The organism is Aeromonas sp. R2-2, assembly GCF_040908355.1.
In the GTDB taxonomy this organism is placed as follows: domain Bacteria; phylum Pseudomonadota; class Gammaproteobacteria; order Enterobacterales; family Aeromonadaceae; genus Aeromonas; species Aeromonas veronii.
In genome coordinates this window covers 57672-115342 of record NZ_JBFODQ010000072.1, presented here as the reverse complement: position 1 = coordinate 115342, position 57671 = coordinate 57672, and the positions used below count along the sequence as shown (strand labels likewise).

46 protein-coding genes (2 of these 46 cut by a window edge) are annotated in these 57671 nt (G+C 60.7%); 22 read left to right on the top strand and 24 right to left on the bottom strand.

The genetic code is table 11. From position 1 onward, the window contains the following. Positions 1-1163, top strand: partial view of a lysine-sensitive aspartokinase 3 gene (gene lysC / locus AB5Z09_RS15255; protein ID WP_368195643.1) — the 3' portion only. Its footprint begins 190 nt before the window's first position; 1163 of the gene's 1353 nt are visible here — the last part of the coding sequence; its start codon lies beyond the left edge, outside the window; the stop codon is at positions 1161-1163. Positions 1164-1244: 81 nt separating this feature from the next. Here lysC and AB5Z09_RS15250 read toward each other — a convergent pair whose 3' ends face one another. Then, positions 1245-2330 (bottom strand): hypothetical protein, encoded by a 1086-nt coding sequence (locus AB5Z09_RS15250; protein ID WP_368195642.1) that lies wholly within the window; start codon positions 2328-2330, stop codon positions 1245-1247. A 255-nt stretch (positions 2331-2585) separates the two neighbouring features. On the opposite strand from AB5Z09_RS15250, the gene AB5Z09_RS15245 reads away from it, so the two are divergent. After that, positions 2586-4841, top strand: coding sequence for an LTA synthase family protein (locus tag AB5Z09_RS15245; protein WP_368195641.1), 2256 nt, complete (start codon positions 2586-2588; stop codon positions 4839-4841). A gap of 64 nt (positions 4842-4905) precedes the next feature. On the opposite strand, the gene AB5Z09_RS15240 is transcribed toward AB5Z09_RS15245, so the two are convergent. Next, on the bottom strand, positions 4906-5922 hold the full coding sequence (locus AB5Z09_RS15240; RefSeq protein WP_368195640.1) for a S66 peptidase family protein: 1017 nt from the start codon (positions 5920-5922) through the stop codon (positions 4906-4908). Between the two features lie 265 nt (positions 5923-6187). On the opposite strand from AB5Z09_RS15240, the gene AB5Z09_RS15235 reads away from it, so the two are divergent. The 5 genes from AB5Z09_RS15235 (at position 6188) to cysG (ending at position 11741) form a co-directional block, all read left to right on the top strand. Next, positions 6188-7030 carry a patatin family protein gene (locus AB5Z09_RS15235; RefSeq protein ID WP_005333746.1) on the top strand — a complete coding sequence of 281 codons (843 nt, stop codon included), beginning with the start codon at positions 6188-6190 and terminating at the stop codon, positions 7028-7030. Between the two features lie 200 nt (positions 7031-7230). Beyond that, on the top strand, positions 7231-8289 hold the full coding sequence (asrA, locus tag AB5Z09_RS15230; protein WP_368195639.1) for an anaerobic sulfite reductase subunit AsrA: 1059 nt from the start codon (positions 7231-7233) through the stop codon (positions 8287-8289). Position 8290: 1 nt separating this feature from the next. Beyond that, positions 8291-9130, top strand: coding sequence for an anaerobic sulfite reductase subunit AsrB (asrB, locus tag AB5Z09_RS15225; RefSeq protein WP_021229668.1), 840 nt, complete (start codon positions 8291-8293; stop codon positions 9128-9130). Positions 9131-9141: 11 nt separating this feature from the next. Beyond that, positions 9142-10152, top strand: a complete 1011-nt coding sequence (gene asrC / locus AB5Z09_RS15220; protein WP_368195638.1) for a sulfite reductase subunit C — start codon at positions 9142-9144, stop codon at positions 10150-10152. Between the two features lie 197 nt (positions 10153-10349). Then, positions 10350-11741, top strand: a complete 1392-nt coding sequence (gene cysG / locus AB5Z09_RS15215) for a siroheme synthase CysG (RefSeq protein ID WP_368195637.1) — start codon at positions 10350-10352, stop codon at positions 11739-11741. A 100-nt stretch (positions 11742-11841) separates the two neighbouring features. On the opposite strand, the gene AB5Z09_RS15210 is transcribed toward cysG, so the two are convergent. The 9 genes from AB5Z09_RS15210 to AB5Z09_RS15170 form a co-directional block, all read right to left on the bottom strand. Continuing rightward, a complete protein-coding gene (locus AB5Z09_RS15210; RefSeq protein WP_202003871.1) occupies positions 11842-12444 on the bottom strand; it encodes a hypothetical protein in 603 nt (200 codons plus the stop codon). Positions 12445-12696: 252 nt separating this feature from the next. Continuing rightward, positions 12697-13014 carry a heavy metal-binding domain-containing protein gene (locus AB5Z09_RS15205; protein ID WP_005333757.1) on the bottom strand — a complete coding sequence of 106 codons (318 nt, stop codon included), beginning with the start codon at positions 13012-13014 and terminating at the stop codon, positions 12697-12699. Between the two features lie 170 nt (positions 13015-13184). Next, entirely contained in the window at positions 13185-13985 is an 801-nt protein-coding gene (gene dedD, locus AB5Z09_RS15200; RefSeq protein WP_005352757.1) for a cell division protein DedD, read from the bottom strand. A 74-nt stretch (positions 13986-14059) separates the two neighbouring features. Continuing rightward, positions 14060-15319, bottom strand: coding sequence for a bifunctional tetrahydrofolate synthase/dihydrofolate synthase (folC, locus tag AB5Z09_RS15195; protein ID WP_368195636.1), 1260 nt, complete (start codon positions 15317-15319; stop codon positions 14060-14062). 2 nt (positions 15320-15321) lie between these two features. Beyond that, the gene (accD, locus tag AB5Z09_RS15190) at positions 15322-16185 is read right to left on the bottom strand and encodes an acetyl-CoA carboxylase, carboxyltransferase subunit beta (RefSeq protein WP_005333765.1); all 864 of its coding nucleotides are present in this window, start codon (positions 16183-16185) and stop codon (positions 15322-15324) included. A 119-nt stretch (positions 16186-16304) separates the two neighbouring features. Then, on the bottom strand, positions 16305-17114 hold the full coding sequence (gene truA / locus AB5Z09_RS15185; RefSeq protein WP_368195635.1) for a tRNA pseudouridine(38-40) synthase TruA: 810 nt from the start codon (positions 17112-17114) through the stop codon (positions 16305-16307). 200 nt (positions 17115-17314) lie between these two features. Continuing rightward, on the bottom strand, positions 17315-19519 hold the full coding sequence (locus AB5Z09_RS15180) for a FimV/HubP family polar landmark protein (protein WP_216977496.1): 2205 nt from the start codon (positions 19517-19519) through the stop codon (positions 17315-17317). A gap of 271 nt (positions 19520-19790) precedes the next feature. Beyond that, positions 19791-20807 (bottom strand): aspartate-semialdehyde dehydrogenase, encoded by a 1017-nt coding sequence (locus AB5Z09_RS15175; protein WP_005344937.1) that lies wholly within the window; start codon positions 20805-20807, stop codon positions 19791-19793. A gap of 193 nt (positions 20808-21000) precedes the next feature. Then, entirely contained in the window at positions 21001-22122 is a 1122-nt protein-coding gene (locus AB5Z09_RS15170) for a 4-phosphoerythronate dehydrogenase (protein WP_368195634.1), read from the bottom strand. Positions 22123-22371: 249 nt separating this feature from the next. On the opposite strand from AB5Z09_RS15170, the gene AB5Z09_RS15165 reads away from it, so the two are divergent. From AB5Z09_RS15165 to AB5Z09_RS15155, 3 genes are all read left to right on the top strand, one after another. Next, a complete protein-coding gene (locus tag AB5Z09_RS15165; protein ID WP_368195633.1) occupies positions 22372-23115 on the top strand; it encodes a phosphatase PAP2 family protein in 744 nt (247 codons plus the stop codon). A gap of 99 nt (positions 23116-23214) precedes the next feature. Continuing rightward, on the top strand, positions 23215-23892 hold the full coding sequence (rnt, locus tag AB5Z09_RS15160) for a ribonuclease T (RefSeq protein WP_005333780.1): 678 nt from the start codon (positions 23215-23217) through the stop codon (positions 23890-23892). Between the two features lie 273 nt (positions 23893-24165). After that, a complete protein-coding gene (locus AB5Z09_RS15155; RefSeq protein WP_005361308.1) occupies positions 24166-25488 on the top strand; it encodes a Na+/H+ antiporter family protein in 1323 nt (440 codons plus the stop codon). Between the two features lie 134 nt (positions 25489-25622). Here AB5Z09_RS15155 and AB5Z09_RS15150 read toward each other — a convergent pair whose 3' ends face one another. The 6 genes from AB5Z09_RS15150 to AB5Z09_RS15125 form a co-directional block, all read right to left on the bottom strand. Continuing rightward, complete coding sequence (locus tag AB5Z09_RS15150) at positions 25623-27530, bottom strand: putative bifunctional diguanylate cyclase/phosphodiesterase (RefSeq protein ID WP_368195650.1); 1908 nt, start codon at positions 27528-27530, stop codon at positions 25623-25625. A gap of 1 nt (position 27531) precedes the next feature. Next, complete coding sequence (locus tag AB5Z09_RS15145) at positions 27532-28014, bottom strand: molybdopterin-dependent oxidoreductase (protein WP_368195632.1); 483 nt, start codon at positions 28012-28014, stop codon at positions 27532-27534. Positions 28015-28347: 333 nt separating this feature from the next. After that, positions 28348-30243, bottom strand: coding sequence for a DEAD/DEAH box helicase (locus tag AB5Z09_RS15140; protein ID WP_368195631.1), 1896 nt, complete (start codon positions 30241-30243; stop codon positions 28348-28350). Between the two features lie 180 nt (positions 30244-30423). After that, complete coding sequence (locus AB5Z09_RS15135; RefSeq protein ID WP_064336666.1) at positions 30424-30885, bottom strand: hotdog fold thioesterase; 462 nt, start codon at positions 30883-30885, stop codon at positions 30424-30426. A 168-nt stretch (positions 30886-31053) separates the two neighbouring features. Then, the gene (locus AB5Z09_RS15130) at positions 31054-31542 is read right to left on the bottom strand and encodes a hypothetical protein (RefSeq protein ID WP_368195630.1); all 489 of its coding nucleotides are present in this window, start codon (positions 31540-31542) and stop codon (positions 31054-31056) included. Continuing rightward, on the bottom strand, positions 31542-34613 hold the full coding sequence (locus tag AB5Z09_RS15125; protein ID WP_368195629.1) for an FAD-binding and (Fe-S)-binding domain-containing protein: 3072 nt from the start codon (positions 34611-34613) through the stop codon (positions 31542-31544). Before AB5Z09_RS15125 ends, AB5Z09_RS15130 begins: the two co-directional genes overlap by 1 nt. A 167-nt stretch (positions 34614-34780) precedes the next feature. Between AB5Z09_RS15125 and AB5Z09_RS15120 the strand changes: the two genes are divergently transcribed. The 4 genes from AB5Z09_RS15120 to AB5Z09_RS15105 all read left to right on the top strand — a co-directional run bounded on the left by AB5Z09_RS15120 (position 34781) and on the right by AB5Z09_RS15105 (position 40006). Beyond that, a complete protein-coding gene (locus tag AB5Z09_RS15120) occupies positions 34781-35707 on the top strand; it encodes a cation diffusion facilitator family transporter (protein WP_005361338.1) in 927 nt (308 codons plus the stop codon). Between the two features lie 300 nt (positions 35708-36007). Then, positions 36008-37543 carry a TerC family protein gene (locus AB5Z09_RS15115; protein WP_368195628.1) on the top strand — a complete coding sequence of 512 codons (1536 nt, stop codon included), beginning with the start codon at positions 36008-36010 and terminating at the stop codon, positions 37541-37543. 207 nt (positions 37544-37750) lie between these two features. Further along, positions 37751-38872 carry an alkene reductase gene (locus AB5Z09_RS15110; protein ID WP_368195627.1) on the top strand — a complete coding sequence of 374 codons (1122 nt, stop codon included), beginning with the start codon at positions 37751-37753 and terminating at the stop codon, positions 38870-38872. Between the two features lie 147 nt (positions 38873-39019). Next, the gene (locus AB5Z09_RS15105) at positions 39020-40006 is read left to right on the top strand and encodes a zinc-binding dehydrogenase (protein WP_368195626.1); all 987 of its coding nucleotides are present in this window, start codon (positions 39020-39022) and stop codon (positions 40004-40006) included. A 111-nt stretch (positions 40007-40117) separates the two neighbouring features. On the opposite strand, the gene AB5Z09_RS15100 is transcribed toward AB5Z09_RS15105, so the two are convergent. After that, a complete protein-coding gene (locus AB5Z09_RS15100; RefSeq protein ID WP_368195625.1) occupies positions 40118-41182 on the bottom strand; it encodes an adenosine deaminase in 1065 nt (354 codons plus the stop codon). 197 nt (positions 41183-41379) lie between these two features. Here AB5Z09_RS15100 and AB5Z09_RS15095 point away from each other — a divergent pair, with 197 nt between their 5' ends. The 7 genes from AB5Z09_RS15095 to AB5Z09_RS15065 all read left to right on the top strand — a co-directional run bounded on the left by AB5Z09_RS15095 (position 41380) and on the right by AB5Z09_RS15065 (position 49058). Next, positions 41380-42129 carry an HAD-IIA family hydrolase gene (locus AB5Z09_RS15095; RefSeq protein WP_005337281.1) on the top strand — a complete coding sequence of 250 codons (750 nt, stop codon included), beginning with the start codon at positions 41380-41382 and terminating at the stop codon, positions 42127-42129. Positions 42130-42183: 54 nt separating this feature from the next. Continuing rightward, the gene (locus AB5Z09_RS15090) at positions 42184-43758 is read left to right on the top strand and encodes a cation:proton antiporter (RefSeq protein ID WP_368195624.1); all 1575 of its coding nucleotides are present in this window, start codon (positions 42184-42186) and stop codon (positions 43756-43758) included. Positions 43759-43901: 143 nt separating this feature from the next. Continuing rightward, on the top strand, positions 43902-44270 hold the full coding sequence (locus AB5Z09_RS15085; protein ID WP_368195623.1) for a cupin domain-containing protein: 369 nt from the start codon (positions 43902-43904) through the stop codon (positions 44268-44270). A gap of 192 nt (positions 44271-44462) precedes the next feature. Continuing rightward, positions 44463-46127 (top strand): asparagine synthase B, encoded by a 1665-nt coding sequence (gene asnB, locus AB5Z09_RS15080; RefSeq protein WP_005361356.1) that lies wholly within the window; start codon positions 44463-44465, stop codon positions 46125-46127. 245 nt (positions 46128-46372) lie between these two features. Further along, the gene (locus tag AB5Z09_RS15075; protein ID WP_368195622.1) at positions 46373-46948 is read left to right on the top strand and encodes an acyloxyacyl hydrolase; all 576 of its coding nucleotides are present in this window, start codon (positions 46373-46375) and stop codon (positions 46946-46948) included. 23 nt (positions 46949-46971) lie between these two features. Continuing rightward, the gene (locus AB5Z09_RS15070) at positions 46972-47181 is read left to right on the top strand and encodes a hypothetical protein (RefSeq protein ID WP_368195649.1); all 210 of its coding nucleotides are present in this window, start codon (positions 46972-46974) and stop codon (positions 47179-47181) included. Between the two features lie 323 nt (positions 47182-47504). Then, positions 47505-49058, top strand: a complete 1554-nt coding sequence (locus AB5Z09_RS15065; protein ID WP_005361477.1) for a PAS domain-containing methyl-accepting chemotaxis protein — start codon at positions 47505-47507, stop codon at positions 49056-49058. A 91-nt stretch (positions 49059-49149) separates the two neighbouring features. Here AB5Z09_RS15065 and gcvP read toward each other — a convergent pair whose 3' ends face one another. From gcvP to gcvT, 3 genes are all read right to left on the bottom strand, one after another. Then, positions 49150-52026, bottom strand: coding sequence for an aminomethyl-transferring glycine dehydrogenase (gcvP, locus tag AB5Z09_RS15060; RefSeq protein WP_368195621.1), 2877 nt, complete (start codon positions 52024-52026; stop codon positions 49150-49152). Between the two features lie 299 nt (positions 52027-52325). Next, positions 52326-52715, bottom strand: coding sequence for a glycine cleavage system protein GcvH (gene gcvH, locus AB5Z09_RS15055; protein WP_005333898.1), 390 nt, complete (start codon positions 52713-52715; stop codon positions 52326-52328). An 86-nt stretch (positions 52716-52801) separates the two neighbouring features. Further along, entirely contained in the window at positions 52802-53899 is a 1098-nt protein-coding gene (gene gcvT, locus AB5Z09_RS15050; protein WP_368195620.1) for a glycine cleavage system aminomethyltransferase GcvT, read from the bottom strand. On the opposite strand from gcvT, the gene AB5Z09_RS15045 reads away from it, so the two are divergent. Beyond that, the gene (locus AB5Z09_RS15045; protein ID WP_041915404.1) at positions 53876-54103 is read left to right on the top strand and encodes a hypothetical protein; all 228 of its coding nucleotides are present in this window, start codon (positions 53876-53878) and stop codon (positions 54101-54103) included. The two genes, gcvT and AB5Z09_RS15045, sit on opposite strands and share 24 nt — an antisense overlap. A gap of 212 nt (positions 54104-54315) precedes the next feature. On the opposite strand, the gene AB5Z09_RS15040 is transcribed toward AB5Z09_RS15045, so the two are convergent. From AB5Z09_RS15040 to AB5Z09_RS15030, 3 genes are all read right to left on the bottom strand, one after another. Further along, positions 54316-55584 (bottom strand): FAD-dependent 2-octaprenylphenol hydroxylase, encoded by a 1269-nt coding sequence (locus AB5Z09_RS15040; protein WP_368195648.1) that lies wholly within the window; start codon positions 55582-55584, stop codon positions 54316-54318. A gap of 122 nt (positions 55585-55706) precedes the next feature. Beyond that, positions 55707-56930, bottom strand: coding sequence for a 2-octaprenyl-6-methoxyphenyl hydroxylase (gene ubiH / locus AB5Z09_RS15035; protein ID WP_368195619.1), 1224 nt, complete (start codon positions 56928-56930; stop codon positions 55707-55709). A 177-nt stretch (positions 56931-57107) separates the two neighbouring features. Beyond that, positions 57108-57671, bottom strand: partial view of a UPF0149 family protein gene (locus AB5Z09_RS15030; RefSeq protein WP_368195618.1) — the 3' portion only. 6 nt of this gene lie beyond the right edge of the window; only the last 564 of its 570 coding nucleotides appear in the window; its start codon lies beyond the right edge, outside the window — the gene reads right to left on this strand; its stop codon occupies positions 57108-57110.

The following is a 57671-nucleotide window of genomic DNA, read 5'->3' as shown; positions in this document are numbered from 1 at the left end:
AGCTGGCCAAACTGGCCGGGATCCAGCAGGCCATTCTGACCGATCTCGGCAACCCTGTTGATGTGAGCGCCTTCATTCATGGCCAGCTGGACGAAATTCGCCTCATGGCCCAGCAAGCCCACCAGCATACCGATGCGGAGCTGGCCGATCGCCTCATCGCCTGCGGCGAGCTGATGTCTACCCGCCTCTTTACCGAACTGCTGCGCCAGCGCGGCGTCAAGGCCCACTGGCAGGATGTGCGCCAGCTGATGCGCACCGACAGCCGCTTTGGCAAGGCCACCGTCGATCTGGCCACCACCCGAACCCTCTGCCAGCACACGCTGGGCCCGCAGCTTGGCGACAGCCTGATCATCACCCAGGGCTTTATCGGTGCCGATGGTGATGGCCGCACCACCACGCTCGGTCGCGGCGGCTCTGACTACAGTGCGGCCCTGCTCGCCGAAGCGCTCGATGCCGCCAGTATCGAGATCTGGACCGATGTGCCCGGCATCTACACCACAGATCCACGCCTCGTCACCCGCGCCCGCCCCATTCCCGAAATCAGCTTTGTCGAAGCGGCCGAGATGGCCACCTTCGGCGCCAAGGTGCTGCACCCCGCCACCTTGCAACCGGCGGTGCGCCAGAATATTCCGGTGTTTGTCGGCTCCGCCAAGGACCCTGCCGCCGGTGGTACCTGGATCCGCGCCAGCACAGATTCAAGCCCGCTGTTTCGCGCCGTCGCCCTGCGCCGCCAGCAGGTGCTGGTAACCCTGCACAGCCTCAACATGTTCCACGCCTACGGCTTTTTGGCCGAAGTGTTCGGCATTCTGGCCCGTCACCGCATCTCGGTCGATCTCATCACTACCTCGGAAGTGAGCGTGTCATTGACGCTGGATCACACCGGCAGCCAAAGTAACGGCGAGCCGATCCTGAGCGACAAGGTACTGGCCGAGCTGGGCCAGCTTTGCAAGGTGGAGGTGGAAACCGGTCTGGCACTGGTGGCGCTCATCGGCAACCGGATGAGCGAAGTGAACGGGGTGGGCAGTCAGGTCTTCGACGCCCTGCGCGAGCACAACATCCGGATGATCTGCTACGGCGCCAGCGCCCACAACCTCTGCTTCCTGGTCAAGGAGAGCGAGGCGGGCAATATCGTCAACCGCCTCCATCAGGAGCTGCTGGACTGATCTTCACCCGAGGCAATTTCGAACACGCAACAGGGCGCCCGCAAGGCGCCCTGTTCATTTGCATTCCGCAAAGGTATCGGCTCAGGCAAGGCTGGTGGCAGGCAACTGACAGGCCACGGCTTCGCGGCGCAGCTGCTGCAAGCGGGCCAGCAGCCCTGTCTGCCCCAGCTCCGTCTCCTGAGGCGAGAGATTGTCCACCAGCAGCGGATAGTGATCCGTCACCGCCTGCATCAACCAGTCGAGACGGCGCAGGGTGAGCGGGCCACAGCTCTGGCCGCTCAGATCATCGGCCACATCGAGCCGGTGGCTGCGATACATGTCCCGCCACCAGTTGGCGACCAGCGCCTCGTCGCTCGCCAGCGCGGCGCTCCACTCCCCCTGCAGGGCGTGCAGGCGGGCCAGCACGGGCGCGCTGGCCCCTTCGCGGATCAGGTGGTGGAGCTCCCGTTTCACCCATTTCAGACAAAGCTCGCGCCAGTAGCGAAATTGCGGCAGAGGATCGGCCTCATCGAGCCAGAGTCCGGAGAGGGTGCGGGTCTCCAACCGCTCCGGTACATGGAACTGCGGGTCGACCAGACCGTTGGAGTTGTATTCAAAGCGGGGATCGAAGGTCCACATATAGCCAAAGTCGAACACGCAGATCTGCTCGCCGTCATCGAGCAGGTTGCTCGGGCTCGGGTCCCAGTCAAACCAGCCCCAGCGGGCCAGCTCCCCCTGCACCTCCAGCATCTGGGCCAGATTGCGCTCGTTGAGCTGATGGACCGGCACACCCCGCAACCAAGGGGAGACCAGTACCCCGGCCCGCGCCGAGCCGAAGCTGGTGCAGACCACGTGGGAGAGGACAGTAGGATGCAGCTCGCGCAGCGCCTCGATTTCGCGCCGCCGCTCCAGCTCGGTCAGAAAGGCGGTCTTGCCATCGAGGTTGGCCACCAGTGAATCCTGACGTCGCCGCTTGAGGCACCAGTGATGCCCCTCCACCTTGAGGTGAAACACCTCGGCGGTAAGACCGTGGCGATAGACCTTGACCACAGCCGGATGGCTATCCTTCAGCTTGACCAGTTGGGCCAGCGGCAGCGGGCAGTCGCGCTCGCGTCCGATCCGGATCTCTTCCTTGCTCTCCAGCATGCGCAGCAATCTGGCCTGACGTGCCATCACTTTGGGATTCATACATGTACCTCCAGTCGCTATCGAGAGACTAAACAGCAGACCCCTCCCAAGCCAGTGGCAAAACCCCATGATGACGCTTTCATCACATATTCCGAACAACCCCTCGATCGGGATCACAATTTGCAAGGTTGAGCTGTAACCAAATATTCATTAAGTGGTCATTAAATTGACAAGCTGAAACAAGGCCCGCACCATCGGGTCAAACTCTATGCGGATGAACGATCTCTCCCTCACTCGCTCAAAGGATGAGCTTATATGAATCGCCCCTCCTCAGGCCGCCCCCGCGTCTTGAGTCTGCCCTCTCTGCTGCTTGCCCTGCTGGGCGGATTGCTGCTGCTGACCCTGTTGTTGCCGCTGATCAATCCCGGTAGCTGGCTGGGCCGTGCCCAGCCGCTGGTGCTGGGCCCCGCCGACAATCCGCTGGCTACCCTCACCCGCCACGCCCTGCTCTATAAAAGCGACAGCCGCGGCCTCTATCTGGTGGTACGGAGCCAATGGCAATTGCGGGGGCCGCTGCAAGCGGGGGACAAGGTGCGGGTGGAGCTGCTCAACGACAAGGGGGAGCGGATCGACCAGCTCAGTCAAGCGGTGGATAAGCGTCAGGTGTGCCGCAATAACCGCTGCACCCTGGATCTCAACAGCACCCTGCGCGCCCCGGATGACGCGCTCGCAAGCCGTTATCAGTTGCGCATCGGTCTGCTGCTCAAGGATCGCCCCGAGAGCGGCGATTTCAGCCAGATCCTGCAAACCCTGCCGGAGCAGGGCTTCAACCTCACCTATCTGGTGGTGAGCCTGACTCTGGTGCTGGCCCTGAGCGCCGCCGTGCTCAAGACGGTGCTGCCAAAGCTGCGCCGCAGCCTGCGCTGGCGGATCATCGGCAGCCTGCTGCTCGGCAACCTCACCTTCGTGCTGCTGCACGGCTTCGTGGTGTTCAAGCTGGGGGAGTTTCTGCTCTGGTCAGGCTTTCGCCCGGAGCACTACTATCTCGCCTGGGGCAGCATGGTGCTGGGCTGGAGCCTCTGCGCGCTGGCGGGCTTCAACCTCTATATGGGGCTGGTCTTTACCGCGCTGTCAGGCATAGGTCTGCTGGCCAACTTTATGAAGATCGCCATCTACGGCGTGCCGCTCGGCGGGGACGATTTTGGCAACCTGCTCGCGCTGCTGCGGATCCTGCTCGACCAGCACCCCATCCTGCCCATCTTCACCGTGTTGCTGGCACTGTTTCTCTGCTGGCGCTTTGCCCTGTCACGCTGGTTGTTGCGCACAGCCGCCGCCACCGTCGCCTTCTTTGCCCTGTGCGTCTTTGCCACCCAGACCGGCAACAAGTTGCTGGGAGCCAACATTCGCTACGTGGATCGCGCGGTCAACTACCACAGGGACATCATCCGCGCCGGCCCCGGCCTCTATCTGTTCAATCTGGTGGACGAGATGCTGCAAAGTGGCAGCGTGTTTCGCTACCCCTTGCAGATCAACGAGCTGGCCCCGCAACTGAGCTATCCGCCCCAGGGCATAGCGCCGCGCTGGGATCTGGTGATCGTGCTGCAATATGAGTCGCTCTGGCTCGACTGGAAGGGGCGGATCTGCGCCCCGGCTCCCACTCTCTCCCTGCCCGCCAGCGTGCAGCAGTGGCAAAAAACCATCCACTCCCCCACCACCGGCGGCATGACGGTACTGGCGGAGTTCGAGATGAACACCGGCCTGCCGGTGGGCTTGCTCAAGCAGGGGGTGGTGCCCTACTACTACCTCTCGCAGCAGGTGCCGGGGCTGGCCCAGAGCGCCAGACAGAACGGCTACCAGACCCTGTTCGCCCACCCCTATGTGGAAAAATTCTGGGGCCGCGCCAAGGCGATCCCGGCGCTCGGCTATGAGGAGCGCTGGTTCGACACCCGCTTCACCACCCTTGAGCACAAGGGGCTCTATATCTCCGATGATGCCCTCATCGACCACCTGCTCAAGCGCAGCGAACAGGATGACAAACCGCTGTTTGCCTATGCGGTCACCATGCAGGGGCACGGCCCCTTCGATGGCCCCCGCTATCAGGGGCAGGAGCGCAGCGGCGCCTGCCCGAACCAGAGCGAGAGCGACACCCAGCTGCTCAACACCTACTACACCGGGGTGGTGGATGCAATGGCCTCGCTGGAGCGGCTGCTCAAGACCCTTGACCAGTCGGACAAGCGCTATCTGGTGGTGGCCTTTGGCGATCACCAGCCGTTTTTGATGTCCGCCGGCAAGGGGATTCACGGTGACAAGCCGGCGCGCGATGCCACCTACCAGATCCCCATGATGGCCTTCACCCGCGCCGATGATCCCCTCAATCTGGCGACCCAGTTTGCGCCGGTGCGCCAGCTCTACCAGATGGGTCAGGCCACCCGACAGCTGCTGGCGGGGGATATCACCCCCATCGAAGAGAAGCCCCTGCTCCATCCGGTGCTGGGGGAGGAGAAAGGGTTCGGCCCTTCAAGCCTGGTGCCGCAGATCCGCGCCAGCTTCCGGCCCGATGCCCTGCCCTGATCAAGCCCCACAAAAATAGACAAGGCCGCATCAGCGGCCTTGTTGTTGGACATTCATTTCGCCCTCATTCTGCTCGCCACCAGGGCTCCAGCAAGGTGAGCTGCTGGCGGTCGAGATCGAGCGCCACCTCGATACCCAGCGGCAACGTCAGCATGGGGTGGGTATGGGCGCAGTCAAACTCCGCCAGAATGGGGAAGTTCGGCTCCCCCACCACCTCCAGCAGGATATCGAGGGGGTGCTTGCCGCTACCCTGATCGTTGAACAGCTCGTGCTTGCCGAGGATAAGCGCGCCGATCCGATCAAACACCCCGCACAGCTTGAGATGGGCAAAGGAGCGCTCCAGCGTCTCGGCAGATTTCAGGCTGTCCTCCAGCAGCAAAATGTCACCACGCTCGATGGGCGGCATATAGGGAGAGCCCCAGATCCCCGCCATGGTGTTGAGATTGCCGCCGATCAGTCGCCCCACTACCCGGCCAGAACCCACCGAGATCAGCCGATTGGGCTTGCACTGCTTGGCCCGGGTCTGGTTCTCCCAATCGAGCCGTTCATCGCTCCACTGCGCTGGCGTAGGCAGCGTGCAGGGGACGCCAGCTTCATCGGCCAATGCAATCTGTAAAAAACTGGCCAGCGTCTCATCCACCAGCGGCGGCAACTCGCCAAAGGAGGCCACCAGCGCCGGGCCATAAAAGGTAACCAGGCCAGTTTGGGCGTGGATGCCGAGCAGCAGCGCCGTCACATCGGAGTAGCCGACGATGATCTTGGGGTCGCGCTTCAGCGCCTCAACATCGAGGTAGGGCAGCAGGGAGTTGGAGTTGCTGCCGCCAATCACCGACATGATGCAGCGCACTTCTGGGTCGCGAATAAGGGCGTTGAGCTCCTCGGCCCGCGCGGCGATGGAGCCGGATCGCCAGTGATCCTGCTGGCCGGTGAGGCTGCCCGCCTTGAGCCTAAAGCCCTGCCCCTCAAGAAAGGCTTTTGCGCGGGCAAAACGGTTGGGTGCCCAGGCGGTCGCCGCGCTGGAGGGGGAGAAAAAAGCGATGGTATCGCCACGTCGGAGCAGCGGGGGAACCAATAACGTCATGACACACTCATCCTTGCCAATATCCAGCCATCACAGAGTCGTTGAGACTCCTACACAACCCCTTTGATCACAACGGGTTTATCATCATCGTTTAGAAATACAAAACGCTTAATTCATTATTAACAGATATTCTAAACACTATCCCCTTCCTAGAATGACCTCATTGCGATGGCCAACCCCGGTTGGTTGTCAGAACGGTCGGCCTGACAGCCCGAGCGCTCTCTTTCCCACTTTTTCTCTCTGACTTATCAATGAGGTGCCTGTCATGAACAAAAACGCATCCCCCAGCGCATTGGTTGTAGAAGGCGGTGCCATGCGCGGCATATTTGCCAGCGGCGTGCTGGATGCGTTTATCGAGCATGACTATCGCCCCTTTGACTTCGCCATCGGCGTCTCGGCGGGGGCCACCAACTTGCTGGCTTATCTCGCCAGCCAGCATGGCCGTAGCCACGAGATCCTGACCAAACTGGCATGCAGCCAGCAGTTTATGGATCCCCTGCGTTTTGCCAAGGGGGGCAATCTGGTGGATATCCACTGGCTGTGGAACACCAGCTGTCGCAAGTATCCCCTCGACATTCACGCCTACCGGGAGACCGGCATCCCCTTCTATGCGGTGGTGACCAATACCCTGACCGGCAAGGCGGAGTACATCCGGGTCAAGCCGGAGAACATGAACGAGGTGCTGCCCGCCAGCTGCGCCATTCCCCTCGCCTCCCACGAATACCCGGAGGTGCACGGGGTACCGATGACAGATGGCGGGGTGGCCGACTCCATCCCGGTGATCGAGGCCTACCGCCGCGGTGCCCGTCACCTGACGGTGATCCTCTCCGAGCCCCTTGGCTATCGGCTCAAGCCGATGCCCTTCCCCTGGATGATCCGCACCCTGCTCAAGACCCGCCCCGCGCTGGCACAGGCGCTGGAGCAGCGGGATCGCAGCTACAACGAGGCGCTCGATTTTATCGCCAATCCGCCGGAGGACTGCCAGATCGAGGTGATCGCCCCGGCCGACTACTTCCCCGTCTCCCGTTTCACCCGCGATATCAACAAGCTGGAGATGGGATACGTGATGGGCAAGTGCGCAGGCTATCAGGCCGCCCTGCTCAATTGACAAGGGTTTTACAGGCATGACCCGACCTGCCGCGACGCTCGCGCCGCCAACACAATAACAATCGGGTCAGTTGAGCAACATGAGTCATAAAAACAGACCGTGGCGAGGCAAGCGCGGCCAGAACCGGTGCCAGACACTCTTAGCGGCTTGCGCCTCATCCCTATGCCAGGGCATCTCACCCTCATACAAGGTGTTTATTTATGTCGTTTCTTCTCACCCATCCCGCGCTGGCGCAGCTGTTCGAGCGGCTGCTGCCCGATTACCGGATCATGGCGCCCGCGGCCGAATATCGGGGCGGCCGCTTCTCCGACACCGACAACGTCACCTACCACAGCATCCGTCATCCGGCCGATCTGGTGTGGCAGGAGAAGTCCCACTTCTCCCCGAAAGAGGTGGTGCTCCCCATCACCCAGACCCTGTTCCACTTCGACAATCTGGAGCTGCGCGAATCAAAGGTGGAGGCCAAGCCCACCCTGCTGTTCTTGCGCAGCTGTGATATCCACGCTCTGCGCAGGCTGGATCAGGTCTACCTGAAAAACGGCCAGAACAGCGACGTTTACTACGCCCGGCTGCGCAGCAAGCTCAAGCTGGTGCTGCTGGAGTGCCGCGAGAGCTTCGAGAACTGCTTCTGCGTCTCCATGGGCAGCAACGAGACCCAGGACTACGCCGCCGCCATTCGTCTGAGCGATGAGGGTGCCCGCATCGAGGTGAAGGATCCCGAGCTGCTCGGCTACTTTGCCGAACTGGGTGAGCCCGACGACTTCATCCCGGAATTTGTCCAGAGCAACCCGGTCAAGGTACGCACCCCGGACAGCGTCTGTGACGACCCCCAGCGGATCCGCCAGATCCTCACCGCCCATCCGGTCTGGGCCGAGTACGACAGCCGCTGCATCGGTTGCGGCCGCTGTACCACCTCCTGCCCGACCTGCAGCTGCTACAGCGTGCACGACCTCACCTATGCGGAGAACCCCCAGCAAGGTGAACGCCGTCGCCAGTGGGCCAGCTGCATGGTGGATGGCTTCAGCGACATGGCCGGTGGCCACGGTTTTCGCGCCAAGCATGGCGAGCGCCTGCGTTATCGCGCCCTGCACAAGGTCAACGACTACAAGGCCCGTCAGGGGGAGGAGCACATGTGCGTCGGCTGCGGCCGCTGCGACGATCGCTGCCCTCACTACATCTCCTTTAGCAACATCATCAACAAGATGACCGATGTGGTCGAACAGACCATCGCAGCCGACAACGCGCAGGGGGCGAACTGATATGTGCCAGTGCCAGCAAACCGCAACAGCAGAACCGCAGCAGGACGTGGTCGAAAACCGCCTGCTGCCCAAGGCCTACACCATTCTGGCCATCGAGCGCCACACCGAGCTTGAATGGAACTTTCGGGTCTCCCGAGACTTTGATGTCCACTACGGCCAGTTTGTGGAGATCTCCCTGCCCACCGTTGGCGAGGCGCCCATTTCGGTCTCCGACTATGGCGATGGCTATGTGGATCTGTTGATCCGCAAGGTCGGCAAGGTGACCGATGCGCTGTTTGCCCTCGATGTGGGCGACAAGGTGTGGATGCGCGGCGTCCACGGCAACGGCTATCCGCTGGAGACCTACCGCAACCAGCACCTCATCGTGGTGGCGGGCGGCACCGGCGTCGCCCCGGTCAAGGGGTTGCTGCGTCGCTTCAGCAAACATCCGGAAGAGGTGAAATCCCTCGACATGATCCTCGGCTTCAAGAACGAGCAGGCGGTGCTCTATCGCCACGAGATGCCGCTCTGGGCCGAGCAGCAGAACCTCATCGTCACCCTGGACGAGGGCAAGGAGAGCGAGCAGTTTCGCATCGGCCGGGTCACCGACTACATCGACCAGCTGGATCTCGCTGACAAGGAGGATATCCAGGTGATCGTGGTCGGCCCCCCCATCATGATCCGCTTCGTGGTGCTCGCCTTCCTCGAACGGGGCATCCCCAAGGATCGCATCTGGGTCGACTACGAACGCCGCATGGCCTGTGCCGTGGGCAAGTGTGGCCACTGCCGGATGGGCGACACCTATATCTGCGTGGATGGACCGGTCTTTCGTTTTGACCAGGCCCAGCATCTGATCGACTGAGGGAGAACACCATGAGTCTCGATATCGACATCATCAAGGCCCGCGCCAAGAACGAATACCGTCTCTCCAAGGTGCGCGGCGAAGCGATGATCAGCGTACGCATTCCCGGCGGGATCATGCCCGCCCACCTGCTGACGGTGGCCCAGCAGATCGCCGAACAGTATGGCAACGGCCTGATCCACCTCACCACCCGCCAGAAGCTGGCGATGCCCGGCATCAAGTATCAGGACATGGACAAGGTCAACGCCGCCCTCGAACCCTTTATCAAGGAGATCGAGGTGGAGACCTGCGGCATCGAGGTAGAGGACACCACAGCCGGTTACCAGACCATCGGCGGGCGCAACATCGTCGCCTGCCAGGGCAACACCATCTGCCAGAAGGGCAATATCGACTGCACCGGGCTGGCCCAGCGGATGGAGAAACACCTCTACCCCAACCCCTATCACCTCAAGATGGTGATCGCCGGCTGCCCCAACGACTGCGCCAAGGCCAACATGGCCGACTTCGGCATCCTCGGCATCGCCAAAATCCACTTCAATGCCGAGCGCTGCATCGGCTGCGGCGCCTGCGTCAAGGCATGCAGCCACCACGCGGTGGATTGCCTCGCCATCAAGCATGGCAAGGCGGTCAAGGAGGAGAGCAAGTGCATCGGCTGTGGCGAGTGCGTGTTGGCCTGCCCGACCCTGGCCTGGCAGCGGGATCCCAAGCAGCTCTACATGGTCAAGCTGGGGGGGCGCACCAGCAAGAAGACCCCCCGTACCGGCAAGCTGTTCCTCAACTGGGTGACCGAAGAGGTGCTGCATGCGGTGATCAAGAACCTGTTCGAGTTCGAGGCCGAGATGCTGGATGGCAAGCCCATCTACCTGCACATGGGTCACCTTATCGACCGGGCCGGTTATCACAAGTTCAAGGAGCGGGTGCTGCGCGGCGTCATCCTCAACCCGGAAGCCATGGTCGCTGACCGCATCTTCTGGGCCGAAGATCAGTACGTCGCCAACATGCACGTCAAAGCAGTGCAATAGGAAAAACCTCGTTTGGGGAAGCGTGATCAAGTGGCCGACACCGGTGGGGATCTGTCGTTGGCCCGGGCGTAGATCACCCTTCCCCTTTTTTATTCCCGTCGGGGGATCTTTCCCCCGACCATTCGGGGTGCGCCACGGCGCGCCCTGCTATCTTGCCCGGCGCGGCATTGCGAGCGGGCCAGCATCCGGAGCCTGTTATGGACTTTCTCCCTCTCTTCTGTCAGCTGCAAAACAAGCCGGTCCTGATCGTCGGCGGCGGTGAGGTGGCGGTGCGCAAGGCGCGCCTGCTGCTCGATGCCAAGGCGAAGATCACCATCAATGCCCCGCATCTGGAACCCCAACTGATGAGCTGGGCCGAGCAGGGTCGCCTGACCGTCTGCGCCGCCGACTTTCATCCCGAACTGCTCGATGGCAAGTGGCTGGTGATCGCCGCCACCAACCAACAAGAGGTCAACCAGCAGGTCTTCAACGAAGCGAACCTGCGCCAGATCTTCTGCAATGTGGTGGACTCCCCGGCCCACTGCAGCGCCATCATGCCCGCCATCATCGACCGCTCGCCGCTGATGGTGGCCATCTCCAGTGCAGGCGCGGCGCCGGTACTGAGCCGCCAGCTGCGGGAAAAACTCGAAGCCATGCTGCCGCAACACCTCGGCCAGCTCGCGGCGCTGGCGGGCAAGCTGCGCGAGCGGGTCAAACTCATTCCGGACAAGCTGGCCCGCCGCCGCTTCTGGGAGCGGCTCTTTAACCACGATCGCCTCGCCCGCCAACTGGCCCGCGGCCAGCAGCAAGCTGCCGAACAGAGCGTCGCCGAGCTACTCGATGAGCCGCTGCAGAGCAAGGGAAGCGTGACCCTGGTGGGGGCTGGCCCCGGCGATGCGGGACTGCTTACCCTAAGCGGTCTGCAGCAGTTGCAGCAGGCGGATGTGGTGGTCTATGACCGGCTGGTCTCGCAGGAGGTGTTGGCGCTTGTTCGCCGGGATGCCGAGCGGATCTTTGTTGGCAAGGAGGCGGGCCGCCACTGTGTGCCCCAGCAGGCGATCAACCAGCTGTTGCTGGAACAAGCGCAGCTGGGCAAACAGGTGGTGCGGCTCAAGGGGGGCGATCCCTTTATCTTTGGCCGGGGTGGCGAGGAGCTGGAAACCCTGGCCGAGGCGGGCATCCCCTTCTCGGTGGTACCGGGCATTACGGCAGCCTCAGGCTGCGCCGCCTACAGCGGCATTCCCCTCACCCACCGCGACCATGCCCAGCGGGTGCAGTTCATCACCGGCCACGACAAGGAGGGCAATATCGCCCAGGAGTGGTCGGCGCTGGCGGCCCCCCGCCAGACTCTAGTGTTCTACATGGGGCTGGCCCACGCCGCCCGCATTCAGGATGAGCTGCAAACCCACGGCATGCCCGGTCATACCCCGGTGGCGCTGGTGGAGCAAGGCACCCAGCTCAGTCAGCGGGTGGTGCGCGGCGAGCTGCAACAGTTGGCCGAACTGGCTCGTCAGGTGAAGAGCCCGAGTCTCATCATCATCGGCTCGGTGGTCACTCTGGCCGACAAGCTGGACTGGTATGGGGAAGCCAACGCCATCCACGGCATCTAACCCCGCACGGCGATCAACCAATAGAGACAACAAAGCAGAGAGCGGCCATGCCGCTCTCTGCTTTTTGCATCAATGACCCAGCCGTGGCACGGCGCGTCTGTTACTCGAGCGTGATGGGGCCGGTATTCTGAACATCGCTGTCATTCCAGTCGCTCTCATCGCGAATACGCGGATCCCCCTGCAAGGTGTAGAGGATAGTGCCCTGACGAAACTGCAGCGCGCCATCGGCCCGTTTCGCCTTCACCTTGACTCCGTTGACCCACACCTGCTCCTTGCCATCCACCTGAATATTGGCCACCGTGGCGCCGGTCTCGCGGTTTTTGGCGATCCACTTGCCCTGATAGGGCGAGTCCCCCTTGGCCATCGGCAGTGCGGCGGCCTTGCCCGCCGACCAGGCGTGCACGGTGCAAAAGCCGTGGGCCCGGCGATCATGCTTGATGACGTAATCCAGGGTGGGTTCGCTGGCGGGCAGATCGAAGGTGATCCCGATGACCACCTTGCCGCTTGTGGCCGAATAGGCGGCGGGCGCCTGCGTTTTCAGGGTAGCCTTCTTGCCATTGATAAAGACATTGCCCCCTTGCGACTTGACCCGAATATCGGTGGGACAGGTGGCGCTGAAGTTGGGCAGCGCCGCGAGGGCACTGCCGGCATGGGCGGTCATGGCCAACATGACAAGGGTCAGCAGAGCAGGTTTTTGATTCATAGTGATACGCCTTCAAGAGAAGAGAACCTCGTCCGTGAGCGGTGTCGTTCCTGATGGCGGCACTCTAGCTTGACCCTCTCGGGCCACCCAGTGAAAAAAAATAAAACCGGTCCGTGGAATTATTAATAAATATAAATATTTAAAATCAATGATTTAAGTGATAACCCTGCCAGCCACCACGTATCAGACAGGCAATAAAAAAGCCGATAACCCAGTTATCGGCTCATTGCCCATGCAGAGGCGGAGGCCCGATCAGACCACCACAGCGGTGCCACTGATGCTGACCATCAGCATGCTGCCGTTTTGCCCCACCACTTCGTAGTCGATATCGATGCCGACTACCGCATTGGCGCCAAGGGCGGCGGCACGCTCTTTGAGCTCATCGAAAGCGATCTCGCGGGCACGGGCCAGCTCTTTTTCATAGGCACCGGAGCGGCCGCCGATGATGTCGCGGATCCCGGCAAAGAGATCCTTGAAAATGTTGGCGCCGAGAATGGCTTCGCCAACCACGATGCCGCGGTATTCACGAATGGTTTTGCCTTCCAGCGTGGGGGTCGTCGAGAGGATCATCTTGAACTCCTGTGAGTAGCAGAAGGGCTCAGACTACCCCAACTGCCCGAAAATCCCAACCGGGGGGTGACCTGTACGACGCCGTCCTTAAAAATCACGACGGCCAGATAAAAAACACCGCGCACGGGGCGCGGTGTTTGTTTCAGAGGGCCATTGCCAACGGCAAGCCGTCACGGATTGTAAGAGACCACCGAGCCACTGAGGCCGGTCATCTGGGAGATCCGACCCTGCATCCCTTGCAGTTTGGCCTTGGAGACATCCGGCCCGATAAAGACCCGGTTGAGCTGACCCTGCACCGGTGTGCGCGGCGAGGTGTGGGCAGAGTAGCCCGCCGCCCGCAGCTTGCTCACCAGCGCGTTGACGCTGTCGACGTTCTTGAAGGCGCCAAGCTGGAGGATCCAGCTACCCTGTGCCGGTGCCGCAGCAGGCGCGGGTGTGGTCGGCTGGGTCATCTTGCTTTCAATCAGATCGTCGAGGGACTTGATCTGACCCGCCTGCGGCTTGGCCGGTGCGGGGGCCTTGGCCACTTCAACCGGTTTGGCTGGCGTCGGCTTGGGTGCTGGCTTGGGCGGTTCGACCGGTTTTTTGGCCACCACTTCCGGCTTGGGCTGTGGCTTGGGTTGGGCATTCTGTTGCGGCTGGACCGGTGCCGGTGCGGCAGGGGTTGTCGCCGGCTGCGCACCGTTGCCCTGACCGGCGAGGGTCATGGGGTCAGCCACCTCTTCCACTTGCCACTGCTGGGCCGCAGAGGCCTGTTGCTGGCTGGCCAGATGATCGGCTGGCAGGCTGCTGGCAGCCGAGACCTGCAGCGCAGGCTTGGCAGGCTCCAGCTCGGGGCGCAGCGGGATCTTGGCAAAGGCCTCCTCCTTTTGTGCCAGCTTGTGACCATCCAGCAAGTCCGGCAGGAAAATAACAACCAGGGCCACCAGGATGACGGTGCCCACCAGACGGTTTTGAAACTTCGAGGCCAAGTTGAATCCTACCTTTACGTAACTCAATATGCGATTTGGCTCCCCGCCCGAAGACCGGGGAGCCGGGGTGTGGCCTAGACGGCGACACCCGCCAGAATGTCGGCGACAGTGTAAAACGAACCAAACACAATGACCATATCGTCCGGACTCGATGCGGCCAACGCTGCCTGATAAGCGGCGCTGACATCATCAAACTCCCTGGCAGGGCCCTTTCCCTCCCCCAACGCCGCAACCAGTTGCGCAGCGGTGGCGGCGCGCGGGCCGGTGAGGCTGGCCAGATACCACTCGCCAATCAGACCATCGAGTTCGGCAAGGGAACCCGCCATGTCCTTGTCTTTGAGCATGCCGACCACGGCGCGGCGCACACCCGAGCAGGGCATCTTGCGCAATTGCGCGGCCAGATAGGCCGCCGAATGGGGGTTATGGGCCACATCGACGATCACCAGCGGCGCACTTTGCAACTGCTGCATCCGGCCAGCCAGCCGGGCATTGGCAAGCCCGTCACGAATGGCGGACTCCGGCAGCGGCAAGCCGAGGGATTCCAGCGCCGCCAGCACGGTCACCGCGTTCATCAGCGGCAACGCCGGTTTTGGCAGATCCCGCCACTGGTTGAGGCCGTGATAATCCCAACCGCTCTCGTGCTCATCGCCACGAAAATCGATACCGACCTGACGCAGGTTGGCGCCAAGACGCTGGGCTTCGCTGGCAATAGTCGCGGGCGGATTAGGCTCACCGCTGATGGCGGGCTTGCCAGCGCGATAGACCCCCGCCTTCTCCACCGCCACTGCTTCGCGGGTATCACCCAGCCAGTCGCAGTGATCGAGGGCAATGGAGGTGATCATCGCCACATCGGACTCCACCACATTGGTGGCGTCGAGCCGACCACCCAGTCCCACTTCCAGCAGCAGCACATCGGGGGCGGCGCGGCAGAAGAGCCACAAGCCAGCCAGGGTGGCGAACTCGAAGAAGGTGAGCGCTATCTCGCCACGCGCCGCTTCCACTTCGGCAAAAGCGGCGCAGTGATCGCTGTCGGACAGCTCTTGCCTGTTGACCCGCACCCGCTCGGTAAAGCGCAGCAGATGGGGCGAGGAGTAGACGCCGACCTTGTAGCCTGCGGCCATCAGAATGCTGGCTGCCATGGCACAACTGGAGCCCTTGCCGTTGGTACCCGCCACCGTGATCACCTTGAACGGCAGCTGGGTAAGCCCCATACGCCGGGCAACGGCACCGACCCGATCCAGCCCCATGTCGATATTGACCGGATGGATCTGCTCCAAATAAGAAAGCCAGTCGACAAGCGACCGGCTTTGGGATTGTTGCATGTTTGAACTCATCTTCACTCTTCGATGACGTGAGTATTCAGCATTTTGGCGAGCAGGCTGGCCAGACGGTTACGCATTTCGCGGCGATCGATGATGATATCGATGGCACCCTTTTCCAGCAGGAACTCGGAGCGCTGGAAGCCTTCCGGCAGTTTCTCGCGCACGGTCTGCTCGATAACACGCGGGCCGGCAAAGCCGATCAGAGCCTTGGGCTCGCCCACGTTGATGTCGCCCAGCATCGCCAGACTGGCAGAGACGCCACCCATGGTGGGGTCGGTCAGCACGGAGATATAGGGCAGGCCCGCCTTGGTGAGTCTGTCCAGCGCAGCACTGGTCTTGGCCATCTGCATCAGGGAGAAGAGGGCTTCCTGCATGCGAGCACCACCAGAGGCGGAGAAGCAGACCAGGCCACGGCCTTCCTTGATGCACTCCTCGACGGCGCGCACGAAGCGGGCACCGACCACGGAGGCCATGGAGCCACCCATGAAGGAGAATTCGAACGAACAGGCGACAACCGGTACCCCTTTGAGGGTCCCTTTCATCACCACCAGCGCATCTTTCTCCGCCGTCTCTTTCTGAGCGGCAGACAAACGATCCTTGTAGCGCTTGGAATCCTTGAATTTCAGTACATCCTGCGGCTCCAGCTCGGCACCGATCTCGGTACGACCCTGCTCATCGAGGAAGCTCTCGAGACGGGCGCGGGCGCTGATGCGCATATGATGATCACACTTGGGGCACACTTCGAGGTTGCGCTCCAACTCTGCCCGGTAGAGCACCTGTTCACAAGCACTGCACTTGGTCCACACCCCTTCCGGAATGTTGTGACGACGGGGCGCAGTGATCTTGCTCTTGGGAAGAATCTTCTCAAGCCAGCTCATGGAATTCCTTAATGCTTTTGTGCCTGACAAAACGCATCGAGCCTAGATTGTTCAATGACTTAATAGCTCGATGGCAACAAATGACGGGTCATTAAACCACAATTTTTCGGGCGCAGTTACTAAAAACTGGTCGTACCCGGTGCCGAGTCCGGCAGCCACAGCGGGCCGAGCGGCAACTGCGGCAGAGCAAACTCGGCCGGGTAATCCACGTCGACCAAATAGAGGCCACCGGCCTTGGCGGTCGGCCCGGCCAGATTGCGATCCTTGGCAGCCAGCACCTCGGCAATCCACTCCACCGGTTTGAGCCCCTGCCCCACCAGCAGCAGGGAGCCGGTGATGTTGCGCACCATATGGTGCAGGAAGGCGTTGGCGCGAATATCCAGCACGATATAGGGCCCCTGACGGCTGACACACAGATGGGTCACATTGCGCCACGGGGTGTTGGATTGGCAGGCGACGGCACGGAAGGTGCTGAAGTCGTGCTCCCCCAGCAGGCTCTGGCCCGCCTGGTGCATCAACTCCGCATCGATGGTCTCGTGGTAGTGGCTGACGCCACTGCCGAGGATCGCCGGCCGGTAGTTGTGGTTGTAGATGACATAGCGGTAGCGACGGGCGGTGGCGCTGAAGCGGGCGTGGAAGCTCTCGTCCACCTCCTTGACCCAGCGCACGGCGATATCCGGCGGCAGGTTGGAATTGAGCCCCAGGGTCCAGGCCCCTTCGGCACGGTTCGCCTCGGTATCGAAGTGGATCACCTGACCGGTCGCATGGACACCGGCATCGGTGCGTCCGGCACACTGGATGGAGACAGGGTGGTTGGCGATCCGGCTCAGCGCCGTCTCCAGTTCAGCCTGCACGCTGATCACTTCACGCTGACGCTGCCAGCCGAAATACCGGCTGCCGTCATATTCAATACCTAGGGCAATTCGCATGGATAAACTTGTCTTGTTGTGAAAACGCAGTGAAAGAAACGGGGCGGATTATACGCGCTCAGCCCGAAAAGTCCCACCACGCGCGCAATTGGCCTGGATTGCGAACCTGCGCGGCCATGATCCCCCCATCGCAAATCGCCAAAAGAAGAGGGCAGCCTGCTGGCTGCCCCCGTTTTTCTGATCCCGTAATGGGAGATGCTTTAGCCCAACCGCTTGAGCAACTTCTCGGCTTCGGCACGCTGGTGATCGCTGCCCTGCTCCGCCGCCTCTTGCAGCAGCTCGCGGGCGCTATCCTTGTCATCAATCTCGAGGTATGCACGGGCCAGATCCAGCTTGGCACCCACACCGCCGTCGTCGGCATCCACGTCAAATCCGGTGGATTCCGGCAGCACCTCGGGGAAGCCATCGAGCCCCACATCCAGCGAGAAGCCCTGATACGGCTCCTGCTCCGGCGCGGTAGCATCCGCTTCGGCCAGCAGCTTGTCGATCTCGACGTAGCCGCTCTCCTGCGCCTGCTCACGGGGTTGAACATCTGCCGGATGAGACTCCACCTCGGCGAACGCATCTTCGAAATCGGAGAGCGCCAGCTCGTTGGGATCCCACTCCAGATCCAGCTCGGCTTCCTTCGCCTTGACAGGCTCAAGACCGAGCTCGGCCAGCATGGCATCCGCACTCTCGTCAGCGTCCTCTGCGGCACTGAGATCAATGGCGTTATCATCTTTGCCAGCAGCAGGCTCGTCGAGGGCACTGTCGAAATCACCGAGATCGAAGCTCGCCAGATCGTCGTCAGCGGCGCCGACTTCGTCGATGGAGCTCAAATCGGGCTCGAGGTCAGCGGAGAGATCCGCATCCAGCTCGGCAAACAGGGCTGCCTGCAGCTCCTCTTCGCTCATGATCTCGTCAGCGGCCTTGGGCTTGGGGTTGAACTCGCTGGCCAGATCCATGGCAGGCTCGTTGGCAAGCGCGATAGGCTCATCCAGCGAGAGATCGAGATCCGGTACCAGATCCGGGTCACGACTGGCTGGCTGGGCCGCCATCCGCTCGGGCTCGAAGCCCTGCAGCTCCATCTCGCCCTCGTCGCTGAACACCAGATCGACATCCGGCTTGGCGGCCGGCTCGTCAGGCTCCATCGGCATAAAGCCATCGGGGGTGTTGAGATCCGGCACCGGGCGCACCGGCTCGTTGTCGGTCACATCGACGCTCAGCAGATCATCAAACTCGCTCTGCTCCTGATCCATCATCATGGCGGTGGATTCGGAGAGGCTCTTCTCCTGCTCTTCCAGCTCGCGGCGGGCACGGGCACGCAGCCACAGGGTCACCAGCGCCAATACCAGCAGCACCGGCAGCAGAATGATCATGGCGAGGTTGAGCGGTGAGGAGAGCAGGTCCATCAACCAGTTTTTCTCAGGCTCAGGCTCGGCTGCCACCGGCGGGACCGGTTGAGCCTTGAGCTCGGCAATCTCTTTTTGCAGCGCCGTCTGATCCTGCAGCTGGGCTTTGAGGGTCTCCACCTCTTCGGTCAGGGATTGCAGACGCAGCTTGAGCCTGTGGTTCATCTCGGTCACCTGGCCGAGCTGGGCATTGGCATCTTCCAGTGCCAGCGCCATCTCGGTGGCCGGTTTGCCCACCGGTTTATCCAGATCGGAAGGCAGAGGCGCCGGGGTGGTGCCTTCTGCAGCGCTAGGAGCAGGTGCTACCGCCTCTTTCGGCGCAGGCTCGCTCACCTTGGCCACTTCTTTGGTTTCAGCAGCCGGTTGCGGTGCCACCACCGGGGCGGGAATGGGGGCGGCTTTCGCCACTGGCAGCGGCGCAGGCGCAGCCTTCACCGGCTCGGTCTTGGCGGCTTCCACCTTCGCGGGTTTGGCGGCAGCCGGCTTGGCTGTATGGGCCTGCTTGTCAGCCAGATATTTGGGGCTTAACCCCTTCCAGCTGGCGTTGTCGCTACGGAACTTGGCGCGGGCCTGAGCATCAGTGATGACGCTCGCCTCGGCCGCGGTCGGCAGCAGAATGCGGGATCCCACCAGAATGTGGTTGATATTGCCATCGGCAAAACTGCGGGGGTTTTTCTCGTAAATCGCCACCATGGTCTGGTAGACGCTGACCCGATTGGAGGGGCGATATTTGCTCGCCAGGCTCCAGAGGGTATCGGTCGGACGAACAGGGCCATAGCTACCGGCATTGGCAGTGACCTGACGCACCACCGGCTGGGCGGTTGTACGCACCGGTTGCGCGACGGGTCTGGCGACCGGCTGCGCCAGCGGCTGGGAATTGACGGCGGGAGGTGCGGGTTCGTCAGGGCCTTTTAGCTCGACAAAAAAAGGCTCCCGCGCCGAGTCTTCAGCCTGGACGGTGCCCAGCAGACCCAATGCGAGTAGCGTTGCCAATGTTATGCGGGAATGTCCCATATTCGTTCCTTCGTATGACGGCCCTATCACATTGAAAAATCTGGATAGTTACCCCAAAACAGTCGGTTCAATATAAATCAGGCTCGCCTGGCAAGCCAGCAGTCCGACACATTTAGCACCCAACTTGACCCTGAGTGTAGGAAAAAACTTAATCAGTTGATATCGCAACAGAATCTTGAAGTGACGGAGTGCGGCATGGGTCACACCCCGGTTTGATCACAGGCCGGATGCGCAGCACTCCCTGCTGCGCATCTGTGGCATCTGACCAGCCTTACAGATAGTCGCGAACCAGCAGCTCGGCAATCTGTACACTGTTGGTTGCCGCGCCCTTACGAACGTTATCGGCCACGATCCACATATTGATACCACTCGGGTGAGAAATATCCTGGCGTACCCGGCCCACCAGCACCTCATCCTTGCCGGTTGCGTCACGCACCGGGGTCGGATAGTCCCCTTCGTCATCAAACAGGGTCACACCCGGCGCATTGCGCAGCAGGTCCTTGACCTGTTCGGCATCGAGCGGCTGGTGCAGTTCGACGTGTACCGCCTCGGCGTGGCCGTAGAAGACCGGCACCCGCACGCAAGTCGGATTCACGGCAATGCTGGCATCGCCCAGGATCTTCTGGGTTTCCCATACCATCTTCATCTCTTCGCGGGTGTAGCCGTTGTCAGTGAAGCTGTCGATCTGCGGGATCAGGTTAAAGGCGATCTGTTGCGGATAGAGGGTCGGTTCCACCGGACGACCGTTGAGCAGATGAGCGGTCTGACCTGCCAGCTCGCTGACCCCCTCTTTGCCGGAGCCTGACACGGATTGATAGGTGGCCACGTTGATGCGGGCAATGCCCACTTCGTCGTGCAGCGGCTTCAGGGCCACCAGCATCTGGATGGTCGAGCAGTTGGGATTGGCGATAATGTTGCGATTGCGAAAATCGGCCAGCGCATCCGGGTTCACTTCCGGGATCACCAGTGGGATATCTTCGTCGTAACGGAAGCAGGAGGTGTTGTCGATGACGATGCAGCCGTGTTCGGCAGCAATCGGCGCCCACTTGGCCGAGACCTCGGCACCGGCGGAGAAGAGTGCGATCTGTACCTGGCTCCAGTCAAACTCCTCCACATCGAGGATCTCGAGGTTCTTGCCGCCAAAGCGCACGGTATCACCGGCGCTGCGGCTGGAAGCCAGCGGATAAAGGGTCGCTACCGGAAATTCGCGCTCTTCCAGGATCTCGATCATCGCCTGACCCACGGCGCCGCTGGCACCCAATACCGCTACGTTAAACTGCTGGCTCATTCTGTTCTCCTCTGATAATGCTGCAATGGCGCCGACTGGCGCCATGGTCGGCAGTCTCCCGCACGGCGAGATGACGCTGCCTGATATGGCTGAGCCGGCGCAGTAGCATCTGCGCCAGCTCAGTAAAAAATGGGGTCGAGGTAGCCAGTACGGCTCACCCCTTCCGGTTATCTTCCAACTCCTAGTCCCCGATTCAGGGGCGTGACAGCGCAAATCCCAGCTCGCCCAGCGCCTGGTCGGCAAACGCCCCCTCAACCTGCAGGGAGGATAGTTCACGGCGCTCGGGATAGTGTTTGCGCTGCTCGTCAAAGCTGCCGGGCAAGCCGAGTCGGGCCCGGAAACGGGCATCATCGCGACGCACGTCATAAACCAGATGCACCAGCTGCTTGATCAACGCCTGATCCGGTGCGTGGCCCGGCACCACCGCCTGCACATCGGGGGCAGGCAGGAGCTGACTCAAATCCTGACGAGGCTGGCGTCCCAGCTGCTGGCAGAGCGCCTGATAGAGCATCCAGGTACCGCGGGCCTTCCCCTCCAGGCTGTAACCGGCGATATGGGGGGTGGCAATCTCGGTATGGGGCACCAACGCAGCCAGTGGCTCAGGCTCGTTCTCCCACACATCCATCACCAGTCGCAACGGCTTATCGCTCAGCTGGCGTGCCAGCAGGGCCCGGTTATCCCACACCTCGCCACGGGAGGCGTTGATCAGGATCTGTCCGGCAGGACGAGCGGCAATCTGTTCGGCATCGAGCAGATGGTAGGTGGCATCCTGCCCTTCGCGGGTAATGGGCACATGGAAGCTGACGATATCGGCACCAAGGGCGGTCTGATAATCGACAAAGCCCGCATCAGGATTATCCCGCGCCCTGGGCGGATCGCAGCGCAGTACCCGCATGCCGAGCGCTTGGGCCTTGCCAGCCACGCACTCGCCGGTATTGCCCGCGCCAATAACCGCCAACGTCATGGCCGAGAGGTCGAGCTCGTAGCGCTCCGCCAGCACCAGCAGGGCGGAGAGCACATAATCCCCCACCGAATACTTGTTGCAACCGGGGGCGCTGAAGAAGGGAATATTGCGGCTTGCCAGCAACGCTTTGTCCACATGGTCGGTGCCTATGGTGGCGGTGCCGACAAACCCGAGTTTGGGGCTGGTCGCCAGCAAATCGCCGTTGACGCGGGTGACCGAACGCACCAGCAGCACATCGGCATCCAGCAGATCGCGGGCCTGCATCTGCCGTCCGGGCAAGGGGATCACCTCGCCAAATTCGGCAAACAGCTCCACGGCATGGGGCATATTCTCATCAACGACTATCTTCATCGGGCTCTCTTTGGTCACAACCGCCACGGGGGCGCCATTCTAGCGCAAAGCCGCCCGAGATTTCAGCCTGTGATGCAATCCGGCGCGAAACGGGACCAGATTGCGCGACAGCCGCCCCATCCGCCCGCTCAAACAGAGGATGTGGCCACAAAATGTGTAAGCAGAGGTAACAAACGTGCTGCTCGGCTTTGTCCGAGCATGTCACGGTGGCACAATGCCCCTCTTTTTTCGCGATCGCCCATACCCACCATGCCGCCACACGCTCCGCCGCTCCCAATGTCAACCGCCTCACTCACCCGCAGTCAGGTGCTTGGCTTCACAGCCCTGTTAATCCTGCCCCTGTTACTACTCGCCACATTGCCCTGGCAGCCTTTTCTGACCGGTTCACTGCAATCAGGCTGGCTATGGTGGTCATACGCCCTTACCCGCATGGTCGATATTCCCGGGATCGGGGTCAGTGGCGCCCTCTTGCTGTTGCTGACCCGCTACAAACTCAAACTGGAGCTGTCCCCCTTCATTGCACTGGGGTGTGCGCTGGCAGCCCTGCTCGCCAGCGACTGGGTGCTCAAGAGCCTGATCAAGCACCTGACCGAAGAGCCCAGACCCTATCTGCTCTGGCTGGAGAGTCAGTCGCTGATCCCGGCCATCAAGCACTTCTACGCCAGTAGCATCGATGTGCGCAGTGAACAGGTTCATGCCGCCAGCCAGTTGCTGGCCCTGCCTGAGTGGCTCGGCCACCACTGGCAGGCCGAGGTGAACTACGCCTTCCCCTCCGGCCACAGTATCGCCGCCATCAGCCTGGCCCAATTTTTCGGCCTTATCTGGCTGGCCCGCGCCCCCACGGGCGTCTGGCTGCTGCCGTTGTGGGCGCTGGGGGTTGGTCTGTCGCGCATGGTAATGGGAATGCATTGGCCGGTGGATGTGCTGGCCAGCGCCCTGTTGGGCACGCTCACGGCGCTGATTGCCGCCCGCTGGTGGCTGCACAGATATTGAATCCTGCGCCATCTTGCCGCGGCCGACTGCGTGGGATGGGGGGACAAGCCTGTGCTTTTTTGCCATAATGCCGCCTCATTTTATCCCGACCGAGATCCCATGACCGACGCAGTTCATACCCTCAAGGGCCGTTTCCGTGGTTTTTACCCCGTCGTCATCGATGTTGAAACAGCCGGGTTCAACGCCAAGACCGATGCCCTGCTCGAAATCGCGGCTTACACCCTGAAAATGGATGAGCAGGGCTGGCTCGTTCCCGATCAGGTATTCCACTTTCATGTCGAGCCTTTCGAAGGGGCCAACCTGGAAAAGGCCGCGCTGGAGTTCACCGGCATCGACCCCTACAACCCGTTGCGTGGCGCTGTCTCGGAAAAAGAGGCGCTGACCGAGATCTTCAAGGGGATCCGCAAGGGGATGAAGGAGCAGGATTGCGGCCGCGCCATCATAGTGGCCCACAACGCCACCTTTGATCACGGCTTCGTGATGGCTGCCGCCGAGCGCGCTGGCCTCAAGCGCAATCCGTTCCACCCGTTTGCCACTTTCGACACCGCAGCTCTCTCCGGATTGGCGCTGGGTCAGACCGTACTGGCCAAAGCGTGCCAGAGCGCCCGCATCCCGTTTGACAATAAAGAGGCGCACTCTGCCCTCTATGACACCGAACGCACCACAGAGCTGTTCTGTCATATCGTTAACCGCTGGAAGAGCATGGGGGGTTGGCCGCCAGCGCATCCGGATGATGACACAACCGATGCCCCTGCCGACGATGAGGGACAAGAATAAACGGATGAAGGCTGCCACTGGCAGCCTTCGCTTTTTGGGGACGTGATTGATTGCACAGCGCACCGGAAATCGCTATCAACGTCACTATCCACCGCTGCGCACGGGATGCACGGAGACAAACAGGTCACAACCCCTCATGTTGAGCAACCTTGTGCCACATGCTGCTGCGATATGCAGGGTTTGACTGATTTTTTTCTCGACATTTGTCACATTTTTCGCAAACTAAGTCCCCTTCACATGACAGACAGCAATAACAAACTATAAGGAAATCAAATGAATCCAGTTGTTATCGCAGTCGGGCTGATGCTGGTGCTCAGTCTGCTGCGGATCAATGTGGTGGTCTCGCTGGCGCTGGGGGCCATTGCTGGCGGCCTGGTCGGTGGGCTGTCGTTGACCGATACCCTCACCACCTTCAGCGGTGGCCTGGGCGGTGGCGCCGAGATTGCTCTCTCCTACGCCATGCTGGGCGCCTTTGCGGTTGCCATCTCCCGCTCCGGGATCACCGACCTGCTGGCCCGCAAGGTGATCAACCAGTTGGGCAAGGATGCCAGCTCGACCCGCATCATGTGGGTCAAAACCCTGCTGCTCTCTTCCGTGCTGGCTGTGGCGATCTCCTCCCAAAACCTGATCCCGGTTCACATCGCCTTTATTCCCATCCTGATCCCGCCGCTGCTGCATGTGATGGCGCAGATGCAGATCGACCGTCGTCAGGTGGCCTGTGTCATCACTTTTGGTCTGACCGCCACCTACATGGTGCTACCGGTCGGCTTTGGTGGCATCTTCCTGAATAACATTCTGGCCAAGAACCTGATCGATAACGGCGTGCCCATCACCACCAGCCAGATCCCGCTGGCGATGGCCATTCCGGTCGCAGGTATGGTACTGGGCCTGCTGATCGCGGTATTCATCAGCTATCGCAAACCGCGCCAGTACGATCTGGCCAAGATCCTGGATGCCGAGCCCGAAGCGGTCGAGCTCAACCTCACCCACATCTGGGTTGCTCTGCTGGCCATTGGCGTAGCGCTGGGGCTGCAACTGATGACCAACAGCATCGTACTGGGTGCGCTGGCCGGTTTTGTCATCTTCACCTGCGGCGGCGTCATCAAGTTTCGCGAAAGCCAGGATGCTTTCACCCAAGGGGTGCGGATGATGTCGCTGATCGGCTTCATCATGATCTCCGCAGCCGGTTTTGCCGCGGTGATGAAGGCAACCCACGGGGTCGACTCTCTGGTTCAGGTGGTCGCCTCCGGCATCGGCCAGCACAAAGGCATTGCCGCCTTCCTGATGCTGCTGGTGGGTCTGCTCATCACTATGGGGATCGGTTCTTCCTTCTCCACCGTGCCCATCATCGCCACCATCTATGTGCCGCTCTGTCTGCAGCTTGGCTTCTCACCGATGGCGATCATCGCCCTGGTTGGTACCGCAGGTGCGCTGGGGGATGCGGGCTCACCAGCCTCCGACTCGACTCTGGGGCCCACCTCCGGCCTCAACGCAGATGGTCAGCACGATCATATCTGGGACAGCGTGGTGCCCACCTTTATTCACTACAACATCCCGCTGGTGATCTTCGGCTGGATTGCCGCCATGGTGCTCTGATAGCCCCTCGGGCTACGAACTCTGCACGTCACAATGCACAACAAGAAGGCGACCAGATGGTCGCCTTCTTGTTGTATTCGACTAGATGAACAACAGCACGGTAGCTTGTGGTGACGGTGAAAAGGCACCGCTCGCTAACCAAGCGCCACCTCCTGCATGATGCTCCGATTGATAAAGTAGCGATGGCAGAACAGCAGAAAGTCCTGTAGTGGCAAGGGCCTCGAGTAGAAATAGCCCTGAATTTCATCCACCCCTATGCTCAGCACCGCCTTCAGCTCATCGTTGTTTTCCACCCCTTCCGCCACCACCCGCACACCGAGTTGATGAGAGAGGCTGGTGATCGCCTCGACGAACAGGGCCTGACGGGTGTCATTGTCGATGGCCGTGATAAATGAGCGGTCGATCTTGAGCTTGTCGAAATAAAGTTCCCGCAAATAGGAGAACGATGACCAGCCGGTACCGAAATCATCAAGGGCCACCCGCACTCCGATCTGACGCAGGGTGTCGATGATTTGCTTGCTCAGCTCGATATCATCCAGAGCAATCGTTTCGGTCAGTTCGACGATCAGCTGTTGCAGGCTTAGCGGCCCCGCTCTCATGTTCTCATCCAGCTGGGCTGCCAACCCCATAGTGAACATGGAACTCGAGAGGTTGACCGAGATCTCCAGCGGTTCAATCAAGTCGCTCGGGAAAGTGGCGAGATCAAGCTGCAAGCGCCGGAAGATCCATAACCCGAGCGCCTCCCCCAGCCCGTTATCTTCCGCCAGCGAGATGATATCGAGGGGCGGAATAAACCCGTACTCCGGGTGATTCCAGCGGATCAGTACCTCAGCCCCCAGTCGCACCCTACCTTGACCACGGACAATGGGCTGATAGTAGAGGCTCAACTGCAAATTGCTGTGGTGCTGGATCAGCTCGCGCAACTCGGTCGACAAACGGCGGTTACGCAGATAGTGCTGATACATGCTGCTGGAGAAAACCACGTAACGATTCAGCCGCTTGCGCTTGGCACTGTCGAGGGCGATATCGGCAAACAGCAGCATCTCCTCCGGCGTGTGTACCGGTCGCACGTACTGGCTGATCCCCATAAAGACCCGCACCCGGTGGGCGGGATCGGTCGCCAAGGCGAGCCCGGCAAGTTCGTTACGCAGCTGCTCCAGAAATGGAAAGCGCAAATAGGTGGGCATGGCGCCGGAAATAATGATGGCAAACTCATCGCTACCGGTGCGGGCGGCAAAGATACCATCAACCGATACCACGCGGATCCGCTCTGCCAATTGTGTCAGCAATACATCCCCCACCTCGTAGCCCAGGCTGTCATTTACCTCCCTGAAATGGCCAAGATCCACCAGACAGACGGTCACGCTGCTGCGCCCCCCTTTATGTCCCGTCAGCTGCTTGAGGTGTTTGATCAGGGAGGCCCGGTTCGGCAAGCGGGTTAGCGCATCATTCCACGCAAGAAAGTGCTGGTGGCGCACTTCGCGAAACAGCATCACCACGGTCGCCAACATCAAGAAAGCCAGAATGAAGAAGTTCTGGATACGCGACGAGTTGAGTACCTCCCGCTGGGCAATAGCGGATGGACCGGTGAAATTTTTCACCATCACATCGCGGATGGCAGCCAGATCCCGAGCCAACTCCTCGGCGAAACGAGCAAGTTCTTTCGAATCTCGATCTCCACTGACCACGGCCTGCTCATACTTCTCGAACAGGGCCATGATCTTCCCTACCGCTTGTTCAGCACCAAAGCGAGCTCGGACCTGCTTTGCCTCTTCACCGTGCAGGAAGACATCGAGGCGGTTCCAGGCAATATCAAAACGCTTGTTCATCTCTTTCTGACTGGTCGAACCGGTGCGATAGAGAGAGAGCGCCTCATCAAAGCCACGGATTTCCAGCTCCAGCTGCGCCAACGCCCAGGCAGAGAGTTGGGTATAGCGGGTCACAGCATTAAAAGCACGGTCATAGTTCCAGACCGACCAGATGGCGACCCCCAAAAAGGCAGTCACCATCAGGATCAAGCTCAGAAACTTGCCGCGCAGCATCTTATTTGCTCTCAATCGCCGTCAGTTGCCACACCATCCGGCTGTGATAGAGCTCCTTGTTCAGCTCCGGGTGATCAGAGAGGGGATAGATGATCCAGAGCGGCCCCTTGTTGCGCAGGGTCAACGCCTTGCCATCCTGCTTCTCGGCCAGCAGTACCGCATATTTATCTCCATCTTCCAGCGGCACAGCCGCCCAGTAGTCATTGATGGCGACCGCCTTGACCTCCCCACTCTTGAGACCATACATCTTGACCAGATCTCGCAGCAGCACGCCACGATAGGTGTGGTCCCCCTCGGTCCAGGGGGTCTCAGTCTTGACCTCTGTCTGAGGTAAGGCCTCAAACTCGGCCCGGGTCAACACGACCTCCCCTTTACCATGGCAGCAGCCATCCCCCTTGATCTTGAGGAAGGGCTCATCAGCCAACACCATGCCAGAAACGAGACAGCCGGATAACAGCAGCATCCTGCCAAGCCATCCACCCATGATAGACCTCCGTATCGTACTGTTTTTTTTATTGGTTTCACTCAGCCCACCCACATGACAACGGCAGAGTCACAATGCAAAACAATGTAGCTGCAACCAGCTCACCACAACAGGCAACCAGCATCAGGCTGTACCCGAATGCCACCAAAAGCATGGCATCCTGGCTCCGAATGTCACAACTGCATCGGAAAATATTCATGCCCCTTTGGCTCACGACCTGGGTTGTGGAACAAAAATATGACCCCCACAAAGGCAAACTGACGGTACAGTCCCTATCGCAGATACAAAAAAAGGCCGCTCAATGAGCGGCCTTCTTCATAACGGGATCAGCAATCAGCTTTCGCGGCGCTTGCCACCGAACTTGCGACCCTTGTCGAAACCGCCTTCACGGCGATCCTTGTTGAAGGGACGGTCACCCTGGGGACGGCGATCCTTGTTGAAAGGACGGTCGCCACGGAACGGACGATCACCACGGGGCGGACGGCTGCTGGTGTTGCCACCGGCCGGCACTTCGGTGTAGCGGGTGATTTGCAGCGGACGCTGGCAAACACGGGCTTTCTTGATCACTTCCAGTACATCGGCGGTCATGCCTTTCGGCAGATCGACGGTGGAGAAGTCATCGGCGATGTCGATGTTGCCGATGAAGCGGCTCTCGATGTTCGCTTCGTTGGCGATGGCGCCCACGATCTGGCCCGGCTTGACGCCGTGATGGGCACCCACGTCTACGCGGTAGCGCTCCATCTCCACGTCCGGGTTGTCTTTCAGCGGACGCGGCTCCAGGGACGGCATCCGACGGGCAGGACGATCACCACGGTCACCGAAGTCACGACCGCCACGGTCGTTGAAGTCACGGCGCTCGAAGCCACCACGATCGTTGCCAGCATTCAGCAGCGGATCCGGAATGGAGTCATCCAGCAGCAGCGGTTGGTCACCCTGTACCAGCTTGGCCAGTGCGGCAGCCAGCTCCAGCGGATCGGCAGAATCTTCTTCGATCAGCTCGTTTACCAGGTTGTGGTAGATCTCGAGCTCTTCACCCATCATGGTTTCGCGGATGCGCTCTTTGAACTTGGCCAGACGATGCTGGTTAATGTCCTCAGTGCTTGGCATCTTCATCGGCTCGATGGCCTGACGGGTTGCGTGCTCGATGGCGCGCAGCATACGACGCTCGCGCGGAGCAACGAACAGGATGGCTTCGCCTTTACGACCGGCACGACCGGTACGGCCGATACGGTGAACGTAAGATTCGGTGTCGTACGGAATGTCGTAGTTCACTACGTGAGTGATGCGCTCAACGTCCAGACCACGGGCAACAACGTCGGTGGCGATCAGGATGTCCAGCTGGCCCTGACGCAGTTTGTCGACGGTACGCTCACGCAATTTCTGCGGGATGTCACCGTGCAGCGCTTCACAGGCGTGACCACGGGCGGCCAGCTTGCCAGCCAGCTCTTCGGCAGCGTTCTTGGTACGCACGAACACCAGCAGGGCTTCGTAGGATTCCACTTCCAGCAGACGGGTCATGGCGTCCAGCTTGTGCAGACCGGTTACCTGCCAGTAGCGCTGGCGAATAGTGGTAGCGGTAGCAGTCTTGGAGGCGATCTTGATCTCTTTGGGCTGCTTCAGGTGCTTCTGGGCCACGCGACGAATCTGCTCCGGCATGGTGGCAGAGAACAGGGCAACCTGACGAGTGCTCGGGCACTGCTCCATGATCCAGTCAACGTCGTCGATGAAGCCCATACGCAGCATTTCATCAGCTTCGTCCAGTACCAGAGCTTTCAGGCCGGAGAGGTCCAGGTTCTTGCGACGGATCAGATCCATCACGCGGCCCGGAGTACCGACGACAACCTGAGCACCGCGACGCAGGGCGCGGGTCTGGGTTTCGTAGGAGGCACCGCCGTAGATGGGCAGTACGTGGAAATCAGGCATGTGGTGGGCGTAGCGTTGGCACGCTTCAGCCACTTGCAGCGCCAGTTCGCGGGTAGGCGCCAGCACCAGGATCTGGGTGTTGCGGTTACCAGCTTCCAGACGAGACAACAGAGGCAAGGCAAAAGCAGCGGTCTTCCCTGTACCGGTTTGCGCCTGCCCCAGCAGATCGTGTCCCGCCATCAGGTGGGGAATTGCTGCGGCCTGGATCGGTGACGGGCGCTCATAGCCCACGTCCTGCAGCGCTTTCAATACAGGCGCGGCCAGTCCAAGCTCACTAAAAAGGGGCAGTTGTTCGGTATCAGACATAGATTCTTCCAGATTAAGGCAGGCGGCTAACACCGCGGAATAGCAAAAAGGCGGCGATTATAGCGCCACTTTGTTCTGCTGTCTTGAAAAATGTGATAAGCCTCTCAAGACGTTGGCAATTATAGAGGGATCTGACGAGTATGGCTTGCTTATTTTGCACTCATAGTGCGTTATTGCAGATCACTCCTCGCTGGAGTCCTTGCCCCGCTTGTGTTTGAGCACCGCCATGGTCAGTCGGCTGGTGCACAATAAACGCTCACGTTCGTCCCGAATTTCAATCTGCCACACCTGGGTTGTTGCTCCCAGATGGAGCGGCGTGCAACGCCCGGTCACCACCCCTTCCCGTTTGGCTCGCAGATGGTTGGCATTCACCTCCAGCCCCACACAGTAGCTATCTGGCCCGACCGCCATATTGGCGGCAATCGATCCCAAGGTTTCCGCCAGCACCACAGATGCGCCGCCATGTAGCATGCCAAGGGGCTGGTGAGTACGATGATCCACCGGCATGGTCGCTTCAAGCCAATCGGTGCCAAAAGCCGTGTAGACGATATCGAGGTGGGCCATCAGGGTGTTGCGAGAGGTGGCGTTGAGCCCCTCCAGACTCATGGGTTTACGCCAGATGGGCGCAATATCGTGACTCATTGCGAGCAGACTCCTTATGTAAGCGATGAATGCGTACCGATATGGGTGAAACGCCCTCCATCGGCAACATGGTTCTGTTATATGAGTTGTTGGTTACCAGGTGACGTGTTAACAACGCAGCACCGACCCGGCGCTGCGTGTTACACAATCATGCCCTTAAGCGGGATGTCACCAGGGGTAGGTAACGCCGGGCCACTCGGCCCAGGGCATCTCCCGACCCGGCAAGCGGGGCTCAGACCACTGCCACACGTTGGCGAGCCAGTCGCGCAGCAGCCCTTCCAACTCTTCATCACTGATGGAGGCCTCGGCCACCTTCCAGAAGAAGAGCTCCACCGCTACCTCCGGCAACACCGAGGGGTAGAGATAAACCCCACCCCAAAATTGCGGCTCCCGATCCGGACTCCAGAGGCCATAGGCGAACGAGCGCTTGGCCAGAAACTCCGACTGCTGCCACTCCAGATCTCCTTCGTGCTGGCTCAGGCTGAAGTTAGCGGAGGGCCAGATATCGTTCGGGCGAAACAGCTGATGGAGCTGCTCGCGCTCGCGCAACATGGCGACAAACTCCACCACCGCCTGAGCGGGAGTAGCGGGTAACAGCAAGAAACGTGGGTGCCGATAGGCCTTCGGCACCCGAAACCGCTTGGGAAACGTCAGCATCAGAGCAGCTCCAGCAGGGCTTGCAATGGATGTTTGAGCTTTTCCCCCTCCATCCGCTTGACCTGACTGCGGCACGAATAGCCGGTCGCCAGACAGCGTCCCTTGGGCAGGCGGGCGAGCGGGTCGGCCCAGCTCAACCCATAAATGCCCTTGGAGTTCTCCACCTGTTTGACATCGTGACCATAGGTACCCGCCATACCGCAACACCCCACAGAGACCGGCTGCAAACTGGCCCCGAAGCGGCCAAACAGGGTGCTCCAGTCACCGTGAGTGGAGGGCTTGGCGGTCTTCTCGGTGCAGTGGGCAAAGAGATACCAGGGCTCACTCCCCTCCTCGCTCTTTGCCTTGTTGGCGCTAGCAGGCAGTTGATCTGCCGGCAGCGAGAGCAGCCACTCCTGCGGCAACAACACCTGAAAATCACCGCGGGCCGACCCAAGCGCCTTGGCATACTCGTCGCGATAGCAAAGCACCATGGCCGGATCCACCCCCACCATGGGAATGCCAAGCGCCGCCACCTTGTTGAGGAACTGGGCGCTGTTGGCCGCGGTACGGGCAAAAGCGCGCAGGAACCCCTTGATATGCTGGGGCTTGCCGTTAGGTTTAAAGGGCAGCAGATAGGGCTGGAAACCGAGCTTGCTGGCGAGTTTCACCAGGTCGCGCACCACGGGGGCATCGTAATAACTGGTGAAGGGATCCTGCACGATGAGCACTACCTGCTTGCGCTGCTCGGCACTCATCCGCTCCAGACCCGGCAGATCAAAATAGCGGGCGCGGTTATCATGCAGGCTCTCGGCCAGGGTCGGCACCGAGAGCAGCGGCACATCGACCATGCCGATGCTCTTCTCGGTCGCCTTCTGGGCCCACTCTTTTTCGAGGAAGAAGTTGACCAGCTTCGGCGCCTTGGCAAGCAGCGGCGCATAGCTCTCCACCGTGCCGACGAAGTAATCCTTGGGAGCTCGCAGGTAGCGACCGTGGTAGAGCTGCATAAAGCGGGCGCGAAAATCTGGCACATCCACCTTGATCGGGCACTGGCTGGTGCACGCCTTGCAGGCCAGACAGCCCGACATCGCCTCCATCACCTCGTGGGAGAAGTCATACTCGCCGCGCTGTTTGGCCCAGCTGTTGCGCACCTTGTCCACCAGCTGTTTGAAGCGCACGCCACCGGATTGCAGCGCCACCTCTTCCGCCAGCGGGTCAAAGCCCTGCTCCGCCAGCTGACGCAACCATTCACGCATCAGGCCCGCCCGCCCCTTGGGGGAGTGGCGACGATCACGGCTGATCTTGACCGAGGGGCACATGGGGGAGTCGGTCTCGAAGGTGAAGCACAGACCATTGCCGTTGCAATCCATGGCGCGGGTGTAGCTGGTGCGCACCGCGAGCGGGATCTGGCGGTCATACTTGCCGCGCTTGGGGCCATCCACCGACACCAGCTCGGCGCCGCTACCGTAGGGGATACAGATCTTGCCCGGGTTGATGCGGTTGGTCGGGTCGAACGCCCCCTTGACCCGCTGCAGCTCTTCCCACAGCTCTCCAAAGAAGGCGGGGCTGTATTCGGAGCGAAAGCCCTTGCCGTGCTCGCCCCACATCAGGCCACCATATTTGGCGGTGAGCGCCACCACCTGATCGGAGATGCGGCGCAGCAGCACCTCCTGCTCGGGGTCGCACAAATCCAGCGCCGGGCGCACGTGCAGCACACCGGCATCGACGTGGCCAAACATGCCGTAGTCGAGGCCGTGGGCATCCAGCAGAGCGCGAAACTCCATGATGAAATCGGCCAGGGATTCGGGCGGCACGGCGGTGTCTTCAGTGAAGGCCACCGGCTTCTTGCGCCCTTCGGCGTTGCCCAGCAGCCCCACCGACTTCTTGCGCATGGTGTAGATGGTTTCGATGCTCGGCAGGTGGTCACACACCTGATAGCCGATGATCCCGGCCTCCCCCTTGGCCAGCAGCGCGTCGATACGACGGCACAGCTCCGCCACCTTGGCCTTGTGTTCTGCCTCGTCTGTGTCGGCAAACTCGACTATGTTGAGCCCCTGCAGATCCTTGCCGGGCACATCCTGAATAAGTTCTTTCACCGAATGCCAGATGATGTCGGCGCGGGCCAGCCCGAGCACCCGGGAATCCACCGTCTCCACCGACAGCGCTTGGGCCTCAACCATAAAGGGGGCGTTGCGCAGAGCGGAAGGGAAACTGTCGTACTTGACGTTGACCAGGGTGCGGTAGCGCGGGATGGGGGTGATGTTGAGTTTGGCTTCGGTGATAAAGCCGAGAGACCCTTCAGATCCGCACAGCACCCGGCTCACATCCAGCGTGTCGGTATCGGGTTGATAGAGGTGCTTGAGATCGTAGCCGGTCAGAAAGCGGTTGAGCTTGGGGAAGGTCGCCTCGATGTCGGCTCGGCGCTCCTTGCCGATGCGATAGAGGGTGCGATAGATCTCTCCTTCGCGACTCTCCAGCGCCAGCTTGTCGGCAAGCCGTTCGCTACTTAGCGGCTCGGTCGCCATGATGTCACCATTCTCCAGCACGGCTTTGAGGCCGAGCACGTGATCCGAGGTTTTGCCGTAGACCAGCGACCCCTGCCCCGAGGCGTCGGTGTTGATCATGCCCCCTAAGGTGGCGCGGTTGGAGGTGGAAAGATCCGGCGAGAAGAAGTAGCCATGGGGCTTGAGATAGGCGTTGAGCTGGTCTTTCACCACCCCGGCCTGGGCACGCACCCACCCCTCCTCCAGATTAATTTCCATGATCTGGTTCATATAACGGGAGAGATCGACGATAATGCCGCCGCCCAATGACTGACCATTGGTGCCGGTACCGCCACCACGAGGGAAAAAGCTCAGGGAGGCGAACGCCGGCTCTGCGGCCAGCTTGAGCATTGCTACTATGTCGTCCGCACTGCGCGGATAGAGAACCGCCTGAGGTACTACCTGATAGACGCTGTTGTCCGTCGCCATCGCCAACCGGCTTGCATAAGACTTTTCGATATCACCACGAAATGCGCTGCGCTCTAGCAACTCAAGAAACTGCAGGGTTGCGGGTGACAAACTGTCCTGGTAATCGAGTCTCGGGATCATGAATCCTTGTTCCCATCCTTTGCTTGATGCCGGCACGCCGGCGACAACGACTGGCCAGCCGCCTGTCAATGGCAGTCAGGCCAGTCCGCTCACATGTGAGCGGGCAGTATATCAGCTAGAAAACCGCTTGCGCTTGGCAATATTCACCATTTGAAAGGAGGACTTTTATGGCTCACCACAGCCATGTTATCAGTACGCTGGTCACCACCGAAAAACAGGCGCTTACCCTGTCGCTGTTCGGTTGTATTACCTTTGCCATCTTCGGCATTGGCTACGGCCTCTTCGTCGGTTCCAACGCCATCATGCTCGATGGTATCTTCACCCTGTTCAGCATGGGAATGACAGGCCTCGGTCTTGTTACCGCCTATCTCGTTACCCGCCCTTCCGATGCGCGCTTCCAGTATGGCTACGCCCACTTCGAGCCCATCACCAACGTCATCAATGGCACCATTATTCTGCTGCTCTGCCTTGGCGCTCTCTATAGCGGCATCACCACCCTGCTGGATGGCGGACGGGAGATCGATCTCGGCCACGCCCTTATCTATGCCGCCGTCTCCACCTTCTTCTGTGCCATCATCTATCGCATCGAAGCCCAGGTCGCCGAGCAGGTAGACTCCGAGCTGGTGCGGGTCGACTCCAAGGAGTGGCTGGTGGATACCCTGCTCAGCGCCACTCTGCTTATCGGTTTCGTAGTCGCCATTGGCCTCGATGCCATCGGCTACGGCCAATACAACCGCTACATAGACCCGGTGCTGGTCTCGCTGCTGGCCCTCTGCGCCACCCTTATTCCCATCAAGGTGCTCGGTCGCAACCTGCGGGAAGTGTTGAAGATCGCCCCCAAGGGAGATGTGCCACGGCAAGTCGAGCAGGAGATCGAGGCGCTGCGCCAGCGCCACGGCATCGAGTGCTACAGCCATCTGGCCAAAAGCGGTCGCCGCTTCGATCTGGAATTGAACATTCTGGTGGCGCCGGGTCAGGAGTGGCCCGTCGAACGTCAGGATGCCCTGCGCCAGGAGCTCTGGTCCCGCCTTGGCGACACCCTGGGGGATGCCTGGCTGTCGGTCTGTTTCACCCGCGAAAAGCGCTGGTTGTAACGACCGCACGGGGGAGAGCGGCACCGCCGCCTCCCCCTGTCGCATCACAACCCCATCACGTCCCACTGACACTGCTCTTGCCAAATTGGCGCCAGCCGCTATCATCAGGGCTCATTTTTCACCCGAGGTTTTATTGCCCATCATGGACAATCCCCGAAGTTGCCCTTCGTCTCTCTCTGTCAAAGCCTATCTTTTTCTGCTTAATCAGCGCCTCTGAATAACACCTTTGCCTTGCTGTTACTGCGGCCATCGTGCGCCGTGATCACTCTCTGCTCTGTCTGTTTTTATTGAGGTCATACAATGGAATTGCTGCTGGATCCCCACATCTGGATTGGTCTGTTTACCCTGATCATTCTGGAAATCGTGCTGGGGATCGACAACCTGGTCTTTATCGCCATTCTGGTGAAAAAACTGCCTCCCGCCCAACGGGACAAGGCACGCGTCATCGGCCTGTCGCTGGCCCTGCTGATGCGACTTGGGCTCTTGAGCGTCATGTCATGGCTGGTCACCCTGACCACCCCGATTTTGCACCTGTGGGATCACCCCTTCTCCGGTCGGGACCTGATCCTGATGGGAGGCGGCCTGTTCCTGCTGTTCAAGGCTACCTCCGAGCTGCATGAACGGCTGGAAGCCAAACCCCAGGATGACGGCCCGGTTGGCGCCTACGCCAGCTTTGGGGTGGTGATCGCCCAAATTCTGGTGCTCGATGCGGTCTTCTCGCTCGACTCCATCATCACAGCCGTCGGCATGGTGGAACACCTGGGCGTGATGATGGCCGCCGTGACCATCGCCATGGTGGTGATGGTGCTCGCCTCCAAGCCGCTGACCCGCTTCGTCAACGCCCACCCGACCGTGGTAGTGCTCTGCCTGAGCTTCCTGCTGATGATCGGCTTTAGCCTGGTGGCAGAAGGGTTCGGTTTCCACATTCCGAAGGGCTACCTCTACGCGGCCATCGGCTTCTCGGTGCTGATCGAGTTTTTCAACCAGCTGGCCCAGCGCAGCGCCATGCGTCACGAATCCAAACAGCCGCTGCGCGAGCGCACCACCGCCGCCATCTTCAAGCTGATGGGCAGCAAGGCCTATCAGGATCAGCCGGATGACGATCTCGATGCCCCGGCCGTAGCGCCGGTGAGCTTTGGCGAGGAGGAGCGCTATATGGTGACCGGCGTACTGTCGCTGGCCGAGCGCTCCATTCGCACCATCATGACCCCGCGCTCGGAGATGGCCTGGATCGATATCAACGACTCCAGCGACGAGATCCGCGCCCTGCTGCAGCGCGAGCCCCACAGCCTGTTCCCCATCTGTGACGGGGATCTGGACGAGGTGATCGGGGTGGTCAAGGCGCGCGACCTGCTGTTTGCTTTGAACGAAGGGCAATCCTTAAGTGAACTGGCCAAGCAGAACGATCCCATTATCGTGCCGCAGACCATCAACGTGATCCGCCTGCTGGCGGAGCTGCGCAAAGCCAAGGGGAGCCTTATTCTGGTCTCCGACGAGTTTGGCGTGATCCAGGGGCTGGTCACCACCCACGATCTGCTGGAGGCCATCGTCGGCGAGCTGCCGGACGAGGACGAAACCCCGGATATCGTACGCAATGGCGAAGGGTGGCTGATCAACGGCAGCACCAACATCCACCATGTGGAGCAGGTGCTGGAGCACGAGGGACTGGTGAGCGAGAGCGATGAATACGTGACCCTGGCGGGCATGCTGCTCTCCCACTTCGGCACCCTGCCCACCCCGGGCCAGCAGTTGCAACTGCAGCAACTCAACTTCGAGGTGATCGAGGTGAGCGAGCGGCGCATCGAGCGGGTGAAAGTGATGCCCACCACGGCTTGAGCCTGCCACCAGCAGAATACAGAAGAGGGCCAGACGGCCCTCTTTTTTATGCTTCAACTTTATGCCTCAACGCCTCTTTCCCGACGGTTTGCACTGATTGCTGCATCGATTGCTGCATCAAGCACAATTCTCTTGTGCAATTACCCCCCTTTTTCACAACAAGATGGCGGCATAAAGTGGCCTCACTTCCACCATGAGGAACTCAAGATGAGCCACGATCACCTGTTCTGCCCGCTGCGCCTCGGCCAGCTGCACCTTGCCAACCGCATCGTCATGCCCCCCATGACCCGCTCCCGTGCCAGTCAGCCGGGTGATGTGGCCAACGCCATGATGGCGAGCTACTACGCCCAGCGCGCCGAGGCGGGCCTGATCATCAGCGAAGGCACCCAAATCGACCCCATGGGCAAGGGCTATGCCTGGACGCCGGGGATCTACAGTGCCGAGCAGATCGCTGGCTGGAAGCTTGTGACCGATGCCGTGCACGCCAAGGGGGGCACCATCTTCGCCCAGCTCTGGCACGTGGGCCGGGTCACCCATCCGGACAACATCGGCGGCGCCCAGCCCATCTCCGCTTCAGCCCTGCCCGCAGTGGGCGTCAAGGTGTTCGTCGATAACGGCAGCGATGCGCCGGGCTTTGTCGAGACCGTCACCCCGCGCGCCATGACCCAGGCCGATATCCATGCGGTGGTGGGCCAGTTCCGCCAAGCGGCTCGCAACGCCATCAGCGCCGGTTTTGACGGCATCGAGCTGCACGCCGCCAACGGTTATCTGATCAACCAGTTCCTCGACTCCGAATCCAACGCCCGCACCGACAATTACGGCGGATCGCTGGAGAACCGGCTGCGCTTCCTCAAAGAGGTGACCGAGGCAGTCAGCAGCGAAATCGGCGCCGATCGGGTTGGGGTGCGTCTTGCGCCACTCACCACCCTCAACGGCACCGTGGATGCCAATCCGCAGGAGACCTATCTGGCGGCCGCCCGTCTGCTGGGCCAGCTCAATGTCACCTACCTGCACATTGCCGAAGCGGACTGGGACGATGCCCCCCTGATGCCGGAGAACTTCAAGCAGGGTCTGCGGGATGCCTTCCCCAACACCCTGATCTACGCCGGCAAATATGATGGCAAGCGGGCTCGCGCCGCCCTCGAAGCGGGCTGGGCCGACATGATTGGCTTTGGCCGCCCCTTCGTCGCCAACCCGGATCTGCCGAACCGACTGCGCCACGGCTATCCGCTGGCCCCCCACGATCCGGCCACCCTGTTTGGCGGCGGCGAAAAAGGGCTGACAGACTACCCCGTCTATCAGGCCGAGGACGCAGCAGCCAGCCGCTGATTACCAATGGCCAACCGGCCACATAACGCAGGCTCCACAGGTTGGGGCCTGCCGTATTGTTGCCCATTAGCAACAGTGATATGACTGACCGAATCACTGTTGCAATGATCTCGTTGTTCTCTCCCCTCGCTTTCACAAGGAGTCATCATGAATCACACCCAAGCCTGGTGCTGGCATGCCCCCGGTGAACCGACCCAGCTTACCCTCGCCGATCTACCCCTGGCACCGCTCGCCCCTGACGAGGTACTGGTAGCCAACCGGGTCATCGCCTTCAACCCAGTGGACTGGAAGCTGATCGAGTATGGCCACTCCAACTGGCAGGATGGTCAAGTGCCCGGCGTCGATGGCATGGGCACTCTCGTGGCCCTCGGCGCCAACGTCAGCCATCTGCGTCTCGGCACCCGGGTCGCCTATCACACCGACCTGCGCCACCACGGCAGCTTTGCCCGCCACACTAGAGTACCGGCCCGAGCCCTGCTGCCGGTGCCCGATGCCCTGAGTGACGAGGCCGCCGCCGCCCTGCCCTGTCCCGGCCTCACCGCCTGGCAGGCGCTGGCCAAGCTGCCGCGCCTGCACGGGGAAGCGCTGCTCATCACCGGTGCTGGCAGCAGCGTCGGCCGCTTTGTGGTGCAGCTAGCCCTCCAGCAAGGAGCGCGGGTCTTTGCCAGCGCCAGTCCACGCCACCATCAGTGGCTCAAACAGATCGGTGTGCAGGGTGTAGCCGATTATCGGGATCCCGACTGGCTGGCCACCCTGCAGGCCGCCAACGGCAACGAGCCGTTTGAGGGGATCATCGATCTGGTCTCCAGCCAGCAGGCAGAGAGCCTGCTGCCCGCCCTTGGCTACTACGGCCATATGGTGACTGTGCTCGGGCGCATCCCGCACAACCCGTTGCCCGCCTTTACCCATTGCCACTCATTGCACGAGATTGCGCTGGGCGCCCAGCACGCCTTTGGCTCGGACAAACAGTGGAGCCGACTGGTCGCCGCCGGGGTCGCCATGATGGAGCAGATAGCGAGCGGCGAGCTGACCCTGCCGCCGCTGGTGGTCGGCGACTTTGAGTCACTGCCTACCCTGCTCGAGCGCTTCAAGCGCGAAGGACAGGGCGAGAAGTTTCTGGTGCGAGTGGCATAACGCTGACCTTCCCTAATAACCACACCGACCATTGAAGCGAAAGAGGCCCGCCAGTGATGGCGGGCCTCTCTATATCTAGTGCATCTCATCTCGACTTCATTGGCGCCTGACTCAGTGCAGGATCACCCCGTGAGTCTCGGCATAACTGCGGATCTCCCGAGTCAGGCGCGCCTTGTCGGCCACAGAGAGCCAGCTCGCCTCCACCGCATTGAGCGACAAGCGACAGAGCTGACTCATGGTCGCGCCAAGGCCATCGGCCAGCGCCACAAAGTTGGCATTCATATAGCCGCCAAAGTAGGCGGGATCGTCCGAGTTGATGGTGACGCAGAGCCCCTGCTCCAGCAGCCGCAACACATTGTGCTGGGCCATATTGCCGAACACCTTGAGCCGGGTGTTGGAGAGGGGGCAGACGGTGAGCGGCAGCCGGGTATCCGCCAGATAGCGCAGCAGCTCGGGATCGTCTGCCGAACGCACTCCGTGATCGATGCGGCATACCTGCAGCTCGTTGATCGCCTGCCAGATGTAGTCGGCAGGCCCCTCTTCACCTGCATGGGCCACCACCGGCAGCCCCAGCTCGCGGCATTTGGCAAAGACCCGGGCAAACTTGGTCGGCGGATTGCCCTTTTCACCCGAGTCGAGGCCGATGCCGTGAATGCGCGACAGGAAGGGCATAGCCTCTGCCAACGTAGCGAACGCCTCCTCTTCACTGAGGTGGCGCAAAAAGCTCATGATCAGCCGCCAGCTGATGCCAAACTCCTTCTCCCCGGTCTGCAGCGCCCGCTCGATGCCGCCCAGCACAGTGGCAAAGGAAACGTCGCGGGCGGTATGGGTCTGCGGGTCAAAGAAGATCTCCACATGCACCACCTTGTCAGCGGCGCAACGCTCAAGATAGGCCCAGGTGAGGTCGAAGAAGTCCTGCTCGGTCACCAACACACTGGCGCCGCGATAGTAGAGGTCGAGAAAGGATTGCAGGCAGTCAAAGTCATAGGCGGCGCGCACGCTGGCCACATCGGGCCAGGGCAGCGGGATGTTATTGCGGCGGCCCAGCTCAAACATCAGCTCGGGTTCGAGGCTGCCCTCGATATGCAGGTGCAGCTCCAGTTTCGGCAGTCCGGCGATAAATTGCGCGGCGGTGAGGTGTTCGGGTGTGACTGGCTTGGGAATCGGGGTGTCCATAGCGACGGCTCCATCAGCAAAGTGATCCGGCGTCAGCCCCTCCACCAGACTGACCCGACGGCAGCTTTATTGTGCACCCAAGTGGCGAGACAGGGGAGACTTGTCATCAAACAGACTTATAATGGCGTCACAAAAATCATAAATGATTGAACATCTTAACGATTGGCGGCTCGCCTGCGCCCTGACAAGGAGTTTTCATGAAGAAGAACGTCATCTGCGATATCGACGGTGTCATCCTGCACAACAACGATCTCATCCCCGGTGCCGACCGTTTCGTCCATCGCCTGCTGGAGCAGGGCAGCAAGCTCTTGTTCCTCACCAACTACCCGGCCCAGACCCAGAAAGATCTGCAAAACCGCTTCCGCTCCGCCGGGATCGAGGTGCCGGAGGAGTGCTTCTATACCTCCGCCATGGGCACCGCCGACTTCCTCAAGCGTCAGGATGGCAAGAAGGCGTATGTGATCGGCGAAGGGGCGCTGACCCACGAGCTCTACAAGGCCGGTTTCACCATCACCGACATAGACCCCGACTTCGTGGTGGTGGGCGAGACCCGCAACTACAACTGGACCATGATGCAACAGGGGGCCAAGTTCGTCGATCAGGGGGCCCGCTTTATCGCCACCAACCCCGATACCCACGGCCCCATGATGCACCCGGCCTGCGGCGCCCTGTGCGCCCCCATCGAGCGGATGACCGGCAAGAAGCCGTTCTATGTCGGCAAGCCGAGCGCCTGGATCATCCGTGCGGCGCTCAACCGGATGGAGGCCCACTCAGACGACACCATCATCATCGGCGACAACCTGCGCACCGACATTCTGGCGGGCTTTCAGGCCGGTCTCGAGACGGTGCTGGTGCTCTCCGGGGTGAGCAAGGTCGCCGATATCGACCGCATGCCGTTTCGCCCGAACCATATTTTCGACTCAGTGGTCGACATCGATATCGTCTAATCACCACCCAAGCGTTAAACAGGGCAGGTCTCTCCTGCCCTTGCAGGATCTGTTATGGAACCCATTCTGATCGCCGTGGCTTTTGGTTGCGGCATGGTAGTCAATCTGATTGGCCTGCCCCCCCTGCTCGGCTTTCTGGCCGCCGGTTTTATCCTCAACGGCATGGGATATGAAAATACCCCCGCCCTGAGCGAGGTGGCCGATCTCGGCGTCACCCTGCTGCTGTTCACCATCGGCCTCAAACTCAATATCAAGACCCTGATGCGGCGCGATGTGTGGGGCACCACCAGCCTGCACCTGTTGCTCTCCACCCTGCTCTTTACCATGGTGCTGCTGGTCTGCAAGGGGCTGGGGCTTGAACTTGCCCTCTCGCTGGACTGGAAACTGGCGTTGCTGCTGGGCTTTGCCCTCTCCTTCTCCAGCACCGTCTTTGCGGTCAAGGTGCTGGAAGATCGCAGCGACATGAATGCCCTCTACGCCCGTATCGCCATCGGGGTGCTGGTGATGCAGGATGTGTTCGCTGTGGCGTTTCTGGCCTTCTCCAGCGGCAAGTGGCCCAGCATCTGGGCGCTCTGGGTGCTGGGACTGCCGCTGCTGCGCCCGCTGCTGTTCAAGCTGCTGGAGCGGGCCGGTCACGGCGAGCTGCAGGTGCTGTTCGGAGTCTTTCTGGCACTGGTGGTCGGGGCCGCCGGTTTTGAAGTAGTCGGCCTCAAGCCGGATCTGGGGGCGCTGATCATCGGCATGCTGCTCGCTTCCCATCCGGCGGCGGCGGGATTGGCCAAGGCGCTCTTCAACCTCAAAGACCTCTTTCTGGTCTGCTTCTTTCTCACCATCGGCCTCAACGGCCTGCCGACCCACGACACCATGTTGCTGGCACTGGCGCTGGTGCTGGCCCTGCCGCTCAAAAGCGCGCTCTACTATCTGGTCTACAGCGGCGCTCACCTGCGGGTACGTACCGCGCTGCTCTCGACCCTGGCGCTCACCAACTTCTCGGAGTTTGGCCTGATCGTCGCGGCCATCGCCGCCAAGGCGGGCTGGCTCTCCCACGAGTGGTTGGTGGCGGTCTCGCTGGCACTGGCGGCGAGCTTTATGATCTCTGCCCCGCTCAATGCCCAGAGCGAGCGCATTTATCACCGCATCGGCCACTGGCTGCGAGGATTGCAAGCGAGCAACCTCCATCCGGAAGACAGGCCCATAGAACTTGGTGATGCCGAGGTGATCATCCTCGGTATGGGGCGGATCGGTCAGGGGGCCTACTTCGAGCTGGAGAACAAGTACGGCAACGTCATCCTCGGGGTGGAGAACGACAGCGAGAAGCTGCCCACCCTGCGCGCCCAGGGGATGAACGTCATCGAGGGGGATGCCACCGATACCGACTTCTGGGACAAGGTGCTGCTCTCCAATCAGGTCAATCTGGTGCTGCTGGCGATGCCCCACCACTCGGGTAACCTCTACGCCATCGAGAAGCTGCGCAGCCACGGGTTCAACGGCAAGATCGCCGCCATCGTCCGCTTCGAGGATGATATCGCCTCCTTGCAGGAACAGGGGGTGGATGCGGTGTTCAACGTCTACAACGAAGCGGGCAGCGGCTTTGCCCGCCATGTGATCCGCCGCTTGCAGCCGCTTTGAGTCGTCGGCCAGCAGCCCTTGGCAAGGGCTCTTGGCAAGGAGGAACGCATCGTTTAAGTTATGCACAACCTCGTTTAATAAAGCGAACAAACGCGGGGCCGGGATGGCCCCGCGTTCCTATCTGCCGAAGCCAAGGAGGCACCATGAAGACCCTCAACGACTGGATTTTGCCGGGCCGCCACGAGGCGGCCCCTACCCCGCTGATGCCAGCCCCCGAGCGCATTAAAGCGGGCAACCCGGCGCAAACGGTATGGAACCACTACTCCGACCCCAGCCAGCAGTTTCACGTGGGCTTCTGGAGCTGCGAGCCCGGCCGCTGGGCCATCCACTACACCGAACACGAGTATTGCCAGCTGCTGGAGGGGGATGTGGTGATCCACGACAGTGAGGGCGGCCAGCTTGCTCTCAAACCCGGGGATCAATTCGTGATTCCGGCAGGCTTTGTCGGTGAGTGGGAGACCCTCACCCCCTGTCGCAAGGTCTACGTCATCTTCGAACCCGCCTCGGCTTGACGTTCACGTCACCCTGCCCCGTTGCAACAATCCTTATCCTGTTGATCTGCTTGACGCTTACGGCATGATTTTCTGCGGTTTTCCCGCTTGCAAAAGGTTTTTCCGCTAGGCATTGTGTCTGACGAGGAATGTAAATGGAATTTCGAGCCCAAACGTGGGGGGCTCATATAAAAATCAAGAGGATTACCGCCAATGTGTTCAATTTTCGGCATTCTGGATATCAAGTCCGATGCAGTCGCCCTGCGCAAATCGGCGCTGGAGATGTCCAAGCGACTTCGTCACCGCGGGCCTGACTGGTCCGGCGTCTACAGCTCCGACAAAGCCATTCTGGTGCATGAGCGTCTGGCCATCGTCGATCCGGGCAATGGCGCCCAGCCGCTCTACAACCCCGAACGCACCCATGTGCTGGCGGTCAACGGCGAGATCTACAACCACAAAGAGCTGGAGAAAACCCTCAAGGTCGACTTCCAGTTTCAGACCAAATCTGACTGTGAAGTGCTGCTCGCTCTCTACAAGGAGAAGGGCCCGGCGTTTCTCGACGATCTCAACGGCATCTTTGCCTTTATCCTCTATGACGCCGAACAGGATGCCTACCTGATTGGTCGCGACCACATGGGGATCATCCCCCTCTATACCGGTCGCGATGAGCACGGCAACTTCTATGTCGCCTCCGAGATGAAGGCACTGGTGCCGGTCTGCAAGAGCGTCGAGACCTTCCCGCCGGGACACTACCTGTGGAGCAAGGATGGCGAGCTCAAACAGTGGTACAAGCGCGACTGGATGGAATACAGCGCGGTCGAGCACAACGTCAGCGACAAGGCCGAGCTGAAAGCCGCGCTGGAAGCGGCGGTCAAACGCCAGCTGATGTGCGACGTGCCTTATGGCGTGCTGCTCTCCGGCGGACTGGACTCCTCCGTCATCTCCGCCATTACCAAGCTCTATGCGGCGCGCCGCATCGAGGATGATGGCAAGAGCGAAGCCTGGTGGCCACAACTGCACTCCTTCGCCGTCGGTCTGGAAGGGTCGCCGGATCTCGCCGCCGCCCGCAAGGTGGCTGACCATCTGGGCACCATCCACCACCAGATCCACTTCACCGTGCAGGAGGGTCTGGATGCCCTGCGCGACGTCATCTATCACCTCGAGACCTATGACGTCACCACCATCCGCGCCTCCACGCCGATGTATCTGATGGCCCGCTACATCAAGGCGATGGGGATCAAGATGGTGCTCTCCGGTGAAGGCTCCGATGAGCTGTTTGGTGGCTACCTCTACTTCCACAAGGCGCCCAACGCTCGCGAGTTCCACGAAGAGAACGTGCGCAAGCTTGCCTCACTGCATCTCTATGACTGCCTGCGCGCCAACAAGTCGATGGCGGCCTGGGGCGTGGAAGGTCGCGTGCCCTTCCTCGACAAGGAGTTCATGGACGTGGCGATGCGTTTGCAACCTGCCGACAAGATGTGCGGCAAGGGCAAGATCGAGAAGCACATCCTGCGCGAAGCGTTCGAAGATCTGCTGCCCCACGAAGTGGCATGGCGTCAGAAGGAGCAGTTCTCCGACGGCGTGGGTTATTCGTGGATCGACAGCCTAAAAGCCATGGTAGAACAAGAGGTGACGGATCAGATGTTCGAGGCGGCGGCATTCCGCTTCCCCATCAACACCCCGCTCACCAAGGAGGCCTACTTCTACCGCGCCATCTTCGACGAGCACTTCCCGCTGGAAGCCGCCGCCCGCACCGTGCCCTACGGCAAGTCGGTCGCCTGCTCCACCCCCACCGCGCTGGAGTGGGATGCCAAGTTCAAGGAGATGGCCGACCCGTCCGGCCGCGCCGTGATGGACGTGCACCAGCAGGGCTACTAAGCCTGCACGCCAAACCGGGCGGGTAACGCCAGATAGCAAAAAGCCCTTCACCATGGTGAAGGGCTTTTTCATCTCCCCATTTCCACGCCCGCCAAATCACATCAGGCCATGCAGATAGTTGATTTTTCATAAATATTTAATTTTTTTACCGAGTGACCATGCATTGACAGGGAGCGCGTCGATTGACTATGCCTGAAGGGTGATCAACAGGATCACCACGATGACAACAAGGATCGGGAGGGGGCATGGACGCTAACACTCTATCAAGGATCGGCCTGCTGACAGCACTGCTCGCCAATCAGGCTGCAATGGCCAATGACAATATCGTGGTACTGCAGCTTGGCAAGGCCTTCAGCAATGAAAAGCTCGACATCAACATCGCCGACGCCAAGTTCCATCACATGTTCTGGCGTTGGGGAGACTCAGGCTGCCAATTTGGGCTGGGGGTACGTGGCGGTATGCTCAAGGTAGAAGATGAAGAGACCGCCAGACTGGGGGGCGGCGCCCGTATCGAATGCCAATGGGGTAACTGGGTGACTTGGCTCCCCGGCGAAATGGTCTGGCTCGATCAGTACCAATTTGGCACTCGCGGCCACGGCTACAAGGATTACGGCGGCCCCTTCCAGTTCGCTCTGGGGATCGGCCACGGCTACAAGGATTACGGCGGCCCCTTCCAGTTCGCTCTGGGGATCGGCCTCGGCTACGCCATCACCAAGAATTGGCTGATCGGTTATCAGTATGAGCACATGTCCAACGCCCATATGTATGACAAGAATCCGGGGCTGGACAGCCATACCCTCCACATCGAGTACCGTTTTTAACAAGCCCTCCTACATTCGGCTCCATCGTGGTGATCCCGCTGGCGTCGGTACTACTGGGTAAAGGGATGGGAATGGGCGCCGTCATGGCGCTGATCATCGGCAGTGCCGGTGCCAGCCTGACCGAGGTGATCCTGCTCAAATCGATGTTCAGAACACCGATGATTGCGGCCTTTCTTACCGTGATCCTCGGCATGGCGATCCTGATGGGCTACCTGACACAACTGTTGTTTTAAGTCGCCCATCTTTAAACAGGCAAAATGCCAAAGCAGCCGAGTGTGAAACCATCCGGCACCTCATAGACAAACGCCGATCGGATGATCGGCGTTTGTTTATTCCGTACGGCAGTCAATTTGAGACAGCCAAAGGATGAGGGTTTGCTGCTCTCCGGGCCATGTGACATGGCTTGCCTCCCCTCGCCGAACCGTACTGTAAAAATGTGAGACCCATCCCGTCCCCACGCAGTAGCACAAGAGTTAATGTGCAACAACACAATAAATGAACATCCTCTGCCATACTCAAACGAAGTATTCCGTTACGCCGAAACCGGAGCCTGATCATGGTAACCAGCTCGCTTCACACCACAGATACCGAGGTTGAATTTGCCGACGATATCCAGTTGGTATCGACGACCGACCTCAAAGGGGACATCACCTACGCCAATCCGGCGTTTTGTCAGGTGGCAGGCTATCGCCTGGAAGAGATGTTGGGGCAGCATCACAATCTGGTGCGCCACCCCGACATGCCCAAGGCAGCGTTTGCCGATCTCTGGGCCCACCTGCAGGCAGGCAAACCATGGCGAGGCATGGTAAAAAACCGCTGCAAAGATGGTCGTTATTATTGGGTTGATGCCTATGTCACCCCGATTTATGAAGATGGCAAGATGGTGGGTTACCAATCCGTCCGCTGCCGTCCCGCCGCAGAGCACAAAGCGCGTGCCAGCAAGATGTACAAAACCCTTAAAGCCCGTGAAACCGGCTCTGCCATTCACATGGGCCTGCGTCAACTCACACCGGCCATGATGACCATACCTCTGCTGCTCGTCAGCGTGATCAGCGCGCTCTGGCTGCTCTCACCGCTGCAGGCGCTCTGGGTCATTATTCCTCTCTTGGCAGCCATCTGGTTCAATCGCCACCCTCTCTTCCTCACACCGCGATTCTTGCAGCAGCTCGAGCAGGATTACGACAGCATCAGCCGCCTTATCTTCTCGGGGGATGCCCCCCACAGCATTGCCGATTTCCATATCAAGCTCGGGCAAGCGAAGATCCGTACCGTACTCGGCAGGGTAGATGACACCACCGCGTCGCTCAATGCCATGGCCAATGACCTGCGTGGCTCCGCCTCGCTGGCAAGCCAGGATATCTCTTCGCAAGACACGCAGATCCAGCAGATTGCCACCGCCGTCACCCAGATGGCTTCGGCCGCCGAGGAGATCAACCGCAATATTCAAGACAGCAACAGCCAGATTGAAGAGGCCCGTAGCCACTGCATCACCACCAGCACCCAGCTTTCGGAAGCAGGAGAAGAGATGTCGGCGCTGGCCACCCAAGCGGAGCAAGCCTTTCAGTCAGCCGTTGAGCTGGCGAGCGAGTCCGAGCGGATCGGCACCATCATGAGCGAAATTCGCGGCATTGCGGATCAAACCAACCTGCTGGCGCTCAATGCCTCCATCGAAGCCGCACGGGCAGGCGATCAGGGGCGTGGCTTTGCAGTGGTGGCGGACGAGGTTCGCAGCCTGTCGACCAGAACCCACAAGGCGACAGAGCAGATCCAGAACAGCATTGGCCATATCCAGCAAACCCTGGGGGGATGGAAAGAGATGATGCATCTCAATGTGACCAGAACCAACGCCTGCCTCGCCACCACCCGGGCAAGCACCGGCAACCTGAATCAGGTTGTGGTCGAGATAGACAAGGTCTCTGATTTTTCAAACCAGATCACCGCCGCTGCCACCGAGCAACAAGCGGTCATCGAGGAGATCAGTCGTAATATCAACCAGATATCCTCGCTCTCTCACGATAACAGTCTCAAAATCGATCAGGTGAGTGAAACCAGTGCCAACTTGCAGAGCAAAGCGAGCCAGCTCAAGGACTTAAGCCGGACATTCGGATAGCAGCATGCAGATAAAGTCCATGTAAACGAAGGGCCACCCGTCTGGGTGGCCCTGTTGTTTATAAGGCTTAACTGTAGCTCCTAAACGCCACTTACTTGGCGTAATCCTCAGTCGGGATACAGGAGCAGAACAGGTTGCGATCGCCGTAGACGTCGTCGATGCGGTTGACCGAGGGCCACAGTTTGCTGGCACGCACGGCGTCGGACGGGAAGACCGCCTCGGCACGGCTGTAGCCGCGGGACCACTCTGCATCCATCACATCGTCCTGAGTGTGCGGCGCATGGACCAGCGGGTTATCGGCGAGGCTCCACTGCCCCTCCTGCACCTTGGCAATCTCGGCGCGGATGGAGGTCATCGCTTCGACGAAGCGATCCAGCTCGCGCTTGGATTCCGACTCGGTCGGTTCGACCATCAGGGTACCCGCCACCGGGAAGCTCATGGTCGGCGCGTGGAAGCCGTAGTCCATCAGCCGCTTGGCCACGTCCATCTCGCTGATGCCGGAAGCCTCCTTGAGCGGGCGAATATCCAGAATGCACTCGTGGGCCACCCGACCGTTGCGGCCGGAATAGAGCACCGGGAAGGATTCACCCAGCTTCTTGGCCAGATAGTTGGCGTTGAGGATGGCCACCTGAGTGGATCTCTTCAGCCCCTCGTCACCCAGCATGGCGATGTACATCCAGCTGATGGGCAGGATGCTGGCCGAGCCGAACGGTGCCGCCGACACGGCGCCGTTGTCACGGCTCTCCTTGTCGGTCTTGACCACGGCGTGACCAGCCACGAACGGTGCCAGATGCTTCTTCACACCGATGGGGCCCATGCCCGGGCCGCCACCGCCGTGAGGAATGGCAAAGGTCTTGTGCAGGTTGAGGTGAGAGACGTCCGCCCCGATAAAGCCCGGTGCAGTCAACCCGACTTGCGCGTTCATGTTGGCACCGTCCAGATAGACCTGACCACCGTGCTGGTGAACGATGTCGCACACCTCCTTGATGGTCTCCTCATACACCCCGTGGGTGGAGGGGTAGGTCACCATCAGACAGGAGAGTTGCTCCCCCGCCTCGGCCGCCTTGGCGCGCAGGTCGTCGAGATCCACGTTGCCGGACTTGTCACAGGCGGTGACGATCACCTTGAGCCCCGCCATCTGGGCAGAGGCCGGGTTGGTACCGTGGGCAGAAGCCGGAATGAGGCAGATATCGCGATGCCCCTCGCCACGGGATTCATGGTACTTCTTGATGGCGAGCAGACCTGCGTATTCGCCCTGGGCACCGGAGTTGGGCTGCATGCAGACCGCATCGTAACCGGTCACCTTCACCAGCCAGTTTTCGAGGTCGGCCAGCAGCAGCTGGTAGCCCTTGGCCTGCGCCAGCGGAGCGAACGGGTGCAACTTACCGAACTCGGGCCAGGTGACCGGGATCATCTCGGCGGTAGCGTTGAGCTTCATGGTGCAGGAGCCCAAGGAGATCATGGCGTAGTTGAGCGCCAGATCTTTCGCTTCGAGGCGATGGATATAACGCAGCATCTCGGTTTCGGAGTGGTACTTGTTGAACACCTCGTGGGTCAGCACGGCATCGGTGCGCAGCAGATCCTGCGGGATGGCGTGATGAGTCTGGGCCGCCTTGTCGAGGGCCTCGATATCGAGCCCATGGCCTTGGCCGAGGAACAGATCAAACAGTTCGGCCACATCAGCGCGGGTGGTGGTTTCAGAGAGAGACACCCCTACCGCACCGTCGAGATCGGCACGCAGGTTGATGCCATTGGCTTCAGCCTTGGCAATAAGTGCAGCTTTATCTGCCGTCTGCACGGTCAGGGTATCGAACCAGCTGGCATGCTTGAGGGCCACCCCCTTGGCCTTGAGGCCAAGCGCCAGAATGGTAGTGAGACGGTGCACGCGGGAGGCGATGGTTTTCAGTCCCACCGGACCGTGGTAGACGGCGTAGAAGCTCGCCATATTGGCCAGCAGCACCTGAGCGGTACAGATGTTGGAGTTGGCCTTCTCGCGGCGGATATGCTGCTCGCGGGTCTGCATCGCCATACGCAGCGCGGCCTTGCCACGGGCATCCTTGGAAACGCCGATAATGCGGCCCGGCATGGAGCGCTTGTAGGCATCGCGGGTGGCGAAGAAGGCGGCGTGGGGGCCACCGTAACCCATGGGCACACCAAAGCGCTGGGCGGAGCCCAACACCACGTCGGCGCCCAGCTCGCCCGGGGACTTGAGCAGCAGCAGGGAGAGCAGATCGGCGCTGACGCAGGCCAGTCCTTTCTGGGCCTGTACCGCGGCAATCAGGGCGCGCAGATCTTTCACCTCACCTGTGGTGGTGGGGTACTGGAACAGGGCACCGAACACCTCTTCGCTCACTGCATCGCTCGCGGCGCCAACCGCCACATCAAAACCAAAGTGAACCGCACGCTCCTTGACCACGTCGATCACCTGCGGGTGCACGTCATCGGCCACGAAGAAGAGGTTGGATTTGGACTTGGCCATCCGCTTGGCCAGCGCCATCGCCTCGGCGGCGGCGGTCGCTTCATCCAGCAGGGAGGCACTCGCCAAATCCATGCCGGTCAGATCCAGCGTCAGCTGCTGGAAGTTGAGCAGGGCTTCGAGACGGCCCTGTGCCAGCTCGGGCTGATAGGGGGTGTAGGCGGTATACCAACCCGGGTTTTCCAGCACGTTGCGCAAAATGACGTGGGGCACATGGGTATCGTGATAACCCATGCCGATATAGCTCTTGGCAATCTTGTTCTGAGCGGCATAGCCCCTGAGCTTGGCCAGCGCCTCCACTTCGGTCATGCCGGCACCGATGCCGAGCGGGCCCGGCAGTCGAATGGCGGCAGGCACGGTCTGGGCAATCAGATCGTCCAGGCTTTCGGCCCCGACGGTCGCCAGCAGCTGGCGCAGCTCTTCCTCGCCCGGGCCGATATGGCGGCGGACAAAATCGGTTTTTTGCTCGAGTTCAAACAGTGACTGGGTCATTTCCCTATTTCCTGATAAATAAGTCCTGGCATGACATCCTGATAACCAAGACCTGATGTTCCTGATCGTCGGTTGATACCGACTCCACTCATGTTCTGGGTCCCGCAGACAGGGTGCGGCACCGGATGCTGCGGCAGCATCGAGAGGGGATCGCCTTGTTGCGAACCGGCCTGTTTGCCCCCTAGGCACCTAGACTGGCAAACGGCAGGCGCGGGCGACTTCACCCTTCCACCGGCCGGTGCTTGCCCGGCTGGCGGTCATACAAAGGGGCCCTGCTGTATTGGCAGGGCCCGGGGGCATTACTCTTCGTCCACCACGTTCTGGTAGCCTTCTGCATCCAGCAGGTTGGCCAGCTCGCTCTCGTCATCGAGCTTGATGCGGAACAGCCAGCCAGCGCTGTAAGGATCGGAGTTGACCAGCTCGGGGCTCCCTTCCAGCTCTTCGTTGACGGCAATGATCTCGCCGCTCACCGGGCTGTAGATGTCGGAGGCCGCCTTGACCGACTCGGCCACAGCGCAGTCGTCACCGGCACTGACCTGCTTGCCCACTTCCGGCAGCTCGACAAACACCATGTCACCCAGCAGCTCCTGGGCGTGTTCGGTGATACCGACCACGGCCTCGCCGTTGGCTTCAACACGGATCCACTCGTGGGAAGTGGCATATTTCAGTTCGCTCGGGATATGGCTCATTTGTGCTTCCTTTGATCTTTGAGTCGCGTTTAAAAACGAATATGAAAAGGGATGGGGGGGAGGCACAGCCCTCCCCCAAGACGATGTTAAACCAGCTTCTGGCCGTTACGGACGAAAGCGGGCTTGGTGACCTTCACGGTGACCAGCTTCTTGCGGATCTCCACCTCGGCCAGCTCACCGATATCGCGGGGCACCCGCGCCAGGGCAATACTGTAGCCCAGGGTGGGGGAGAAAGAGCCGGAGGTGATCACACCTTCCCGCTTCTCACCGTTTGCCGCGGTGAAGGTAACGTGCATACCGGCACGCAGCACCCCTTTCTCTTCCATCACCAGCCCCACCAGCTTGGGCTGATTGCCCGCCGCTTTCTGTGCTTCCAGCACATCGCGGCCGATGAAGTTACGATCGCTCGGCTCCCAGGCGATGGTCCAGGCCATGTTGGCGGCGAGTGGAGAGATTGACTCATCCATATCCTGACCGTAGAGGTTCATCCCCGCTTCGAGGCGCAGGGTATCGCGGGCACCGAGGCCGCACGGGGCGACGCCGTTATCCAGCAGCGCTTGCCACAGCTCGCAGGCTTTCTCTTGCGGCACTACGATTTCATAACCATCTTCGCCGGTGTAGCCGGTAGTGGCGATAAAGAGATCGCCAGCCTGCACGCCGAAGAAGGGTTTCATCCCCACCACGGCAGTACGCTGGGCGGCACTCAGCACAGCAGCAGCCTTGACCTTGGCGTTGGGGCCCTGCACCGCAATCATCGCAAGCTCGGGACGCTCGGTTACTGTGATATCGAAATCGATGGCGTGATGTCGGATCCAGGCCAGATCCTTCTCGCGGGTAGCGGAGTTGACCACCAGTCGGTAAAACGTATCGCCAAGATAATAGGTGATGAGGTCATCGATCACGCCGCCTTCCGGATTGAGCATGCCGCTGTAGAGGGCCTTGCCGGGGGCAGTGAGTTTGGCCACGTCGTTGGCCAGCAGGTGTTGCAGAAAGGCTTTGACCCGTTCGCCGGTCAAATCGACGATGGTCATGTGGGAGACATCGAACATACCGGCATCGCTGCGCACCGCGTGGTGCTCTTCCAGCTGGGAGCCGTAGTTGATGGGCATTTCCCAACCGTGGAAGTCCACCATCTTGGCGCCGGCTTCCAGGTGTTTGGGATGCAGTACAGTAGTCTGGATCATCGCATTCTTTCCTTAGCAAAAAGCCTTTTCGCTTTGGCGACCACCCTTGCGACCCGCGCCACCGCTCTGACTGCACTGCGTGCAACAAAAAGCGACCGGATCCAAAAGTGTGTGCTCGCTCCTGCCCTTGCCAGGCAAGAGGGATTCCTTGAACGGAGCGGATTATATGACAAGCAGGCGAGCGTGCCGCTCAAAAAAAACTAATCCCCTCCCGTAAAACTGACTCCAGACACTAAGATAAATGCAGTGATAAAAACAGCCATAAGCCGACTCAGGCGAGATTAAATTTTGATTTTTACCGTTTCGTCACAATTTGCAGAAAAACGTTTCGCTCCAGAGCAAAATTAAAGGCTGACACCCAAAACGGGTCATCAGCCTTGTCGGATTACTTTTGTTGTCAAAAACGGCGAGTAATATTAGTTTTTTTCACCCTTGGCCTGCATGGCACTGCCCTTGGTCGCAGCAACAGCCCAGTCAGGACGGGCCAATGCGGGCAACTCTCCCTCCAATCCCATGGCGGCGCGGATCACCCCCTCCTTGAAGGGCGTCAGCAGATTGGCCACGCGCAATCCCACGCCCCGCACCAGCTTCTTGAGCGGGTTGGCCCCGCTGAACAGCCGCTTGAGCCCCTCCATCGCAGCCAGCATGCGAGCCGCTTCGCTCTTGCGCCAGCGCTCGTAGCTGCGCAGGTTGGCGAGCAGGCCGATATCCTCACCCGCGGCATGATTTTGCAAGATCTGCTCCGCCAGCGCGGCAGCATCCAGCAGGCCAAGGTTGACCCCCTGCCCCGCCAGCGGGTGGATGGTATGAGCGGCATCCCCCACCAGCACCAGCCGCTCGCGAGCAAAGTCGCGGGCATAGCGGGCGGTAAGAGGAATCGCGCTGCGCGGCCCCTCCACCTTGCACAGACCGAGCCGGGCATCGAAAGCGGCGGTAAGCTGGCGATTGAACTGCTCGTCATCGCAGGCGCAGAGCGCCTCGGCGCGGGCCGCAGGCAGCGACCAGACGATGGAGCAGAGGTTCTCTTGCCACAGCGGCAAAAAGGCGAGCGGGCCATCCGGGGTGAAGATCTGGCGTGCCACCGCCTCATGGGGTTCGGCACAGCGCACCGTCGCCACCAGCGCGTGGTGACCATAATCCCAGCTGGTAAGCGGGATATCAGCCTGACGGCGCACCCAGGAGTGGGCGCCATCAGCAGCCACCACCAGTTTGGCCGAGATGGCCTGACCATCTTCAAGGAGCAGCAGGGCGCCCGCCGGGCCGCTCTGCAGGCTCTTGGCTCTGGCGGGGGTCAGCAACTGGATATTGCTGGCACCTTCAATCGCCTCAAGCAGCGCCAGCTGGATCACCCGATTCTCGACGATGTGGCCGAGGTTGGCCTGACGCAGGCTGGCGGCATCGAAGTCGATATGGCCGAAACTGTCCTGCTCCCACACCGCCATCTTGTCGTAGGCCTGCAGGCGGCGCGCGTCAATGCCGTCCCAGGCGCCGACATGGCGCAGGATCTGCTGGCTGGCCAGACTCAGGGCACTGACCCGATTATCGGCCACCTCCCCCAGCTGCGGATCGGGCAATTGCCCCTCCACCACCAGCACCTTGAGGGCGCTATGTTTCAAGGCCGCAGCGAGCCCCAGCCCCACCATGCCGCCACCGACAATCACCACATCCACATTTTGCATCTGCATCATCTCATCCTTTCAGGGCTGACCGGCTGGCCAGCGAGGGGACGCCCGCAGGCATCACCTCTTTATTCAATAGGTTTTGATCAACGAATGGCGGTCAACAGGTTCCACTCAACAAGTGCTGGCTAGTTGCCGCACACATCAGCGACAAAGCCCAGGGTGCGCGAGGCAAGCGGCGCCTTGAGGCACGGGAATCGCCCCATCAGGGTGAGCACCAGATTGCGCCCCGCCACCAGCGGATCGTGACCATTGGAGAAGAGCTGGGCCAGCGAAGAGGTGAGCCAGACGGTCTGCTCCTGATCGCGCTGACGCTGCTGCCAGTAGCCACTCAGTACCTTGAAGCTGCCGATATCCTCCCCCTCTGCCAACGCCTTGGCTACGGCGCCGGTAAGCAGATCCAGATCCCGCATCCCGAGGTTGAAGCCCTGTCCGGCAATGGGGTGCAGGGCGTGGGCGGCATTACCGACCAGCAGTGTGCGTTGCGCCAGCGGATAGTCGCAGGCGGTCAGAATGAGCGGATAGACGTGACGCACGCCGCATCGCTCGAAGCGGCCGAGCCGCCAGCCAAAGGCCTGCTGCAGACGGGCGAGAAATGCCGCCTCATCGAGGGCCATCAGCTCATCTACCTCATGCAGCCCGACACTCCATACCAGCGAGGAGAGCCCCTCCTGCATCGGCAGCAGGGCCAGCGGCCCCCCTTCGGTAAAACGCTCGAAGGCGCGTCCCTCAGGGTCTTGCGCCGTTTTGACCGTGGCGATGATGGCGTGCTGCTCAAAGTCGTGGCGGGTCACCGGCAACTTGAAGTGCTGACGCACAAAGGAGTTGCCGCCGTCTGCCGCCACCAGCAGGCGGGTCTCAATCTGTTCACCGCTCTCGAGGGTGAGGGTCACCTTCTCCTCATCGGGCGCAATCTCGCTCACCCGGGCCGGACAACAGACCCGGATATTGGGAGAGGCCGCCATCGCCCGTTGCAGCTCATGACCGGCAGCTGCCAGCTCGATCACCTGGCCCAGCGCGGGCAGACCGTATTCGGCAGCCGACAGGCGAGCCTGACCGAAGTGGCCCCGATCCGAGACATGAATCTGGGTAATGGGGGCGCAATGGGGGGCAAACAGCGGCCAGAGTCCGCGTCGCAACAGCGCATCACAGGTACCGGCCGAGAGCGCAATGGCGCGGGCGTCGAACCCTGAATGGGTGTGCTGTTCGGGGACGCTTGCCTCCAGCAGCAGGATCTCGAGGGGGGAGCCATCGGATCGAAGCAGGGCTGCCAGCGAGAGGGCCAGCACGGCGCCGCTCATTCCACCGCCGACCAGGGTGACATCGACCTGTCGCACATCAGATTGAGACATAAGCAGAGAGGAAGAAGTGAAAAAGGTGGCCTCATGCTATCACAAAGCCGCTGGCCGAATGCGAGGTCACCGGCAAAAAACCGGTTGCGCCTCACAGGGTTAGCCACCACAAGGAAATAAAAAAGAGCGCCATCAGGCGCTCTTGCAGATTCAGTAAGGGTCTCGTTGACCCGCACCTCAATGAAGGGTCGGCGGCGCGCTCGGGGTATCGGGGCGCTTGCCAAACTCTTCGAAGGCCATCATGACACCCAGTTTGACGTGTTCGTAGAGCACCAGGAAGGAGGCTTCGTTCTCGTCATCTTCCTGATCGAACTCGGCAGAGACCTGAGTGATGCTGGCAATATCCTGGATCATCTCCTGCAGCTCTTCCGACGCGCGGGAGAGCTCCTGCTGCACCACACCGAAACCGGCCAGAAACGCCTGTGACCAGTCCACCAGCGAATCGATGCGCTCGTCGAGGGGAGCATCATCGCTTGGCAGCAACAGCTCGACGCCCTTCTGGGCCATGAGGCTCTCGACCACATTGTGATAAAGATCGGTCATCACCTGGCGCACCGGGGCCGGCAGGCCGAAACCGTCGTTCACCAGATCGTTGAAATGGGGCAGCCAACTCTTGTCGTCCAGTGCCACACCGCCGCACACCAGACCGCAGATCACACCATGGGCCTCTACTGCGCTGGCCATCAGCTCATGTTGTGCCATGATGTCGGCCACTGCCGCATATTTAAGGGGGTTTGTTTT

Excerpts from the sequence above, each read along its gene's own strand:
- AB5Z09_RS15250 (WP_368195642.1), bottom strand. The coding sequence starts at position 2,330 with ATGAATCCCAAAGTGATGGCACGTCAGGCCAGATTGCTGCGCATGCTG.
- AB5Z09_RS15245 (WP_368195641.1), top strand. The coding sequence starts at position 2,586 with ATGAATCGCCCCTCCTCAGGCCGCCCCCGCGTCTTGAGTCTGCCCTCT.
- AB5Z09_RS15240 (WP_368195640.1), bottom strand. The coding sequence starts at position 5,922 with ATGACGTTATTGGTTCCCCCGCTGCTCCGACGTGGCGATACCATCGCT.
- AB5Z09_RS15235 (WP_005333746.1), top strand. The coding sequence starts at position 6,188 with ATGAACAAAAACGCATCCCCCAGCGCATTGGTTGTAGAAGGCGGTGCC.
- asrA (WP_368195639.1), top strand. The coding sequence starts at position 7,231 with ATGTCGTTTCTTCTCACCCATCCCGCGCTGGCGCAGCTGTTCGAGCGG.
- asrB (WP_021229668.1), top strand. The coding sequence starts at position 8,291 with ATGTGCCAGTGCCAGCAAACCGCAACAGCAGAACCGCAGCAGGACGTG.
- asrC (WP_368195638.1), top strand. The coding sequence starts at position 9,142 with ATGAGTCTCGATATCGACATCATCAAGGCCCGCGCCAAGAACGAATAC.
- cysG (WP_368195637.1), top strand. The coding sequence starts at position 10,350 with ATGGACTTTCTCCCTCTCTTCTGTCAGCTGCAAAACAAGCCGGTCCTG.
- AB5Z09_RS15210 (WP_202003871.1), bottom strand. The coding sequence starts at position 12,444 with ATGAATCAAAAACCTGCTCTGCTGACCCTTGTCATGTTGGCCATGACC.
- AB5Z09_RS15205 (WP_005333757.1), bottom strand. The coding sequence starts at position 13,014 with ATGATCCTCTCGACGACCCCCACGCTGGAAGGCAAAACCATTCGTGAA.
- folC (WP_368195636.1), bottom strand. The coding sequence starts at position 15,319 with ATGAGTTCAAACATGCAACAATCCCAAAGCCGGTCGCTTGTCGACTGG.
- accD (WP_005333765.1), bottom strand. The coding sequence starts at position 16,185 with ATGAGCTGGCTTGAGAAGATTCTTCCCAAGAGCAAGATCACTGCGCCC.
- truA (WP_368195635.1), bottom strand. The coding sequence starts at position 17,114 with ATGCGAATTGCCCTAGGTATTGAATATGACGGCAGCCGGTATTTCGGC.
- AB5Z09_RS15180 (WP_216977496.1), bottom strand. The coding sequence starts at position 19,519 with ATGGGACATTCCCGCATAACATTGGCAACGCTACTCGCATTGGGTCTG.
- AB5Z09_RS15175 (WP_005344937.1), bottom strand. The coding sequence starts at position 20,807 with ATGAGCCAGCAGTTTAACGTAGCGGTATTGGGTGCCAGCGGCGCCGTG.
- AB5Z09_RS15170 (WP_368195634.1), bottom strand. The coding sequence starts at position 22,122 with ATGAAGATAGTCGTTGATGAGAATATGCCCCATGCCGTGGAGCTGTTT.
- AB5Z09_RS15165 (WP_368195633.1), top strand. The coding sequence starts at position 22,372 with ATGCCGCCACACGCTCCGCCGCTCCCAATGTCAACCGCCTCACTCACC.
- rnt (WP_005333780.1), top strand. The coding sequence starts at position 23,215 with ATGACCGACGCAGTTCATACCCTCAAGGGCCGTTTCCGTGGTTTTTAC.
- AB5Z09_RS15155 (WP_005361308.1), top strand. The coding sequence starts at position 24,166 with ATGAATCCAGTTGTTATCGCAGTCGGGCTGATGCTGGTGCTCAGTCTG.
- AB5Z09_RS15150 (WP_368195650.1), bottom strand. The coding sequence starts at position 27,530 with ATGCTGCGCGGCAAGTTTCTGAGCTTGATCCTGATGGTGACTGCCTTT.
- AB5Z09_RS15145 (WP_368195632.1), bottom strand. The coding sequence starts at position 28,014 with ATGGGTGGATGGCTTGGCAGGATGCTGCTGTTATCCGGCTGTCTCGTT.
- AB5Z09_RS15140 (WP_368195631.1), bottom strand. The coding sequence starts at position 30,243 with ATGTCTGATACCGAACAACTGCCCCTTTTTAGTGAGCTTGGACTGGCC.
- AB5Z09_RS15135 (WP_064336666.1), bottom strand. The coding sequence starts at position 30,885 with ATGAGTCACGATATTGCGCCCATCTGGCGTAAACCCATGAGTCTGGAG.
- AB5Z09_RS15130 (WP_368195630.1), bottom strand. The coding sequence starts at position 31,542 with ATGCTGACGTTTCCCAAGCGGTTTCGGGTGCCGAAGGCCTATCGGCAC.
- AB5Z09_RS15125 (WP_368195629.1), bottom strand. The coding sequence starts at position 34,613 with ATGATCCCGAGACTCGATTACCAGGACAGTTTGTCACCCGCAACCCTG.
- AB5Z09_RS15120 (WP_005361338.1), top strand. The coding sequence starts at position 34,781 with ATGGCTCACCACAGCCATGTTATCAGTACGCTGGTCACCACCGAAAAA.
- AB5Z09_RS15115 (WP_368195628.1), top strand. The coding sequence starts at position 36,008 with ATGGAATTGCTGCTGGATCCCCACATCTGGATTGGTCTGTTTACCCTG.
- AB5Z09_RS15110 (WP_368195627.1), top strand. The coding sequence starts at position 37,751 with ATGAGCCACGATCACCTGTTCTGCCCGCTGCGCCTCGGCCAGCTGCAC.
- AB5Z09_RS15105 (WP_368195626.1), top strand. The coding sequence starts at position 39,020 with ATGAATCACACCCAAGCCTGGTGCTGGCATGCCCCCGGTGAACCGACC.
- AB5Z09_RS15100 (WP_368195625.1), bottom strand. The coding sequence starts at position 41,182 with ATGGACACCCCGATTCCCAAGCCAGTCACACCCGAACACCTCACCGCC.
- AB5Z09_RS15095 (WP_005337281.1), top strand. The coding sequence starts at position 41,380 with ATGAAGAAGAACGTCATCTGCGATATCGACGGTGTCATCCTGCACAAC.
- AB5Z09_RS15090 (WP_368195624.1), top strand. The coding sequence starts at position 42,184 with ATGGAACCCATTCTGATCGCCGTGGCTTTTGGTTGCGGCATGGTAGTC.
- AB5Z09_RS15085 (WP_368195623.1), top strand. The coding sequence starts at position 43,902 with ATGAAGACCCTCAACGACTGGATTTTGCCGGGCCGCCACGAGGCGGCC.
- asnB (WP_005361356.1), top strand. The coding sequence starts at position 44,463 with ATGTGTTCAATTTTCGGCATTCTGGATATCAAGTCCGATGCAGTCGCC.
- AB5Z09_RS15075 (WP_368195622.1), top strand. The coding sequence starts at position 46,373 with ATGGACGCTAACACTCTATCAAGGATCGGCCTGCTGACAGCACTGCTC.
- AB5Z09_RS15065 (WP_005361477.1), top strand. The coding sequence starts at position 47,505 with ATGGTAACCAGCTCGCTTCACACCACAGATACCGAGGTTGAATTTGCC.
- gcvP (WP_368195621.1), bottom strand. The coding sequence starts at position 52,026 with ATGACCCAGTCACTGTTTGAACTCGAGCAAAAAACCGATTTTGTCCGC.
- gcvH (WP_005333898.1), bottom strand. The coding sequence starts at position 52,715 with ATGAGCCATATCCCGAGCGAACTGAAATATGCCACTTCCCACGAGTGG.
- AB5Z09_RS15045 (WP_041915404.1), top strand. The coding sequence starts at position 53,876 with ATGCAGTACAGTAGTCTGGATCATCGCATTCTTTCCTTAGCAAAAAGC.
- gcvT (WP_368195620.1), bottom strand. The coding sequence starts at position 53,899 with ATGATCCAGACTACTGTACTGCATCCCAAACACCTGGAAGCCGGCGCC.
- AB5Z09_RS15040 (WP_368195648.1), bottom strand. The coding sequence starts at position 55,584 with ATGCAGATGCAAAATGTGGATGTGGTGATTGTCGGTGGCGGCATGGTG.
- ubiH (WP_368195619.1), bottom strand. The coding sequence starts at position 56,930 with ATGTCTCAATCTGATGTGCGACAGGTCGATGTCACCCTGGTCGGCGGT.